48 protein-coding genes, 1 rRNA gene and 1 other annotated feature (1 of these 50 running past the window's edge) are annotated in these 57671 nt (G+C 37.5%); of the genes, 13 read left to right on the top strand and 36 right to left on the bottom strand.

The window, feature by feature from the left end; all coding sequences use genetic code 11:
- Together yjbM and ACIQXJ_RS00235 are read right to left on the bottom strand one after the other, a co-directional pair.
- Positions 1–443, bottom strand: partial view of a GTP diphosphokinase gene (gene yjbM / locus ACIQXJ_RS00240; protein ID WP_340826276.1) — the 5' portion only. The gene continues 229 nt to the left of window position 1, outside the view; only the first 443 of its 672 coding nucleotides appear in the window; the start codon lies at positions 441–443; the stop codon falls past the left edge of the window.
- 62 nt (positions 444–505) lie between these two features.
- Positions 506–889 (bottom strand): UPF0738 family protein, encoded by a 384-nt coding sequence (locus ACIQXJ_RS00235; protein WP_173478077.1) that lies wholly within the window; start codon positions 887–889, stop codon positions 506–508.
- 296 nt (positions 890–1185) lie between these two features.
- On the opposite strand from ACIQXJ_RS00235, the gene ACIQXJ_RS00230 reads away from it, so the two are divergent.
- The 4 genes from ACIQXJ_RS00230 to ACIQXJ_RS00215 all read left to right on the top strand — a co-directional run bounded on the left by ACIQXJ_RS00230 (position 1186) and on the right by ACIQXJ_RS00215 (position 4072).
- Positions 1186–1776: a CYTH domain-containing protein gene (locus ACIQXJ_RS00230; protein WP_403048417.1), complete on the top strand. Its 591-nt coding sequence runs from the start codon at positions 1186–1188 to the stop codon at positions 1774–1776.
- A gap of 42 nt (positions 1777–1818) precedes the next feature.
- Positions 1819–2610, top strand: a complete 792-nt coding sequence (locus ACIQXJ_RS00225) for a lytic transglycosylase domain-containing protein (RefSeq protein WP_403048415.1) — start codon at positions 1819–1821, stop codon at positions 2608–2610.
- 252 nt (positions 2611–2862) lie between these two features.
- The gene (locus ACIQXJ_RS00220) at positions 2863–3270 is read left to right on the top strand and encodes a globin domain-containing protein (protein WP_173478079.1); all 408 of its coding nucleotides are present in this window, start codon (positions 2863–2865) and stop codon (positions 3268–3270) included.
- Entirely contained in the window at positions 3263–4072 is an 810-nt protein-coding gene (locus tag ACIQXJ_RS00215) for a ClpXP adapter SpxH family protein (protein ID WP_340826282.1), read from the top strand. The genes ACIQXJ_RS00220 and ACIQXJ_RS00215 overlap by 8 nt, the downstream gene beginning before the upstream one ends.
- A gap of 612 nt (positions 4073–4684) precedes the next feature.
- On the opposite strand, the gene pepF is transcribed toward ACIQXJ_RS00215, so the two are convergent.
- The 4 genes from pepF to spxA form a co-directional block, all read right to left on the bottom strand.
- Positions 4685–6502 (bottom strand): oligoendopeptidase F, encoded by a 1818-nt coding sequence (pepF, locus tag ACIQXJ_RS00210; protein WP_403048413.1) that lies wholly within the window; start codon positions 6500–6502, stop codon positions 4685–4687.
- 114 nt (positions 6503–6616) lie between these two features.
- Positions 6617–7738, bottom strand: coding sequence for a competence protein CoiA (locus ACIQXJ_RS00205; RefSeq protein WP_403048411.1), 1122 nt, complete (start codon positions 7736–7738; stop codon positions 6617–6619).
- A 178-nt stretch (positions 7739–7916) separates the two neighbouring features.
- Complete coding sequence (gene mecA / locus ACIQXJ_RS00200) at positions 7917–8585, bottom strand: adaptor protein MecA (RefSeq protein WP_340826286.1); 669 nt, start codon at positions 8583–8585, stop codon at positions 7917–7919.
- 438 nt (positions 8586–9023) lie between these two features.
- Positions 9024–9419 carry a transcriptional regulator SpxA gene (spxA, locus tag ACIQXJ_RS00195; protein ID WP_024362527.1) on the bottom strand — a complete coding sequence of 132 codons (396 nt, stop codon included), beginning with the start codon at positions 9417–9419 and terminating at the stop codon, positions 9024–9026.
- A 492-nt stretch (positions 9420–9911) separates the two neighbouring features.
- Positions 9912–10143 (top strand) — a binding site (T-box leader).
- A gap of 65 nt (positions 10144–10208) precedes the next feature.
- Between spxA and trpS the strand changes: the two genes are divergently transcribed.
- Together trpS and ACIQXJ_RS00185 are read left to right on the top strand one after the other, a co-directional pair.
- On the top strand, positions 10209–11198 hold the full coding sequence (gene trpS, locus ACIQXJ_RS00190; RefSeq protein ID WP_403048409.1) for a tryptophan--tRNA ligase: 990 nt from the start codon (positions 10209–10211) through the stop codon (positions 11196–11198).
- A 15-nt stretch (positions 11199–11213) separates the two neighbouring features.
- Positions 11214–11522 carry a hypothetical protein gene (locus ACIQXJ_RS00185; RefSeq protein WP_403048407.1) on the top strand — a complete coding sequence of 103 codons (309 nt, stop codon included), beginning with the start codon at positions 11214–11216 and terminating at the stop codon, positions 11520–11522.
- On the opposite strand, the gene ACIQXJ_RS24095 is transcribed toward ACIQXJ_RS00185, so the two are convergent.
- The 3 genes from ACIQXJ_RS24095 to ACIQXJ_RS00175 form a co-directional block, all read right to left on the bottom strand.
- Complete coding sequence (locus ACIQXJ_RS24095) at positions 11506–11736, bottom strand: YuzI family membrane protein (protein WP_483869679.1); 231 nt, start codon at positions 11734–11736, stop codon at positions 11506–11508. The two genes, ACIQXJ_RS00185 and ACIQXJ_RS24095, sit on opposite strands and share 17 nt — an antisense overlap.
- Positions 11737–11832: 96 nt before the next feature.
- Positions 11833–13074, bottom strand: a complete 1242-nt coding sequence (gene fabF, locus ACIQXJ_RS00180) for a beta-ketoacyl-ACP synthase II (RefSeq protein ID WP_401009811.1) — start codon at positions 13072–13074, stop codon at positions 11833–11835.
- 30 nt (positions 13075–13104) lie between these two features.
- A complete protein-coding gene (locus ACIQXJ_RS00175) occupies positions 13105–14043 on the bottom strand; it encodes a beta-ketoacyl-ACP synthase III (protein ID WP_340826293.1) in 939 nt (312 codons plus the stop codon).
- Positions 14044–14437: 394 nt separating this feature from the next.
- Between ACIQXJ_RS00175 and ACIQXJ_RS00170 the strand changes: the two genes are divergently transcribed.
- A complete protein-coding gene (locus ACIQXJ_RS00170; protein ID WP_024362521.1) occupies positions 14438–14632 on the top strand; it encodes a YjzD family protein in 195 nt (64 codons plus the stop codon).
- Between the two features lie 52 nt (positions 14633–14684).
- Here ACIQXJ_RS00170 and ACIQXJ_RS00165 read toward each other — a convergent pair whose 3' ends face one another.
- Complete coding sequence (locus ACIQXJ_RS00165; protein ID WP_403048405.1) at positions 14685–16814, bottom strand: ATP-dependent Clp protease ATP-binding subunit; 2130 nt, start codon at positions 16812–16814, stop codon at positions 14685–14687.
- 266 nt (positions 16815–17080) lie between these two features.
- Here ACIQXJ_RS00165 and ACIQXJ_RS00160 point away from each other — a divergent pair, with 266 nt between their 5' ends.
- Positions 17081–17776, top strand: coding sequence for a Crp/Fnr family transcriptional regulator (locus ACIQXJ_RS00160; protein WP_403048403.1), 696 nt, complete (start codon positions 17081–17083; stop codon positions 17774–17776).
- Positions 17777–17990: 214 nt separating this feature from the next.
- Here the strand turns inward: ACIQXJ_RS00160 and ACIQXJ_RS00155 are convergent, their stop codons facing one another.
- Together ACIQXJ_RS00155 and ACIQXJ_RS00150 are read right to left on the bottom strand one after the other, a co-directional pair.
- Positions 17991–18299 carry a metal-sulfur cluster assembly factor gene (locus ACIQXJ_RS00155; RefSeq protein WP_107895576.1) on the bottom strand — a complete coding sequence of 103 codons (309 nt, stop codon included), beginning with the start codon at positions 18297–18299 and terminating at the stop codon, positions 17991–17993.
- Positions 18300–18352: 53 nt separating this feature from the next.
- On the bottom strand, positions 18353–19117 hold the full coding sequence (locus ACIQXJ_RS00150; RefSeq protein WP_403048401.1) for a prolyl oligopeptidase family serine peptidase: 765 nt from the start codon (positions 19115–19117) through the stop codon (positions 18353–18355).
- A gap of 125 nt (positions 19118–19242) precedes the next feature.
- On the opposite strand from ACIQXJ_RS00150, the gene ACIQXJ_RS00145 reads away from it, so the two are divergent.
- Positions 19243–20052, top strand: coding sequence for a Cof-type HAD-IIB family hydrolase (locus tag ACIQXJ_RS00145; RefSeq protein WP_403048399.1), 810 nt, complete (start codon positions 19243–19245; stop codon positions 20050–20052).
- 94 nt (positions 20053–20146) lie between these two features.
- Positions 20147–21004, top strand: a complete 858-nt coding sequence (locus ACIQXJ_RS00140) for a DegV family protein (RefSeq protein ID WP_403054785.1) — start codon at positions 20147–20149, stop codon at positions 21002–21004.
- Positions 21005–21296: 292 nt separating this feature from the next.
- Here ACIQXJ_RS00140 and ACIQXJ_RS00135 read toward each other — a convergent pair whose 3' ends face one another.
- From ACIQXJ_RS00135 to ACIQXJ_RS00100, 8 genes are all read right to left on the bottom strand, one after another.
- Positions 21297–22763 carry an alpha-amylase family glycosyl hydrolase gene (locus ACIQXJ_RS00135; protein WP_403048397.1) on the bottom strand — a complete coding sequence of 489 codons (1467 nt, stop codon included), beginning with the start codon at positions 22761–22763 and terminating at the stop codon, positions 21297–21299.
- A gap of 344 nt (positions 22764–23107) precedes the next feature.
- Entirely contained in the window at positions 23108–23476 is a 369-nt protein-coding gene (locus ACIQXJ_RS00130) for a YisL family protein (protein ID WP_403048395.1), read from the bottom strand.
- Positions 23477–23705: 229 nt separating this feature from the next.
- The gene (locus ACIQXJ_RS00125; RefSeq protein ID WP_403048393.1) at positions 23706–24608 is read right to left on the bottom strand and encodes a fumarylacetoacetate hydrolase family protein; all 903 of its coding nucleotides are present in this window, start codon (positions 24606–24608) and stop codon (positions 23706–23708) included.
- Between the two features lie 124 nt (positions 24609–24732).
- Positions 24733–25899 carry a DUF418 domain-containing protein gene (locus ACIQXJ_RS00120; RefSeq protein ID WP_403048391.1) on the bottom strand — a complete coding sequence of 389 codons (1167 nt, stop codon included), beginning with the start codon at positions 25897–25899 and terminating at the stop codon, positions 24733–24735.
- A gap of 159 nt (positions 25900–26058) precedes the next feature.
- Positions 26059–29772 carry a helicase-exonuclease AddAB subunit AddA gene (gene addA / locus ACIQXJ_RS00115; protein WP_403048389.1) on the bottom strand — a complete coding sequence of 1238 codons (3714 nt, stop codon included), beginning with the start codon at positions 29770–29772 and terminating at the stop codon, positions 26059–26061.
- A gap of 1 nt (position 29773) precedes the next feature.
- Complete coding sequence (gene addB / locus ACIQXJ_RS00110) at positions 29774–33283, bottom strand: helicase-exonuclease AddAB subunit AddB (protein WP_403048387.1); 3510 nt, start codon at positions 33281–33283, stop codon at positions 29774–29776.
- Between the two features lie 167 nt (positions 33284–33450).
- On the bottom strand, positions 33451–34074 hold the full coding sequence (locus ACIQXJ_RS00105) for a TVP38/TMEM64 family protein (protein WP_340826308.1): 624 nt from the start codon (positions 34072–34074) through the stop codon (positions 33451–33453).
- A gap of 11 nt (positions 34075–34085) precedes the next feature.
- On the bottom strand, positions 34086–34637 hold the full coding sequence (locus ACIQXJ_RS00100; RefSeq protein WP_401009829.1) for a helix-turn-helix domain-containing protein: 552 nt from the start codon (positions 34635–34637) through the stop codon (positions 34086–34088).
- A 125-nt stretch (positions 34638–34762) separates the two neighbouring features.
- On the opposite strand from ACIQXJ_RS00100, the gene ACIQXJ_RS00095 reads away from it, so the two are divergent.
- Both ACIQXJ_RS00095 and ACIQXJ_RS00090 read left to right on the top strand, forming a co-directional pair.
- A complete protein-coding gene (locus tag ACIQXJ_RS00095) occupies positions 34763–35494 on the top strand; it encodes an AzlC family ABC transporter permease (protein ID WP_401009831.1) in 732 nt (243 codons plus the stop codon).
- Entirely contained in the window at positions 35491–35817 is a 327-nt protein-coding gene (locus tag ACIQXJ_RS00090) for an AzlD domain-containing protein (protein ID WP_403048384.1), read from the top strand. The genes ACIQXJ_RS00095 and ACIQXJ_RS00090 overlap by 4 nt, the downstream gene beginning before the upstream one ends.
- A gap of 184 nt (positions 35818–36001) precedes the next feature.
- Here the strand turns inward: ACIQXJ_RS00090 and ACIQXJ_RS00085 are convergent, their stop codons facing one another.
- The 12 genes from ACIQXJ_RS00085 to ACIQXJ_RS00030 form a co-directional block, all read right to left on the bottom strand.
- A complete protein-coding gene (locus ACIQXJ_RS00085; protein ID WP_340826541.1) occupies positions 36002–36226 on the bottom strand; it encodes a CsbA family protein in 225 nt (74 codons plus the stop codon).
- Positions 36226–37431: a PDZ domain-containing protein gene (locus ACIQXJ_RS00080; protein ID WP_403048382.1), complete on the bottom strand. Its 1206-nt coding sequence runs from the start codon at positions 37429–37431 to the stop codon at positions 36226–36228. Before ACIQXJ_RS00080 ends, ACIQXJ_RS00085 begins: the two co-directional genes overlap by 1 nt.
- Positions 37432–37531: 100 nt before the next feature.
- Positions 37532–38974: a S41 family peptidase gene (locus ACIQXJ_RS00075; RefSeq protein ID WP_401009837.1), complete on the bottom strand. Its 1443-nt coding sequence runs from the start codon at positions 38972–38974 to the stop codon at positions 37532–37534.
- Positions 38975–39180: 206 nt separating this feature from the next.
- Positions 39181–39768, bottom strand: coding sequence for a peroxiredoxin family protein (locus ACIQXJ_RS00070; RefSeq protein ID WP_403048380.1), 588 nt, complete (start codon positions 39766–39768; stop codon positions 39181–39183).
- Positions 39765–40385 carry a hypothetical protein gene (locus ACIQXJ_RS00065; protein ID WP_403048378.1) on the bottom strand — a complete coding sequence of 207 codons (621 nt, stop codon included), beginning with the start codon at positions 40383–40385 and terminating at the stop codon, positions 39765–39767. The genes ACIQXJ_RS00070 and ACIQXJ_RS00065 overlap by 4 nt, the downstream gene beginning before the upstream one ends.
- 269 nt (positions 40386–40654) lie before the next feature.
- On the bottom strand, positions 40655–41953 hold the full coding sequence (locus ACIQXJ_RS00060) for a murein hydrolase activator EnvC family protein (protein ID WP_340826316.1): 1299 nt from the start codon (positions 41951–41953) through the stop codon (positions 40655–40657).
- Positions 41954–42218: 265 nt separating this feature from the next.
- Positions 42219–43103 (bottom strand): permease-like cell division protein FtsX, encoded by an 885-nt coding sequence (gene ftsX, locus ACIQXJ_RS00055; RefSeq protein WP_403048376.1) that lies wholly within the window; start codon positions 43101–43103, stop codon positions 42219–42221.
- Positions 43093–43779 carry a cell division ATP-binding protein FtsE gene (ftsE, locus tag ACIQXJ_RS00050; protein ID WP_340826319.1) on the bottom strand — a complete coding sequence of 229 codons (687 nt, stop codon included), beginning with the start codon at positions 43777–43779 and terminating at the stop codon, positions 43093–43095. Before ftsE ends, ftsX begins: the two co-directional genes overlap by 11 nt.
- 281 nt (positions 43780–44060) lie before the next feature.
- On the bottom strand, positions 44061–45254 hold the full coding sequence (locus ACIQXJ_RS00045) for a DUF4097 family beta strand repeat-containing protein (RefSeq protein WP_403048374.1): 1194 nt from the start codon (positions 45252–45254) through the stop codon (positions 44061–44063).
- A gap of 278 nt (positions 45255–45532) precedes the next feature.
- Positions 45533–48397, bottom strand: a complete 2865-nt coding sequence (gene uvrA / locus ACIQXJ_RS00040; RefSeq protein WP_403048372.1) for an excinuclease ABC subunit UvrA — start codon at positions 48395–48397, stop codon at positions 45533–45535.
- Between the two features lie 7 nt (positions 48398–48404).
- Entirely contained in the window at positions 48405–50384 is a 1980-nt protein-coding gene (uvrB, locus tag ACIQXJ_RS00035; protein ID WP_401009851.1) for an excinuclease ABC subunit UvrB, read from the bottom strand.
- A gap of 347 nt (positions 50385–50731) precedes the next feature.
- Entirely contained in the window at positions 50732–50974 is a 243-nt protein-coding gene (locus tag ACIQXJ_RS00030; RefSeq protein ID WP_403054783.1) for an IDEAL domain-containing protein, read from the bottom strand.
- A gap of 228 nt (positions 50975–51202) precedes the next feature.
- Here ACIQXJ_RS00030 and ACIQXJ_RS00025 point away from each other — a divergent pair, with 228 nt between their 5' ends.
- Entirely contained in the window at positions 51203–51712 is a 510-nt protein-coding gene (locus ACIQXJ_RS00025; RefSeq protein WP_403048369.1) for a competence protein ComK, read from the top strand.
- Positions 51713–52025: 313 nt separating this feature from the next.
- On the opposite strand, the gene prfB is transcribed toward ACIQXJ_RS00025, so the two are convergent.
- The 4 genes from prfB to rrf all read right to left on the bottom strand — a co-directional run.
- A protein-coding gene (prfB, locus tag ACIQXJ_RS00020) for a peptide chain release factor 2 (RefSeq protein WP_403048367.1) occupies positions 52026–53130 on the bottom strand; the annotation gives its coding sequence in 2 pieces (ribosomal slippage) (positions 52026–53054 and positions 53056–53130; 1104 coding nt in all).
- 496 nt (positions 53131–53626) lie between these two features.
- Positions 53627–54184, bottom strand: a complete 558-nt coding sequence (locus ACIQXJ_RS00015) for a competence protein ComK (protein WP_403048365.1) — start codon at positions 54182–54184, stop codon at positions 53627–53629.
- A gap of 361 nt (positions 54185–54545) precedes the next feature.
- Entirely contained in the window at positions 54546–57059 is a 2514-nt protein-coding gene (secA, locus tag ACIQXJ_RS00010) for a preprotein translocase subunit SecA (protein ID WP_403048364.1), read from the bottom strand.
- Between the two features lie 520 nt (positions 57060–57579).
- Positions 57580–57671: ribosomal RNA gene (gene rrf, locus ACIQXJ_RS00005) — 5S ribosomal RNA — on the bottom strand; the annotation flags it as partial.

Raw genomic sequence — 57671 nt, 5'->3', positions numbered from 1 at the left:
GCTAATGTACGAATTTGAATCTCAGCTAGCACTACCTTTTTTCCTTGAATGGTTTCAACGGGGTATTCCACAATCATATGATGTGAACGGTAACCACTTGGTTTACTATGGGTGATATAATCGCGCTCTTCAACAACGCGCATATCCTTACGTTGTCGTATTAGCTCTGTCACAGTCGAAATATCATCTACAAATTGGCACATAATACGAACACCCGCAATATCGCCAAGCTCGTCGCCAAGTTGTTTCGAAGGTTCAAAGGCTAGTCCTTTTTCTAACGTTTTATCGTAAATGCTTGCCAGTGGCTTTACTCGTCCTGTAACAAATTCTATTGGAGAATTTGCATTGACAATGCCAAACTGGGAACGCATACCTTTTAATTTTATTTTTAACTCATCTACTGCTTGTTTATAAGGACTTAAAAAAATCTCCCATTGTCCCATCGCTAAAACCTCCCGACATTCGGTATCGAACAAAAGCAACACCGTCTGTTCGTTTTGTCTTTTTATTCAGCGAGAACTGCCTTGAAGTGTTGTTCCACTGCCTGAACAAATTCTGCTCCGTAATTGTAATTTCCTTCAATATTATACACGAGCATTTCCAATTCATCGTAAAAATTTGTAAGTTCAATTACTTCCTCATCTATTTTTAACATTGGGTTTTGCTTAGCTTGTAAAATATGTACAAGATTCTCCCAACTAGTCAGTGGAAAACGCAAATAATGATAGTCCTCTCCTGCATCAAGTAAATAAATAAAAGCAAAATCATCAGAGTCTGCAATTAATTGAGCAGCAGGCTTTAACTGTAAATTTTTATTATTGTCGTTTAAACTAAAATGAGGTTGCTGGTTTTCAAAATAAAATGATTCTATTGTATATATTTTACGCACATGTGGGTCCCCTTTTCGTCGTTCTCTTCCTCTTATTTTATCATATGGGGTAAATAGTTGCAGTGTGTAATTGCAAAACTACAAGTAAACTCAGGTTAAAAATCTATTACGTCTCGGTGTATGTGCATCCAGATTATTTTCGGGCCTATTTGAAAAGCTCTTCTTAAAATCTGAGACCACCGCAAGAGACCTTAAACTTGATTCAGCTGGGGTTTGAGCCTTCACTGAATCAGGTGTAAATTTGGCGGACTTCTGCTGAATCAAGTTTAAATACTAATAATAAAGGGTGAGCATACATGGCACAACAACTTGAAATTGAATTTAAAAATGTGTTAACCAAACAACAATATGAGCAATTGCTAGAAGATTTCCAAATCGAAAAAAATGCTATTCATCGTCAAACAAATCATTATTTCGACACACCATCTAATGCTATTCGAAAATTGCAAAGTGGGCTACGTATTCGAATAATAGACAATTATTATGAATGTACATTAAAAGAAAAATCTTCAAAACATGTACATTTAGAGACGACGGACGAATTAACTGCAGCGCATGCCGAAAAAATGCTTGCAGGTCAAGGCTTTTATGCGCCCGAAGTTGCAAAAAGACTAGCGATACACAATATTCCACTAGAGCAGTTAGCAGTGTTCGGTTCACTTACAACAGATCGTGTCGAAATTCCTTATAAAGACGGACTTCTTGTATTTGATCATTCTTTTTATTTGCAGTGTGACGATTATGAGGTAGAATATGAATCAAAAGATGAAATAAAAGGAAATGCAATCTTCGACGAATTTCTACAGCAATATGGTATAGAAAAACAAATGGCTGAAAAAAAGATCGCCCGCTTTATGAAAGCACTACAATCAATTAAGAAACAATAATTACAGCTACTTAATAGTACAAACGAAAGGGTGACCAACTAATTGGATATCCAATCTTTAAGAACGATGCTTGAAATTCAGGCACTGCAAACACTTGGTTCTACAGAAAATACTTCATCCAATTCTTTCACAAACAGCAATTCATTATTTTCTGATATGATTGAAGAAATGTTAGGCGATGCCACAACAACTAACAGTGCAAAATTATCTAGTCTACTTGGAATGAGCTCATCAAGCTCTACAAATTTCATGGATCAGCTTAGTAGTTTAACAGGCATGTCTGGAGGGACAACAAATAACTCGCTCCAATCATTGCTCTATAGTGGATCAAATTCAGTATATATACCTGCTTCTATCCAGGCTACGTTAGCAAAAATGCAATCCAGCACTAGTCTTGATTCCTATGTATCAGATGATGTTATTGGATCAACTGCCTATGCAAATTCACTTGCTGGAGCAAACAAATACGGCGATATTATTGACAAGGCTGCAGCTACCTATAATGTACCTGCCAAGCTTATTGCAGCCGTTATAAAGCAAGAGTCTAACTTTAACGCATTAGCTGTCAGTAATGCAGGAGCACAAGGCTTGATGCAATTAATGCCTAAGACAGCACAATTTTTAGGTGTAACGAATTCCTTTGATCCTGAACAAAATATTATGGCAGGAGCCAAATATTTGCGTCAAATGCTCGATAAATTCGATAATGACCCAACACTTGCGTTGGCAGCATATAATGCTGGTGCTTCTCGTGTAACAAAATATAATGGAATCCCACCATTTAAAGAAACACAGAATTATGTCAAAAAAGTGATGAATTACTACACTGTATAAATCGCATAAAACCTGTAATTACGGTCTTTTTCAGCAAATTTCACCCTTGTTGGTGAAATTTGTGCTTTTCTAGCGAAAACATTTCCAAAGTGCTCTTTGTTTGTGTAAACGAATGGACGTTGATAGAATGAAGGTAGTCACAAGATATTCACATTTTTCTATTCAACATAGTATTAGCTAAAATTGTACATCAACATATTGATTTGCACTTTACGATATACTTCCTATAAAGAATAAAAGGAGCATTTACTTATGAGTCGAAAATACACTGTTCCTTATGAGGAGCTGGGCGCTGAAAAACTTTCTGAACTCATACATGCGTTCTATAAAAGAGTTGCACAGCATCCTGAACTTATACCAATCTTCCCAAAAGATTTAACAGAGACAGCACGCAAGCAAATTCAATTTCAAACACAGTATTTAGGCGGTCCAAATCTTTTTACTGAAGAGCACGGACATCCAATGATGCGTGCGCGTCATATGAATTTTCCAATTACACCCGATCGTGCCCAAGCTTGGCTAGAATGTATGGCCGAAGCAATGGATGAAGTTGGCTTGGAAGGAAAGTTCCGTGAAACCTATTACCACCGTTTAGTATTAACAGCTCATCACATGATTAATACACCTAATGACGATGAGGGGGAATTATTACGTGAATAATATTCAAATGTTGCAAGAACCAACACCGACGATTTCTACTGCTAATAAGCCAATTGAATTGTATATTTTCGTAGATCCACTTTGTCCTGAAGCTTTTAGTATGCAATCCATCATTCGTAAACTTCAACTAGAGTACAATCATTATTTCTCATGGCGCATTGTATTAAGCACAGAGCTATCTTCGCTTAATTGTCTGAGCAAGCGCATGAAAGGTTGTGAATCAGGGATTGAACTGGATATTAATCACCCTGTTTTACCTTCTATAGCTATAAAGGCGGCAGAGTTACAGGGTAAACGCGCAGGAGCTCGTTATTTGTCGAAATTACAGGAATATGTTGTACTGAACCATCAAGATGTAAATTCCTATGCAACGCTTTTAAAAATAGCAGAGGATGTTCAATTAGATATGAATGAATTTGTGGTAGACTTTGGTTCAAAAGAAGCCGCACGCGCCTTCCAATGCGATTTGTATATAAAGCGGGAAATGGAAGTGGATGAAGTACCTAGCATCGTATTTTTCAATGAATGCATTGAAGATGAAGGTCTAAAAGTGAGTGGTAGCTATTCCTATGAAGTTTATGAACATATTTTAGAAGAGATGATGAACGAGCAGCTTATACGCCAAACGTTACCAACCATTGAAGAGTTGTTTTCAAAGTTTCAAACACTTTCTACAAATGACATAGCTTTTATTTATTCATTAACAGAACAAGCAGCTGAACGTGAATTAAAAAAACGTATGCTGCAACAAAAGATAGAACGTATTCAAACAGATCACGCTACACTATGGCGTCTTAAATAATGCAATTATACTTTTATTCCAAAAGGTTAGGAACTCGCTCATTATATGACAGAGACCTATCCTTTTTTTTGTTTTATAAAACTGGTAATTAGATTAGTTGATTTTCTACTGCTAAGCAAAGCACTGCCTCAAAAACATTATTGATAGTAGAAAGGTTGTTTCAATAGTCTTAGCAATAAAATAATGCACCTCTTGCAAAAATAGTAAAAGAGATAGTTAGTAAAAAAACTACTAAAGGCACAAAAAAGGTTTGCTGATAGCAACAAAGACCTAAAATAAAAGAGACGCCTCTATCCTCGACAGATAGAGACGCCTCTTTTTCACAAAGGGGATGGGAGAAATGTTCACGTTCAAACAAAGGGGTGTATGTTTGTTTTGTGATTTATTTCACAAGATTCACTTTATCATGGAATAATAAATTAAGCAATGTATCCTGCTTTAGATTCACAAATTTGTCATATAGAAAGCGATTACAATACAGTATTTTTTCAAGATGGTTACTTTTTTTCATTTGTAAATCTAAGAAAAACATTATTAATTATTTTTTTCTAGAATGATCTATTCTACTTAGCAAAGAAAATGGCTGTAGTAATCTTACTACAGCCATACAAATTAATTATTTAACAATAACTTTTCAAGTTCATTTAACCGTTGTTCAAATACGTTACAAGCATCATCAATTGGTTTTGCCACATTCATATCAACACCTGCTGCTTTTAGCACTTCAATTGGGAAGTCAGAGCAACCAGCTTTTAAGAAGTTATTAATATAACGTTCTACAGCAGGTTCACCTTCCTCCAAAATTTGCTTACTTAATGCAGTGGCAGCAGATTTTCCAGTAGCATATTGATATACATAATAATTGTAATAGAAATGCGGAATACGTGCCCATTCCAGACCGATTTCCTCATCAATTACGATTGCATCTCCAAAATAAAGCTTATTTAAATTATAATATACTTCCGTTAAACGTTCCGCTGTTAATGATTCACCATTTTTGTCCATTTGGTGTATCATATGTTCGAATTCTGCAAACATTGTTTGTCGGAAAACCGTACTACGGAACTTGTCTAACCAATGGTTTAATAAATAAATTTTCTGCTGTGGATCTTCTATTGTTTTTAGCAGATAATCATTCAATAATTCTTCATTACATGTAGAGGCTACTTCAGCCACAAAAATTGAGTAATCCCCGTAGACATATGGCTGATTTTTACGCGTGTAATAACTGTGTACACTGTGTCCAAATTCATGCGCTAATGTGAATAAATTATCTACATTGTCCTGCCAGTTCATAAGAATGTAAGGATTTGTACCATAAGTACCAGATGAATAAGCACCACTAGTCTTCCCCTTGTTTTCCAAAACATCAACCCAACGATTATCGAAGCCACTTTGTACAATGCTTTGATACTCTTCACCGAGTGGTGCTAGCGCCTTCACTAAAATATCCTTAGCTTCCTCATATGGCACTTTCATGTCAACTTCCTGGACAAGTGGTGTAAATAAATCCCACATATGCAATTCATCCACACCTAATAACTTTTTACGCAAAGCAATATAACGCTGCATAGCTGGTAGATGCTTGTGAATTGTCTCTACTAATTGGTCATATACACTTTCTGGGATAAAGTTATTAGACATTGCAGCATGACGTGCAGAATCATAATTACGAATATTGGCACTGACATTATGTTTTTTTACATTGCCTGTCAATGTAGCAGCAAATGTATTTTTAAAATTACCATACGTTTCATACATCGCTTTAAATGCTGCTTCACGAACCGTTCTATTTTTACTTTCTAAAAACTTAATGTAATTACCATGTGTGAGCTGAACTTCTTCCCCATCCTCATTTTTCACTGTAGGGAAAACTAAATCCGCATTGTTCAACATGCCAAATGTATTTGAAGCAGTGCCTGTAACCTCAGCCATCTGCGCAAGTAATGCTTCTTGTTCAGCAGGTAGTACATGAGGACGAGTCATTGAAATTTCTTTTAATGATTGTTTGTATAATTGTAAATCTTGATTTTCTGCTAAATAGCTTTCGATTGTTTCTTCACTTAACGATAAAATTTCAGGCGTTAAAAATGATAGTGCCGTTGAAATATTGGTTGCTAGCGTTTGAATACGACCATACAAATCTTGATAAAAACTATTCGTTTTATCTTGGTCATTACGCATATGTGCATACGTATACAGTTTCATTGTACGCTGATAAATTTCATCGTAATATGTTAATACAGCTAATAAGGCATCGGAACCATTTTTTAAAGTACCTGCATAGCTAGGTGCTTTTTTTGCTAGTTCTGCGACCTTCTTAAACTCCTCTTCCCATAGTGCATCAGTGGCAAAAATATCTTCCAATCGCCAGGTTAACTCTACCGGTACTTCATTTCGCATTAAAACTCGATTGCTGTTACTAGCCATGAGCCAGCCCCCTTTATATATGACTTTGACTTTCCTTTACTCTAAACATTTTCTCAATATATTGCGACAATTGCAAATAATAATCTACCTACCTTTTCCTCCTCATGAGGTTTCTTAAACTTTTATGTGACTATACAAATGCTCATATACTTTTCCCAAAATTTCCATACTGCATTCTTTTTGAAGGAAACTATGCCCTAACAGCTTTCCATAGTTTTCAATAGCTTGCACTCTTAAATTTGTAGGCTCTAAATTGAGTAGCGTAAGAAACAATTGAATTTTTTCTTTACTCATCTCACATGGTAGTAACTGTCTTTTTCTGCAAAAATCCAACAAGATTGCTTGCCATTCAATTGAAAAAATCGGAATAGCTTTTGCATTTTTAACAGGTACGCCTATATAATTCGGCAACGCATTGAGTGAATATTTTAATTCATAGCAGCTTCGTAGAAAAAGGTCTTGAACGCCTTTTTTGCTTCGCATTAAACGTTGCTTCACATACTGTTGGCATATTCTTTTATAAATATGCCAGTAAACAATAAATGCTTCATACGTAATTGACTTCGGCTCATAAAATGGAAATTTCTGTGTTTCAAGTGGAATATAGAGTACGTTCGCTATAAAAGTATGCCCGTGAACATGAAGAAGATTCGTCCAATAATTAAATTTAGCTGCTCTTGCATCATATGTAACTAAATATGGCACATTGCTTGATGAATAACTAATAACGTTTTGGTGGATGGGAGAAATTCTAATTTTTTGAATAGCTTGCGGTGTATAATTGTTCTGTGGTGTTTGAAAAAGCCATAAAGCTTGGATATTATTTTTCTCATATCCTTCAGTTCGTAACTGCCAGTTTTCATTTGTTATCGCGCTACATTGATATTCAAGCGCAATCGGTCGTTGTTTGCTTTGTAGTAAAATATCCGGTCGTTGAGACAGTTTCGTTAAAAATGGCTCCAGCTCTACTGTATGCCTGAGTGATTTCAACCATTCAAATAATTGAATTTTTCCTCGCAAATGGAGCAGTGATTCTCCTTCCGAAAATCGTCGTTCACACGATTGGCTAGCAATATGAGCAAAATGCGGGATATTAAGCTGACCAATTTTTAATTGAACAGGCTGCTGACATTGAGGGCAAAAAAATTGTTGATACTGGCGATACTTTTGCAAAGCTTCTCTCGAATGTTGATATGAGACAAATAATTGCTGCTGCTCTGTATAGGCAATTAGCATATCAATCTTTCTCCTTTTTGCACCCATTGTAAATAAAGTTATCCTTTAAGCCAACTAAATATCTGCTTTTCTTTCAAATTTGATTTTTACCACTAAAAAAAAGACTGTAGGCATACTCAAATCTTTGAGTGTGCCTACAGTCTGAAAGGTCTTGATAACAATCAGAAGCTAAAAGATGTTAACTAAAGTATTTTCGAACAGTTTCAAAGCAATCGTATTCCATAATTTTTTCGCCATATTCCTCAAGACGATGAATTGTGAAATTGGAAGGGCTTAAAAACTCTTTAATGACTGCGTTCTTATCATGACGATTTAAATCGTCATCTGCGTTCGCAAAGTCTACTACTAAATAGTAACAACCTTCATATTTAAATAATGAGGAATCCACTAAATCGTCTGTCATCCGTTTTGCAACGGGGATTAACTCATCGATATCTTTAAATTTATAAACATAAATGTCTGTATCCATAAATAACTCTGATTCATCCATGTCACCAAATTGAGTTAATTGACTAAGAAGATCCTCTCCTACTTCGTCGAATGGGGCAAACATACTTTTTTGTTCATCATAATGTGAATGACCATCTAATGTTTCACCGTCTTTTAAAATATGTGCACGTGTGACAATGATTTCTAAGCCTACTTCCGACGCATTGATATGAATCCAAATCGGACCTTCTACATCAAAATAATCTTCCGTATTTACTTCATCAATCATATCCCAAAAAAGTTGCTCACCCTTTGCTCGGTTGTACCAAATTTCTTCACGACTATAGCCGCGATCCTCTATATCATTGTACGTAATAAAGAGCTTGAGTGTATTTTCATTTACACGTTCGATGTCCACTAGACCTCATCTCCCTTCACTGTCATTTGTCGAAAAACAGTATTATTTAATTAGTATGCTTTGATTCATTGTTTTTAACCTTCATACTCCCTTGTTTTTCAACCTTTGACCACACCACAGAAAGTCATCGAGTAACTGTAATCATAAATTTTTTTGTTCACAGTTGTCTCTAATTCTATTGTATGCTGTTCTTTCATAAAATGAAAAGGATATACACCATTTCAAAGAAGATATTTGAATTATTGAAATTGTAGTAAACTATTTTGATTAAATCAAGTTTAACATACTTTTAGGGAAATATATGACTTTAACCTATTAATTATTAGTTTTGTTTGAAGGTTTTTACATAAGTAAAACATAAAAAAATAGATGTCACAACATGCATGCTTCTGCATTTGTAACACCTAATACATTTATTCTATGCAATATAGGAGGATTTTAGTTCACCATGCGCTGTGCTTCTTGTAATTGATAAGCCCGAACCTTACGTGGTAAAAATCGTCGAATTTCATCTTCATTATAGCCTACTTGCAATCGTTTCTCGTCCAAAATAATTGGTCGTCGTAATAATCCTGGATATTCTTGAATTAGTTCATATAAGCGTTGTAATGGTAAGCTTTCAACATCTACATTTAACTTTTGGAATATTTTAGAACGAGTTGAAATGATTTCATCTGTTCCATCCTCCGTCATGCGTAAAATTTCTTTAATTTCACTAATGCTTAACGGTTCAGAAAAAATATTACGTTCTGTATATGGGATTTCATGCTCCTCTAACCATGCTTTCGCTTTACGACAAGACGTACAACTTGGTGATGTAAATAAAGTAACTATCATACTGACACATCCTTTCTCTTTGTATTCGTTATCTATAGACCATTTTGTTAAATTAGAATTAATGTAATGTAAAACTACAGTTCCATTATACAGCACTCAGCTGTATTTGAATATAGTTCCAAGGAAAAAAAGAATGCATAGTAAATGACTTTGTTACAAAATATTCTGTCTTTTAATACTACCTTAAAGTATCCTATTCCTTTGCATGTCCAACGAACTAATAATAATATTCCCATTAGCACATCATTTTAAACATGAATATACTGAAACTAGTTGTTCTCAATTAAAAAATACAAACGAGAATAATGTCACTTAGACATGTACAATTATGACGCAACATTCAAAATGTAGGTTGCTTTTTTTTACAAAACTAAAAAATTTCAGTCTAAAGTCTGACTTTTCAGGCTTGCATTTAGCTAAGTCTTTATACTATAATGTGGTGCAATAAGAAAAGCGCATTTGCGCAAAACATCTACATTAATAATGTAGTTAAAAACGCTGACGAAGAGTAGTACATATGCAATATACATGTATAGAGAGTCTGTGGTTGCTGGAAACAGATCATGTACGCATTTGGAATGGACTTCCGAGTTAGCTTTGTGAACGTACAAGTAAGCACTTGATACCTATTAGCAAAGCTCGTCTCTTCACGTTACGAAGCTAAGTGGCCTTTTAGGCAAGCAGGGTGGTACCGCGGATTCGAACATCATTCGTCCCTTCATTAGTAAATTCTAATGAGGACGCATGATGTTTTTTTATTTTTCGAAACCCGAGGAGGAACTTATTATGACAACAATTTTTTCAGGCGTACAGCCAACTGGTATTGTGACATTAGGAAATTATCTTGGTGCATTCAAGCAATTCCCAGCATTACAGGATGAAGGGAATGCCATTTATTGTATCGTTGATCAACATGCAATTACCGTTGCTCAAGATCCAAAGGAGCTACGTCAAAACATTCGTAATTTAGCTGCTACTTATATCGCTACTGGTATTGACCCACAAAAGTCAACACTATTCATCCAATCAGAAGTACCTGCACATGCGCAAGCAGGATGGATGCTACAATGCGTTGCTTCTATCGGTGAGCTAGAGCGTATGACGCAGTTCAAAGATAAATCACATGGTAAGGAAACGGTTTCTGCAGCTCTTTTAACATATCCACCATTAATGGCGGCTGACATTTTATTATATAACACGAATATTGTTCCTGTAGGGGACGATCAAAAGCAACATATTGAACTAACACGTGACCTTGCAGAGCGCTTTAACAAACGCTATGGTGAAGTTTTAACAATTCCTGAAATTCAATTACCAAAAGCAGGGGCTCGCATTAAATCATTACAAGAGCCTACAAAAAAAATGAGCAAGTCCGACCCAAATACAAAAGCAACAATTAAGCTATTAGATTCAGCTAAGGATATTGAGAAAAAAATCAAATCAGCAGTAACTGACTCTGATGGTATTGTGGCTTTTGATGTTGAAAATAAACCTGGCGTTTCGAATTTATTAACGATTGAATCGGCTATTACAGGTGTATCTATTGATGATTTAGTGAAAAGATATGATGGTATCGGTTATGGCGGCTTTAAACAAAGTGTGGCTACAGCAGTTATCGATCACCTTACACCAATTCAGGAAAGATTTTATAACCTTGTAGAATCATCTGAATTGGATATCATTTTAGATGAAGGCGCAGAAAAGGCAAATGCTATTGCGAGCGCAACTTTAAAGCGCATGGAACAAGCTATGGGCTTAGGCCGCACACGTCGTTAAGAAAGGAATTAGCATATGCACTGTGAACATTGTAATAAAGCAATCAAAGCCCTACTGTTAGAAAGTGACTTTGGTGCTGATCCATTATGGTGTGGCCATTGTCGCACTAATTTAGAATTAGAACAACTTCCTTTAGGTGATGTTTTATTAGCTGAGCTGACGACATGGATGTGTAAGTTTGGTGAATGGATTGATCTAGAAACAGATTCATTTATCGAAGGTATGGCATACTTAGCGAAAAATCATGATGCGCAAGGTGAAGACTTGGCCCAAAAAGTAGCAGTAGAATTAGCGGTGCCTGTAACATTTATACCTTATCTTTAAGATTAGTTGTTCGATCAAAACCAAAATCGAGCACAACGCTACAAAGCACAATACAGGCTCCAATTGCCATATAAAATTCTGTCGTATGCATAATAAATTTAAAGACAACCGACCAGGAATAACCAAGAGTCCGGTAATTCAAATATAAAATTAAATTGCCAATAGAAAGTATCATTAATCCATAGCTCATTAAAAATATAAAAAGACGAAACAAATAAACGGCATCCTTTCTATTTCTTCTTACTTTCTTTTCTATTCGCTAGCTTTTAAAAAAAGACGTCAGCCTAATAAATTAGGCTGACGTTTTTTATTATTCTTCAATTTTTTTAAATAATAGACTTGCGTTATGGCCACCAAAACCAAGTGAATTACTCATTGCATATTCAATGCTTGCTTCACGAGCTTCATTCGGCACATAATCTAAATCACACTCTGGGTCTGGCTCTGTTAAATTGATTGTCGGAGGTAAAATGCCCTCTTTCAATGCTAGTGCTGTAAAAATGGCTTCAACACCACCAGCTGCACCTAGTAAGTGACCTGTCATTGATTTAGTAGAGCTCATCGCTAATTTATAAGCGTGTTCTCCAAAAGCAGTTTTTACTGCTTGTGTTTCAAATAAATCATTGTATGGTGTACTTGTTCCATGTGCATTAATATAGCCAACTTGTGAAGGATCTACTCCACCGTCTTCTAAAGCTTGAATCATCGCACGTGCAGCACCTTCACCTTCTGGAGCTGGTGCAGTAATATGATGCGCATCTCCAGTTGAACCGTAACCAAGAACTTCTGCATAAATTTTTGCACCACGAGCTTTTGCATGTTCGTATTCTTCTAAAATAACAATCCCTGCACCTTCACCAATAATAAAGCCGTCACGGTTTTTATCGAATGGACGAGAAGCTGTTTGAGGATCCGTATTTAATGATAATGCTGTATTCGCACAGAAGCCTGCAACCGCCATCGTCACGATTGGTGATTCAGCTCCCCCTGAAATCATCACATCAGCATCGCCACGTTCAATTACTTTAAATGCATCACCAATTGAATTCGTACCTGATGCACAAGCTGTTACTGAACAAGAATTGATGCCCTTAGCTCCAAAGTGAATAGACACTTGACCTGAAGCCATATCTGGAATCATCATTGGAATAAAGAATGGACTAACACGTCTTGCACCACGCTCTTGGAACGTTAAAAATTGTTGTTCATATGTTTCCATGCCACCGATACCAGAGCCAATCCATACACCTGCACGTGGTGCTAACTCTTCATCGATTGTAAGCTGTGCATCTTCCATCGCCATAATAGACGCTGCTAGTGCATAGTGCGTGAAACGGTCCATTTTGCGAGCTTCTTTACGTTCAATATACTTTTCAATATCAAAGTCTTTTACTTCAGCAGCGATTTTGGCAGCAAATAGATCTTTATTTAAGCGCGTTAATTCACCAACGCCTGATTTACCAGCCTTGATGTTTGCCCATGTTTCTTCGATGCTATTCCCTAGTGGTGTAACAGCGCCAATTCCTGTAATTACTACTCGTCGTTTACTCATTGTCTTACTCCTCTCAAGCAATTTTCTATGTTATTTTCCCCATCTCATTGCAACGGCACCCCATGTTAAGCCACCGCCAAAACCGACAAGTACTAATAAATCATCATCTTTAATTTTACCTGCTTCAAGCTCTTCTACTAAAGAAATACCAATAGAAGCTGCTGATGTATTGCCATATTTGTGAATCGTTTTTGACATTTTTTCAGCGGGTAATGCTAAACGTTCACGTGCCGATTCCATAATTCGAATATTTGCTTGATGTGGAATTAAAAAATCAACATCTTCTTTTGTTAAACCAGCTTTGTCTAATACATTTACTGCTGATTCACCCATTTGACGTACAGCAAACTTAAATACTTCACGACCGTTCATCGCAATTGTCTCTTGCTGCGTTAAATAAAGATGTTTACCGCCCGTTCCGTCGGCTCCAAGCTCAAATGATAAAATCCCTCTACCTTCTGATACAGGACCCACAATGGCAGCACTTGCTCCATCACCAAATAAAACAGCCGTATTGCGATCTTCCCAATCAATGACTTTGGACAGTTTTTCAACACCTACTACTAAGACATATTTATAAGCGCTTGATTCTACAAATTGTTTTGCTGTCACTAAGCTATATATAAATCCTGCGCAAGCTGCTGCTTGGTCCATCGCTGCTGCATTTACAGCACCAATTTGCTCCTGAACCATACATGCTACACTTGGAAATGTTTGATCTTGTGTTACAGTTGCTACAAGTATTAATCCTATTTCTTCAGGTGTAATACCTGCTTTTGCAATAGCATCTTTCGCAGCTGCTACTGCTAAATCTGAAGTTTCTTGATTATCTGCAGCGAAATGACGTTCTTCAATTCCTGTACGAGTTCGAATCCATTCATCCGAAGTGTCCATAATTTTTTCTAAGTCAAAATTCGTAACGACCTTTTCAGGAACGTATCTGCCTAAACCTATAATACCTGCGTTCATATAGCAACCCCTCTGCTTTCTTACTATCAATTATTAGTAACTGGTCATAATTATAACTCATAATGAAGGAATGGTGCAAGGTGAATTAAATTTAGTATACCATAAGGTCCGTATAGAATTCGTTGATAGTCGTCGTTCAATCGCAGGTAAAAGTACTACTATCCCCGATTGAAGTCTCTTAATCACTGGTAAAACTTCTGTTATCGCCTTTAGAACTCGTTCAATCGCCGCATAAACAATTCTCTTCTGCCGACAAGCTAAAATGTTGTGACAAAATTGCCATAAATCACCGCTTAGAAAGCGCCACTTTTTGATAAAAGATTCTTTTTTTTTCGACTTATGTTATGATATGATAATGTATATGTAATAAAAAAGTTCGGTTGAGGTGAATTAAATGCAATATATCGTAACGTTCATATGGTCATTCTTACTAGTTTCAATGTTAAACTACGTAGTAAGTGCTGTAATCGGAGTACCATTTGATTTCCAAACTGGTGCGATCCTTTCAGTTGTATTCTCAGTACTTATTTTTGTTATTGGCGCAATCATTCCAAACGAGCCAACTCCAGAAGCTGCAGACCATCATTAATCAAAATCATAAAAAACCTGTCTCGCCTTATGCGAAACAGGTTTTTTTCTATTTATTGTTTTTCCACTACACACTGTCCATTATGCATTTTAACATGCAAAGTTTCTCCTGGTAGTACTTCGCCACGCAATAACTCCTTGGCAACTGCTGTTTCAATATAGCGTTGCACAAAGCGTTTTAATGGACGTGCCCCAAACTGTGGATCTGCTCCTTGTTCAACAACCCAATCGATTACTTCCTGAGCAACATCTAATGTAATTTCCTGCTCAGCTACACGTTTTACAAGCTGCTCAACATATTTCCAAGCAATCGCTGTGAAATGTTTTTCAGACAACGCATGGAACATAATAATATCGTCCATTCGGTTTAAAAGCTCTGGCTTAAAGTGCTGACGCAGTGCTGCCATAACTAAATCCTCGACATCAGCATCATCTTCTTGTGCTTCCATTAAATAGCTAGAGCCTATATTGGATGTTAAAATAACGACGGTATTCGTAAAGTTTACCATACGTCCTTGACTATCCGTAATGCGACCATCATCTAAAATTTGCAATAATATGTTCGCTACATCAGGATGAGCCTTTTCAATTTCATCGAGTAATACGACAGCATATGGATTACGGCGAACCGCTTCAGTTAATTGTCCACCTTCTTCATAGCCGATATATCCTGGAGGTGCACCAACGAGACGTGATACGCTATGTTTCTCCATATACTCACTCATATCAATACGAATAAAATGCTCCTCAGAATCAAACAACTGTGCAGCAAGTGCCTTAGCGAGCTCAGTTTTACCAACACCTGTTGGCCCAAGGAATAAAAAGCTACCAATTGGGCGATGTGGATCTTTAATGCCTGCTCGGGCACGCCATACCGCTTCTGTAACTAGCTGAACAGCATTATCCTGTCCTACAACCCGTTCATGTAACGTATCTTTTAAACGCAGTAATTTTTCGCGTTCACCTTCAACTAACTTTGTTACAGGGATACCTGTCCAACGAGATACAATTGAAGCAATCTCATCAGAAGTAACTTCCTCACGCAAAATACGTGTCTCACTACCTTTTTCTAAATGTTTTTCCATCTCTTGAAGCTCTTTTTCAAGGGCAGGAATTTTCCCATGTCGTAATTCAGCTGCTTTATTTAAATCATATTTACTTTCTGCTTCATCTAAATCACGACGGTATTTATCAAGTGATTCACGTTTTTTCTGGATGCCTTGCAATGCTTCTTTCTCTGCTTCCCATTGTTTACGCATACCTTCTGATGAATCTTTAAGTTTTGTTAACTCTTCTTGTAATTGCTCCAGACGTTTTTTACTAGCTTCATCTTTTTCCTTACGTAATGCTTGTTCTTCAATCTCTAATTGCATGATACGACGAGTCACCGCATCTAATTCTTGTGGCATTGAATCGATTTCTGTACGGATCATTGCACATGCCTCATCAATTAAATCAATCGCTTTATCTGGTAAAAAACGCTCTGTAATATAGCGATTTGAAAGCTCAGCAGCCGCTACAATAGCTCGATCATGAATACGTACTGCATGATGCAGCTCAAAGCGTTCTTTTAAGCCACGTAAAATAGAAACTGTATCTTCAATAGATGGTTCACGAACAAGCACTTGTTGGAAGCGGCGTTCTAAAGCAGGATCTTTTTCAATATACATACGATATTCGTCTAATGTCGTAGCTCCTATACAATGGAGTTCGCCACGTGCAAGCATAGGCTTTAACATATTTCCAGCATCCATTGCTCCGTCTGTTTTACCAGCACCAACAATTGTATGGATTTCATCGATAAATAAAATAATGCGCCCTTCAGATTCTTTTACCTCTTTTAGTACGCCTTTTAATCTTTCTTCAAATTGACCACGATAACTTGCTCCAGCTATTAATGCACTCATATCAAGCTCGTACAATACGCACTCTTTTAATCCTTCTGGAACATCACCTTTCACTATACGTTGTGCCAACCCTTCTACAATGGCTGTTTTACCTACTCCTGGTTCACCGATTAAAACCGGGTTATTTTTCGTTTTACGTGTTAAAATTCGAATCACATTGCGAATTTCTTCATCACGTCCAATTACAGGGTCCATTTTGCCGTTTTTCACTTCTTCAACTAAGTTACGACCAAATTGCTCTAATGGTTTTTTATCATCAGTTTGTTGAAATTGCATTGTAGCACTCCTCTTCTCTTCGTTTCTTTTTATATCTTTACCCTAATTTTGATTCCACTAAAAGTTTGACCTTTTTTGACTAACTTTATTTTACAACAATCGACAAATCGTAGCAAAAAAAAAGCTCAAAAATTTTTTACTGAAAAATGGAAAATTACGTTATAATAGTGGTATGTTTCGTTGTTTTAGTATATCGAAATGATTATCGTCATCCTTTTGTAATACAGGTAATTTTTATTACAAAAAGAAAGAGATGTGTTTGATATATGGTACTAATGGATAATATTCAAGAGAAAATGCATGCGCTTTTTCAAAATAATGGAGTTTTTATTAAAGTGAATAAAGATAGTAAAATTTTCTTAGAAGGGGAACGAGCTAAAGAAATTTATTATATTAAAACAGGGGCTATTTCGATTAGCCAGGAAACCGAAAGTGGAAAGGAATTAACAATTCGTATTTGCGGTCCTGATAGTATAATTGGTGAAGGCTCATTATTTTGTAACCTCACTTTTTTTTCGATGACAGCTAAAGTTTTAGAAACTTCAACGTTATATGTTTTAAGTCGTAAATCATTAGAGCATCTGTTAGTGGAGCAACCACATTTAATGGTAGAGTATATGAAATGGTTGCAAACAGAAAATTTAAAATACCAAAGCCGTCTACGTGATTTAGTGTTAAATGGTAAAAAAGGTGCTTTATTTTCAACGCTAATTCGCCTTTCAAATACGTATGGGAAGCCATTAGAAAATGAGTCAATTTTTATCGACTTTCCATTAACGAATTCAGAAATTGCAAATTTATGTGCTACAAGTAGAGAAATGATTAACCGTATGTTGAACGATCTTAAAAAACATCACATTCTATCCTTCGAAAAAGGCTATATTACAATTCTTGATTTACAATATTTAAAAAATGAAATTGCCTGTGAAAATTGCCCATTGCAAATTTGCCGTATTGACTAATTTATCAACTACGGCGTGACGTATCTAAGATATTCGCAAGTTGCTTTATCTATTAATTAAGCCGAGGGTATAATCCTCAGCGAATTCATCTTTGACATGTCTCCCCTACCTTTAAAAGCGGAGGACTTCTGCTATAGCAAAATAAATATTAAATCCCCGCTTACAGTTATGTGCAAGCAGGGATTTTTTATTCATATTGTTAGAAGTCAATCTTCTAGCGGACACCTAATGCCATTTTCGCATAGCGTGACATTTTATCTTTTGACCAAGGTGGGTTCCATACAATATTTACATTTGTACTTTTCACCTCTGGTAGTTCACTCATAGCTGTATTTACTTGATCGACAATAACCGGTCCCATTGGGCAGCCCATTGAAGTTAGTGTCATGGTAACTGTTGCTAAACCCTCGTCATCTAACTCTACATCATATACTAAACCTAAGTTGACGATATCAATACCAAGCTCAGGGTCGATTACGTTTTCTAATGCACTTAACATGCTGTCTTTCATATCTTGATCCATCTGTATTTCTCCTTTCGTCACAGTGTTAACTTAATCATAGCAGATGCTTCTTATTATGCCAAATGCTGTGCAAGCCAATCGGTTGCCGCCAACATACCTTCACGTGTTACAGTATGACCAGCATGTTTATCTGTAATAAATTTTAAGTTGCTCGGATTTTTATCGTAGTATGCACGTAATGTTAAATAAAAATTATACGTATCATTAAAAGGTACGGTTTTATCATGCTCACCATGCCAAAAGAATACAGGGCGGCCAGCGAATTGTTCTGGTGTTAAACTGATATCATACTTTGCGAGAAGTTCATTCGTTTTTTGTACTTCTTGTTCTGACATCGGAAATTTCACACCGTTTTTCGCCATTTGTTGCAATTGATATGCACCTAATTTAATAAAACCAGGGCCACCCATACATATTGCTGCCGTTTGAATCCAATCATAAAGTTTCAAACAGCCTGATGTGACGATCGCGCCCATTGAAGTGCCAGCCACACCAATTTTATTGTTAGCTATTAATTGCTTATTCTTTAATTCTTTATATAATTGCTCTACTTCATGAATAGAATTTAAGACGATATCCCAAAAATGTAAATTCATTTGAGTCTCTGTTAATCCTTCGCTGCGATCACCATGAAGTTTTGCATCTGGTAATAGGACACGCACCCCTTTATTTACTAACTGGTATGCATAATGTAAGTTATGTTCTTTTGCACTCATAAAGCCGTGTAAGAAAATTACTACCGGGGTATTTTCATTCATATTATCTGTCGATATATGTAACAAAGGAATATCTCCCCAAATTTCATTCTTTACTAACATTCTTGTCACTCCCAACTTTTGTCTAACCTTTTTTATGTTAGCAAACTTTTTTCAATGTGACAAAATTTTGACGTATGGATTACAAAGAGATACTATTCAAACATATAGGAAAGGGGCAACAAGCAATGAAACCGCATTTAATCGTTTTAGATTTAGATGGTACGTTATTAACGGACCAACAACAAATTTCTTTAAAAACAAAAAAAACATTATTGCAGGCTAAGGAACAAGGGCATCAGGTTATGATTGCCACAGGTCGTCCTTATCGTGCAAGTGATATCTACTATCATGAGCTTGGTTTAACAACACCTATTGTGAATTTTAATGGTGCTTATGTCCACCATCCTAAAAATGCTGCTTGGCAAACAATGCATACACCGATTGACTTAAACGTTGTCCGAGAGGTTGTTGATTCTGTTAATAGCTATGAATATGAAAATATTATAGCTGAAGTGAAGGATGACATTTATGTGCATACAGAGGATGATCGCATACTAAATATTTTTAACATGGGTAATCCTAAAATTACGTTGGGTGATATTTCGACAAATCTATTAGTTAATCCAACGAGTCTACTAATTCAAGCTAACGAAACTAATTCAATGATTATTCGAGACCATTTACAAGCAGTTCATGCAGAAGTTATAGAGCATCGTCGTTGGGGTGCACCGCTTCATATTATTGAAATTGTCCGTCGTGGCTTAAATAAAGCTGTCGGAATTTCACATGTAGCCAAAGATTTAGGGATTCCGCGTGAGCGTATTATAGCCTTTGGTGACGAGGACAATGATTTAGAAATGATTGATTATGCTGGTATTGGCGTCGCTATGGGTAACGGAATCACTAGCTTAAAAAACATCGCCAATGAAATTACAACTACAAATAATGAAGATGGCATTGCTAAAATACTTATTGAGCGCTTAAAATTAACATAGTTAAGTAGTAATTCCCATTTTTTTCAGACATAAAAAAATGAAGTAAGCAAAACTAGCATTACTAATAAATACAGTTTTTTAGGAGGTTAAGATGATGAAAATTTTTACTGATAGTGGATGTGATTTGCCGAAGTCTTACTACGAAGAGAATGATGTCATTCTACTTCCGCTACGAGTACAAGTAAATAACAATGAATATGATGATGTCATATCAATTGATTCTAAAGAAGTTTACGACGCTATCCGACAAGGTGCACATCCAAAAACTTCACAAGTTTCACCAGAACTCTTTTTAAAACAGTTTGAAGAGCTTGCAAAAAGTGGAGAGCAAGGCATTTATATCGCCTTCTCATCTGAATTGTCAGGTACGTATAGTACAGCTGTAATGATTCGTAACCAAGTAATTGAGCAATATCCTACGCTAAAGCTAGCAATTATCGATTCAAAATGTGCCTCATTAGGTCATGGCTTAATCGTTCAAGAAGCCGTTCAACTAAGGAAAGCAGGTACTTCGCTTGAAGAAATTGAAACAAAGGTCTCTTCACTCGCTTCACAGATGGAACATCTTTTCACAGTGGAAGATTTAGATTACCTTGCTAAAGGGGGGCGTGTTTCAAAAGCAAGTGCATTTCTTGGTGGACTCCTTAGCATTAAGCCTATTTTAAATGTCGAGGATGGCAAACTTGTACCGATTGAAAAATCACGTGGTCGTAAAAAAGCTATTACGCGTATGTTAGATATAATGCAAGAGCGTGGTGGTAATTTTTCTGACAAAATTGTTGGCATTAGCCATAGTGATGATACGGCCTTTGCTAACGAAGTAAAAGCATCTATACAGGAAAGATTCGCACCAAAAGAAGTTCAAATGACAATGATTGGCTCAGTTATCGGTTCCCATGTAGGACCAGGTACAATCGCTATTTTCTTTACAAATAAAAGCTACCAATCATAGCATAATGAGAACAGGACATAAGAGAAAAAGTGTTAGATTGATTTCAATCAATCTAACACTTTTTTACTATGCCGTTGATGTCCGCTACGGCGGTTGCTTTCCGCGGGCACACCGTAAGCCGCAACCCTCGCTAGCGCGCGGTTTGTTGCGCTTACGCTGCGTGCGTTCCCGCAGGAGTCACCGCCTTCGCTACCATCAACTAATGTTCTCTTCTAAATTTTATCTACTGTAAAAGAATTTACTAACAGCTTTGTTCCTCTTTTAAAGTTTTGTCCCAGCCTCTTGGCTATTTTTATTTTGCAGCGTCTTGTTCTTGACGACGTTTTTTACCTCGTTTAATAATAACAACGACGAAACCAATAAATACAACATAAACTAATCCAAGCGCAGCCATGTAAGGAATATTTAGCCCTTCATCGTCTTTAACTTGATAAATTTCTACTATTTCACGGTCTAAAATGACTGGGTAAACGCCCTTTTCATTTTTACGTACCTTTTCTTCTTGTAAAATGCCGTTTAGCATTTTGCCCTCACCAATTTGTTCAGGCGTTAAATCCACACGTTGTGTTTTCCCTGTGTTGTTCACCATAATAATCCATTGCTCATCATCGGATTTTCGTGTAAACACAAGTAAGCCATTGTCATTTGTAATGACTTCAAAATCACCTTTTCGTAATGTCGCCGATTGATTACGTAAAGATTGTACATTTTTAATATAGTCAATTAACTCTTCATCTGTTTTAAAATTGTATAATTGATGTGTATCAGGTTTCACTTCCCCGTTCATGGCAATTTCTGTACCGTACTGAACAACAGGAATTCCAGGCATCATAAATAACGCTCCCAATGCCATTTTTAATCTTGTTGGAGGGAACATATTTTCAGATGCGGAATCGAATGTAAAACGATGCGTTTGCAATGAATCAATCATAATTTGCGTTGGTTTCTCACTAGTAAAAGGCTCCATTAGCTTTGAAGAGTCTTTATCGACATTTTTAAACATATTACGGTAAATTTCTGCTGTTTCTGGCGAGAAGCTTGCATCAAAATTGGCATCGCTTTCTTCATTTGAAATAATGTATAATGATTTTTTTGTATCTTTTAGTGCTGTGATCATTGCATTAAGAAATGCAGAATCGGCATCCGCAATATTTGTTAAACGTATGCCACCAACATCATATGTAGAAACAAATTTTGTCGCTGATTCAATTAAAGCAGCTTGTACATCTTTATTTGTTAAATCCCATTGAATATGTCCATTATCTGTAGAGGCAATCCAGTTCTGTTTTGCTGCATCCTGTGCCCACTCATGATTAGGGCTTACATTATTTAAAGGAAAGTCAACCATGATCGACATATTTTTTTCTTTATATGCCTTCACTACACTTTGGAATTCTTCTGCTGTTCCAAAATGCTCTTCGATTTTACTATAGCTTGTTGGCATTGAGCCATCGTATATTTCAGTTTCGAAAATTGTTCCGATAGATACGATCGTATAGCCCATTTCTCCAATAAATTTTAGTTTATCTTGTAGACCTGTGAAGTCACCGCCTGCAAATTTCGTTGGGTCTTGCGTATTTGTATCAAAATCGTTGGTGCCTGAACCATTAAAGAAACGGTCAACGAGTAAATCAAAAATGCTTTCTTCTGCAATCGTTCTTGTTTGAACCTCATCTGCATGAGCTGGTGTTACACCAATCAATGAAGTTGCCAGTAAAAGCGATGCGGCTGTTGCGCCTATCCACTTCTTAAATTTCACTTTTATTCCCTCTCTTTCAAAGCAATCCAACGTCATTTTACCAAATAAAACAGCTACGTAGCTATCATTTCAAAATATTTTCCTGAAATGCAAAATGAATTACGACAAAAAGGTGTCAAATTAAGCCAACTTCAATAATAAAAGGCAGAGACAATAGAGAAAAAAATGTTAGATTGAATGGTATCAGTCTAACACTCTTTGCTATGTCGTTGATGTCGGTTACGGTGGGTACTTTCCGCTCAAGCCCAAATTATAAATTCCGAAAATTCATAATTGTTTCGGTGCCTGGCACTTTCACAATAAAAAAAGCCGTGAAGCAACAGCTTCACGGCTTTTTTTAATCATTATGCAAGGAAATTTTGTCCCATTGGTAACTTGAACCCTAAGAACATTGTAATCAGTAAGAATACTACAAATAAAATCCAGAACATTGTTGTTGGCTTATTTTTCTTTTGACGGACTAATACCATTTCCATCATGCCAATAACTAAAATACCGCCGATAAATTTAAAGCCATAAAGCATTCCTTGGCCGTAGTCCATTCCTTTAATAAATAATGCTCCACCTGTAATGATAATTAAAATGTAAAATAAACGTAATACCATATGTAAGCCTTTAGACTGCTTACCACTAAGTGCTGCGATTAAAAAGATTACGATACCAACTACCCAAGTTGTAATGTGTAAATGTGTTTGGTTAGTTAAAAAATCCATGTTTGTCCCACCTCATTTTTTTTCTATCAAACTATATCCTATCATGTGGTGGAAATGGTTTCAAATATTACAAATTGTGTTCACGAAATTGAATCAATTACGTCTCCACTTTGGCTAAACCCCACTAATTTCATTGCATTTTTTGGATTCATCCACCACCTAAGTAAAGGACTTTGCAAAAAACAAATTAAAAAATCCGCGGAGCTTACACTCGCGCGGACTATCCATATTATTCAAAATGATTTACTAACGTACCGATACCTTGAATGGATACTTTCACTGTATCGCCCGCTTTTAAAAATTGCGGTGGGTTCATTCCTTTTCCAACGCCTGCTGGAGTACCCGTTAAAATGACATCACCTGGCTCCAATGTAACATGTTGCGATAAAATCGATACTAACGATTCAACAGTGAACATCATATCTTTTGTTGTACCGTTTTGGCGTACTTCATCATTTACTTTCGTTACGACCGTTAACTCTTGTGGATTTGGAATTTCATCTTTTGTCACAAGGTATGGACCTAATGGGCAAGTGCCTTCTAGACTTTTTCCTAAGAAAAATTGCTTATGTTTATCTTGCAGGTCACGCGCTGTAATATCATTCGCAATTGTGTAGCCAAATACATAATCAAAGGCTAAGTTTTTCGGAATGTTTTTCCCACGTTTACCAATGACAACTGCAAGTTCACCTTCATAATCCATTTTTGAAGAAAGATCAGCATGAATAGATAATGTTTGGCCATCCGCAGCAATCGCTGTTGGAGACTTCGTAAATACCATTAAATCGATTGGTGCTGCTTCTGCACCCATTTCCTTTGCATGCTCATCATAGTTTTTACCGATACACATAATGTTTTTTGGCGTACGCGGAATTGGTGATAACCATTCAATCACTGTAAATTCACGCTTGAAGCTATTAGCACGATCTGATTTTTCTGCTGCCTCTACTAATTTACGAATCTGCTCAACAAAATCGAAGCCTAATGCAATGCCATCGACAATTGAACTTGAAAAAGAAGGGAGAACTTGAAGTTCGTTTTGAATAGCGAGTACATCCCATACCGCTTCTTCTTTTTTTACTTTTGGTCCAAAGCTTACATGTCCACCTAATTTAAATGATAAAATTTTCATGATTTTAAGAGCTCCTTCTTTTTTCTACATGATACAACAATATGATATAAATTACCTTACTTTTACGATAACAATTTTTAATGTTGCTAATTCTCTATCAATTAAGTGTATTACGAGTACTTTTTTAACTTGGCTCAGTCTTCGCCTTATATGTTAATTTACGCCATAAAGCCTCTAACGGACCTTGCTTCCACTTCGTTAGCCAAATTTCTGCCAAAATCATTTGCGCCACGATAATACCGATAGCAATTAACACACCAGTAGAAACACTAACTTTTCCATACCAGCCTAATCCAAATTGATAAAATATACATGTTCCGATAATGGATTGAAGTATGTACATCGTTAACGACATGCGCCCAATTTTTGCAAATGGACTAAGCAATTTTGGGACAACTGGCAGCAGACATAGTAATACAATGAGCCCTATATAACCGATTGATAATATCGGACCACCCATATAGACCTTTATATAATCTAGTAAATACGTACGAGTATATATGATCGGGGTACTTTTCAAAAAAATACCTACTGCGAGTCCTACTATTGTTAATACCAGCCATAGCCATTTCAGCTCTTTCGCTCGCTCTACTAAATGCCATTTGGAAGCAGCAGCACCTATTAACATAAATGGTAATACCATAAACAATGACGCAATCCACATTCCTATACCTGCCTGAACAGATAGGTCTGCTAAGCGTTGTAAAAAGGTATCCCCCCAACTACCTGTGCCATAAGCAGTAATTGCTTTTTCCACATCCGTAATATTTAAATACGTATCCACCTTCGTATTAAAGCTAATATAACCTACTACAAACAACATAAAAACATGCATAAATCCATTGATAATAATGCCGGTTAGTAAAAGCCAAATTGGCTTTAAACGTAGAAGTAACAGTAAAAAAATACCACAAAATGCATACATCATTAAAATATCTCCCCACCAAATAAGGACCGCATGCACCAAACCAAACATAAATAATACAATAAGCCTTCGAAGACCTGTTCCATAAAAGTTTTGTTCACGACTTTGGGCTTTTTGCCATTGCATCGCTAGCCCATAGCCAAATAACATAGAAAATAACGGATAAAAGCTGCTTTGCACATAGATATCTAAATTTTGCTGCCAAACTATATCTGACGGTGTTGTAAACCACGATCCTAAATCAATATGTGGCATTGGCAAATAAAAAGCATACATATTAACGAGCAAAATACCTAGTAAGCTCATTCCACGTAAAATATCTAATGTTACAATACGCTCCTGCAACATCGTCGGTTTTAAATTCACAAAATAGCCTCCTCTTCTTTCTTATCACGTACATTGCAATTTGCCCCCTTCTGCATGTAGGTAAGCCATATCAACGCTCACCTTCCATGCAGAAGTTTGCAGCTTGCAGTTTAACGCTTATGAAAGGAATACTACCTAATTTCACAGGCGAAGGTTTCCCTACGCATAAAGTGCCTGCTCAATATCAAACAAGTACAACACTTTTTCATTCACTTGTATGTGTAAAATCGATTCAATCGCCTCACTATAAACTCGTAGTTGTACACCATAGCGGCCTATAAGTTCCTTCGATAGCGCTGGCTCCTCCGCAAATTGAGAACTAATGCGGTCTGTTTTATAATCGAGTAATATCCAGTTGCCATAAACATCCTCAAACAGGCAGTCCACAATCCCCTGTACGATTTGCGCATCACCGTCCTCATCGACACGACTAATGGTAAATGGCATTTCTCTACGAATTTGCTTTGCGTTTTTGAAGCGTTGTCCAATATCAGTTGTAAAGAAACGAAAAATTTTCTCACATGGAACGATTTTGCTTTCCGCCTCCGTTAGCAACTGTTTTGCCACTAACTCCGCTACAAATTGCTCCACCTCTTGCACAGTTGAAAAGCCACACTGTGGTACATGCTGCATAGCCGTATGGACAGCTGTTCCCATTTCTGCACCTGTTAGCTGCTTGTCTTGTAAAAAGGTTGGTCTTGGTGCAATAGTAGCCTTGTCTTTTTTAGGTGCAGTAAAATAGTATTCTGGCTCTTCTTGACGTTGTAAACTTTCTACACGCTTAATTTCACTAACGGATGTTTTCGAACGTTTTAGAGTCGATTTTTGAAATGCATACTGCGCTTGGAAGCGAGCAGTAATTTCTGCGAGTAACTCTGCATCCTCTGGTGCTTCTAGCATCTGCTGTACGTCGCTATCGAGTGCTTGCGTGTCATACATAAAATGATATGTTGGAATTGCACGGATCCACCAACGTGATGCATCTTGTCTAGCCTTATATGGAGAACTTGCGATTGATGCAAAATCAGCATGTCTTGCAACAGCAGGTCCAACCCAGTCAAAATAACTATTTGCACGTGCACGTAAATAATCTTGCAACGGTGCATCCACAGCCAGGTTTTGAGCGTCCTGCCAAGCATCACGTGTTTTCCCCCAGCTTTTTACTGATCCTACTAAAATAAGTCGTTCCTTGGCGCGTGTCATCGCTACATATAATACCCGCATTTCTTCGGCTCTCATTTCAAGCTCTTTTTTCTCCTTCATCGCAAGAAATGGTAAAGAAGTATAGGTTATGCGATTTTCTGGATCAATCGCCTTGACCGCAAGCCCATAATCCTGGTCGAATAAATATGGGTTATGAAAATCCATTTTATTGAAGGGACGCCCCATTCCTGCAACAAAAACAACTGGGTACTCTAACCCTTTGGAAGAGTGGATGGTCACAAGTCTTACGACATCATCTTTTTCACCAATGGACTTTGCCGTTCCTAAATCATCGCCACGTGTTCGCATCCGGTCTATAAAGCGCAGGAAGCGGAATAAGCCTCGAAACGACGTTTTTTCATACATTAATGCTCGATCATGTAAAACGCGTAGATTTGCTTGTCGTTGTTTACCATTTGGCATTGCGCCAACCATTTCATAATAATGCGTATCTAAGTAGATTTTCCAAATTAAATCTGACAAAGATCCTCGTCGTGCTAAATCTCGCCAGTTTTCAAATGCCAGCATAAAACGTTGAAGCTTCTCAAATGTTTCGGATTGTACACCATGTCCTTCACTTCGAATAAACTGCCTTAATGCATCGTAGAACGGTGTTTTTGTATCCGCTAAACGAATTTTGGCTAACTCATTTTCTGTTAAACCTACAAAAGGTGCTCGCAACACAGAGGCTAGTGGAATGTCTTGATACGGATTATCTACAACCTTTAGTGTATTGAGCATAATCATCACTTCAAGTGCATCAAAATAACCTTTAGATGACTCTGCATAAAGAGGAATTCCAGCTAGCTTAAATTCTTCCACTAAATCGGTAGACCACGTCATCGAACGCATTAATATAACGATGTCACTGTATTTTAATGGACGCTCTGTTGCTGTTTTCGTATCGTATACTGTTGTGCCATCTTCCATCATTTGTCGAATTCGATCAATAATAAATCGTGCTTCATACTGTGATTTCTTTAGTTCCTCAAGCTCTGATGCCTCACTCATACTCTCTTCCTGTTCTTCATCCAATGCCTCTTCCTCTAGTGGATGCAAAACGACGAGTTCAACAGGTACCTCTTTATCATCATACGGTGCTGCGGGCTTTAATGAAGCATTGTCATCATAGTGTATTTCACCAACACGTTCGCCCATAATTTGCGCAAATACAAAATTTGTAGCGTCTAAAACCTCACTACGGCTTCGGAAATTAGCATTTAAATCAATGCGCATGCCAGTCGCCTCGGGATCCTCTAAAAATTCATTATACTTTCGCATAAAGAGCTTTGGCTCTGCTAAACGGAAGCGATATATACTTTGTTTTACATCTCCAACCATAAAAAGGTTGCCATCTTGCTCTTCACCTAGCTTGACCAATTGTAAAATCGTTTCTTGTAGCATATTCGTATCTTGATATTCATCCACAAGCACTTCTTTGAAACGTTTTTTCAAATCTAGCGCAACAGGTGATGGCTGTAATTTACCATCTACCTCTTCCGTTAAAATTTGCAGGGCATAATGCTCTAAGTCTGAAAAGTCGATAATTCCTCGCTCTAATTTTGCCAGACGGAAATGCTCGTAAAAAATAGTCGTCAATTCAACTAACGTTGCAATCGTTGGTGCCATTAGTCGTATTTCTTCAAGTAGACGGGCAGGTGTACGGACAAAATAGGTTTCTTTCAGCTTATTCATGATTTTTTTAGCAGACTCACGCTTTTTCTTTGCCAGCTCCTGAAGCTCTACATCGACTAAAGCATCCTTTGAAACACGCTTAAGTGTCGACCACTTCACAGTTGAAAAATAATCAAATAGCTGTTGCCACGTTCCTTCTTGACTAATCCGAATGCCTTCTTGAATCATTGCAAAATCGATTTCTGCCGTTTCAGCATAGGGAGCAGGGCCATCTGGCTGAAGCGTAATGGCACGCATTTCAGAAATTAATACGAACGCTTCCTCCAGGCTATGCTTAACAGTCAATTTCACATATTTTGATAACTCTAAATCATCTATTGTCACATCATCCGCTAACTTATATGTTTCTGGTAAGCTTCGTAACCATTTTTTCGGTTCAGCATGAACGCGTGAAGTATCATAAAGCTTACTCATTAATGTTTCAATCGCCTGATCATCACGATCTGATGTAAAACTATCCACTAGTCGATAGATGGCGTTGATTTGTGCTTCATCCTCCGTATCGTAGGCTGATTCAAGCACATCAGCTAAAATATCATCTCTAAGCAACGCAATCTCAGCTTCATTCGCTATTCTGAAACCTGGGTCTATATCGAGCATATAAGCATACTGCTTCACGATGGCTAAACAGAAAGAATGCAATGTTGATATTTGCGCTTTATTGACAAGACTCAACTGTCGTCGCAAATGGTTAGACGTCGGATTTTCTGCTATCGCTTTCTCAAGTGCCTCTGCCATACGATGGCGCATTTCAGCTGCCGAAGCATTGGTAAACGTTACAACAAGTAATTCATCAACATTAATTGGGTTTTCTGTTGCTACAACCTTCTCAATCATGCGATTAATAAGCACTGCTGTTTTACCAGAACCAGCCGCTGCTGAAACAAGGGTATCTTGCCCACTGGCATAAATCGCTTTCCACTGATCATCTGTCCAAGTGACATTTGCTGGCTTCACAGGTATTTGCTGCACCATGTTAGTTCATCTCCTCCCGAATTTTTTCGACAACCTCTACCGGCTTTACTTGCGGTAGCTGACGATAGCTTTGTTTACCATCGGATGGGTCAAATTGGCACACTGATGCAAATTGACAATAATCACAGGCTGTTTTTGATTTTAGTTTATAAGGGCTAATGGCTGTATCCCCTGCTAAAATACCATTTCCCGCTTCTTGATGCTTACGGCGCACAAAATGCTGCAAGTTTTTCATATCATTAACAGGCACAATACGCGATTGTGATTCTGACGGTGTACCATCCTTTTTCATATAAACAGGGATGATTTGTGAGTGCCCACTTGCTTCCTCCAGTTGCTCGTCCATCGATAAAATAGCTTCTGGATTTTCTGTTAAAAGCCCCTTCATCTTATATTGCTTTAAACGATCTTCTTCAATTTCACTATCACTTAAGTCTTTATCAAGTTTTAACATTGGATTATGAACGTGGACATAAAGCACACCTGCAGGCTCTGCATCACCCGGTAGCCAATAGGATGCATTTTCCATCGCTACATCTAAATAAGTTAACACCTGCAATGATAGGCCATGATATACCTCGTTCAAATCTAAATCACGAGCAGACGATTTATAATCGACGATACGTAAATAGGAGCGATCATCTATAGATGCACTATCCACACGGTCAATACGACCTCGCATAAACATTTTTTTGCCACCATGTAAATCAATTTCCAATGGCGGAAGCTGTTCGTGTTGCCCTGGTCCAAACGATGCTTCGATAGCAATTGGTTTAAAGTGAGAAACATTCGCGTGCTGTGTCAGTGCCATCATTGTGCGCTCTACAATTCGGATAAGCTTGCGCTGGATATAACGGTAGCGTGCACTTGATAGCAAAATTTGATGTGAGAATACGGGCACAATTTGCTCTACAGCCTGTCGTGCAAGCTGTTGAATTTGCTGCTTTGTTAAACGAATCCAAGATAGTTGTAAACGATGCGTCTCTTCTGTAATCCATTTCAATGCCTCATGGAATAAATCACCCATTGCAAATGTTTCTAAACGATATTCTGCTCGTTCTTCCAAACGTAGCCCATAAGTTGTGAAATGGGAGAACGGACAACGGAAGTATTTCTCAATCCGTGACACACTCGATGTTAGCTTACGACCATATAACTCTTGTGTAATATAGCCTTCCAGTGGTTCTGCCTCATTTTTATGTGTAATTGGATGCATTAGTCGATGTAAAATTAACGCCCAATATGGATCTTGCTCATAATATTGTTGTAAAGCTACCCATTCTGGTGCTAGCTCACGGCTATGCTCTGCTTGCCGTAACTGTAACGTTAAATGGGCTAATGCTGTACGAGGATGTTGTAAATAAGGCATTACATTATTATCAATCAATTCAATTGGATCTATTACAACACGCTCGACATTTACTCCGCTTAAAAGCCCTGCCGTTTTATCATTTCCGATAATCTTCTTAATATATAACGAGGATAATAGTGCCTTCCCCTCTTCATCTGCCGTCGAATAAGTCATATAAAGCTTATCTGACGGTGTTGTAATTGCACGATATAGTAAGAAGTTTTCCTGCAGTAACCTATTTTTGGATGTAGGGGCTAATTCATAGCCAATATGCATAAACCATTCACGTTCCGTATCAGACAGCAATCCTTCATAATCCATACGAGTAGGATAAACGCCATCATTCATTCCAAGAACAAAGGCAACTTTAATATGCGATAAACGAGCTAAATCGACTGTTGCCACCATCACTTCATCTAAAGTAGGTGGAATACGAGAGAATTCTAATGTATCGAATCCTTCATCTAAAATTTTTGCCGCTTCTTCCACAGACATTTCCTGCTCACCAAACATGTAAACAAACTGATCGAGTACTGCAACCCATTCTTTCCATGCTTGATCATGCTCACTTGCAGCTAATGCTTCTCCTCTATCAATTTCACGATCTTTCATGATTTGAAGCTTGTCATATACTTGGACTTCTTCTACAAGCTCATATAACGCAGTTGCCACATCTCTACCAGTTGTCGCTTGCATAAGCTTGTCCTGTAATACTTTTAATGGTGCACGGATTATATCACGAATTGCCTCGATTTCTGTCTGCATCGCACGCTCTTCATCTGTTTGAACACGGGAATGGAATTCAAGACCTCGATATTTTTTGTAAAACCAACGAGCTTCTTCAAACCAACGTTCTCCGTAAATTCCTTGTGCTAAACAGTAATTTTCTAGGCGATCTGCACGCTCCCTCCAAACACTTTGCTCAGCATGCAACGGGAAAAATAAATCTGTTTTCACACTTCTAAAAAGCGGTTCATATTTCCAATTAGAAGTAATAACCTCCAATGCAGAACGACTAAACTCAATTAATGGATGATGGAGCATCGTTTTTTTCGAGTTCACAAAAATAGGAATGTCGTATTGTTGGAAAATTGTTGAAATAAGCGGATCATATACATCTGCTTGTCTATAAAGTAACACTATATCTTGATAACGATAGCCCTCCTGCCTTGTCAGCTTCGTTATTTCCCGGGCAATGGCGTGAATCTCAGCCCGTCGATTCGACGCTTCAAAGACCTTCACATCGCCAGTTGAATTTTTCGTTTTTGGCACCATATTTTCAAATGTTGCTTCGACATGACGTAAATCTTCTGACTGGAATCGATGTGTTTTGATAAAATGCAATGGTGCATCTACCTCAATGCCATTTTCCTGTGCTATATCATGCAAACGCTGATTTGTAATTGCCGCTTCATTGAAGAGCGCTTGCTCATCATAGACTTCTTCTATATGGTCAAACGGCAGCACTACGGTTACCTGCTTTGACACCTTTAGCAGTTCTTTTACAAGCTCTAGCTCTCTTACAGTAAAGGCAGTAAAGCCATCTATATAAATTGTCGCCTGTTTCATCGTCTCTGAAAATTTCAACTGCTCGGTTAAAATCGGATAGTATCCCTCACTATCGACATAAGTCGTGCCAAGTCGTTCTTCTAATGCTTGTAAAACGATTTGTAAATCATTTGTTTTAGCCTGCAATGTATTCGGTGCGTCAATAGCCTTTAAAGAAGCTGTCACTTCAGCTAATACCGAACTGTTCACACTATAACGGCTAAATTCACGTAATAACGATTCGATTTCCTCGGTAAAGCCCCGTTTACCAGCAGCTTGTCGAAATAGAGAGAAATCACTTTTTTGCTCCTCTAGTAATTTTCGAATAAGCATCCGATAACCATAGCCATTTACTTCTTGGCGAGCAATACCACCTGTTTCTTGTAATACAAGCCAAGCCAAACGTTTAAACGTCATCACTTGAGCACGTATTAGCCCGTGTAGGCCATGTCTATTTGTAAGCTCATATTCAGTTGAATAAGACATTTGGTCAGGGACAATGATAAAAATAGGGTGACCTAATGGATCTGTTGATAATTGCTCGACTATCTCTCTATGAATAAACGCTGATTTTCCGGTACCTGCACGTCCTGATACAATTCGTAATGTCATTCACTCTTCCCCCTATTCGTAAAAAATCAAATCTATTATAAAAAATTTATTGTAATTGTTTCACTATAATTCTCCAATAGTTAAACTACTGCTAAATGAAATAAAAAAGACCCTCCTACCATTTTACATGATACAAGGGACTGCATGTGCAGATTCAGCCTAGAAGATTATTCATTTTTCGTCATTTTTCGCACACGTTTCAAATCTCTTTCCACTCGAGCATTCAATCGCTTCTCTATTAGCTTGCCAATCCACCATAACAAGACAATGGCTACACCAGCAATAATCAGTCGTATCGGACTTGTTAACAGCGATTTTAAATCATAGCCAAGAACACTCATCCCTAAAATCATTACGAATTTTCCTGCTAATAGCACCGTTAAATAATATTTTTTATGAATATGAGAAAGTCCCGCAACGATATTGACAATCACTGAAGGAGTAAATGGAAAGCACAGTAATACAAACAACGGGCTAATTCCGTTCATATCAACCCATTTGATAAGCTTCTGTACCTTTTTCCCTCGCGTTACAAAACGCAGCTTCGGATGCTTTCCGAAATGTCGAACAAGCAAAAAAACTGCATATGAGCCAGCTACTGAACCCAACCAAGATAATAAAAATCCAATCCATAATCCAAACGCACTCGCATTTGCGACAACGAACACAACTAGCGGTAAAAAAGGAAAAAAAGCCTCTAAGAAAGGTAATACAACACCTATTATTGGGCCTAGTGTTCGGTATTGTGCCGCAACATGCTCGATATTTTCTACAGTAAACCATTCATTCACTATTGCCACCTCTACTTATATTGCAAAATTACATGTAAGATCGTAAGTTCTTCTGAAGCGTTTTGATATTCGTGTGCTTGATGTCCAGAAAATACCAATGTTTCTCCTTCAGTTAAAGTTTCATGCATTACGCCAGCAGAAATAATAGCTTGTCCATGAATAACAGTTACAGTTTCTTCTACCCCTTCTGTATGGGCTTCACTCCTACTTGTCGCCCCTGGCTCCATTTCTACTTTATAAAATTCCCAGCCACGTTCAGGATCATAAGGAATAATTGAATAGACTCGATAACGCCCATCGTCTTCATCGACATGTGGCGCATTTTTACTGCTAAACTTCATAAAATGGGCTATCGGTGGCTGTAAAAGGGATGAAAATGATATTCGAAGTCCTGCAGCTATTTTCCAAATTGTTGAAACAGTTGGATTCGCTTCACCTTTTTCAATTTGCGCAAGCTGTGCTTTACTTACGCCTGTTGCTTTTGCCACATCATCTAAGCTTAAACTACGCTGCTGTCGTATTTTTTTTAATTGGAATGCTAAATTTCGACTCATTTGTTCCATCTTGACTCACCATTTCCTATTGTTTATTTTATCGGACATATGTATACTTTAATAAACATATGTGAATGTTCAAACTATTCCATTATAAGTATACATGGAAATTTTTTCGAAAGGATGACCTATTTATGACAAGCACAACAGATCTTCATAATGAATCAACAACCGCTACAGAAGATAGCTTTTTACAAGGAATTAAAGATTGTGTACCTACTTTACTCGGTTATATAAGTATAGGACTGGCATTCGGTGTTGTAGGTTCCGCTTCTGGACTATCTGTAGTTGAAATTGCATTACTTACAATACTCGTTTACGCAGGCTCTGCTCAATTTATTTTTTGCGCACTATTGCTAACGAGTAGTCCTGCCTCTGCTATCATTGTAACCATTTTTGTCGTAAATCTACGTCATTTATTAATGAGTTTAACATTGGCACCTCATTTTACGCGCTATTCTATGCTACGAAATGTCGGGTTCGGGACATTATTAACAGACGAAACATTTGGTGTAGCCGTAACCAAACAAATGCAAAATGGAAAACTACATGGCAAATGGATGGATGGACTGAATATAACAGCGTACGCATTTTGGATTTTATCTTGTGTCGCAGGTGCTTTTTTAGGACAATGGGTGGCAAATCCCGAAAAGTGGGGATTAGACTTTGCATTAATCGCCATGTTTGTTGCTTTACTAGTGCTACAGCTTAGTAGCGTCGGAAAAAATAAAATCATGCATTACCTTATGTTAATTGGCTATATGGTTGTCATTATGTATGGCTTATCTTATCTCGTTCCTTCGCATTTAGCAGTGCTACTTGCAACTGTTATTGTAGCAACGATTGGGGTGGTGACAGATAAATGACGACAACAGCTTCTATGGTGTGGCTGATTATCGGTTGCGCCTTAGTGACTTGGTTACCCCGTATTATTCCATTTATGTTTGTGCGCAGTGTGACACTGCCAGATGTTGTGTTAAAATGGCTTAGCTTTATCCCAGTTTGTATTCTTAGTGCTCTTGTGATCGAAAATTTATTGGATACTGAAAACAAAAGTTTCGTTACACTGGATTGGCCTGTCTTTATAACTTTTGTGCCTACACTAATCATTGCACTAGTCACTAAAAGCTTATCGATTACAGTTGTGGCAGGCGTTATAATAATGGCTGCTGTAAGATTCTTTATGTAAAAAAGTATTTTACGTTTGCTTTTTCACTATAAAAAAATCCGCTTAGACGCTTGCGATAGTAGCACGAGGTGTAAGACGAATTAATCCATATAAGGATGAGTTCGTCTTACACAGTGCACGCAAATGCGACGCGGATTTTTATTTATTACTGAAGGAGTTAGGAAGTCTTTAATGACAGCCCTCCTTATTTTTTTTGCATTTTGCTCGCCAACCAAAAACCAAAAGTTAACGAAAAAGCATCAACGACAAAAATAATAGGTGGGGAAGTATAACCTGCGTATACTGATGCGGCAATAAGTGCTATAGCTAAACCTAACGCCACATAACGGTTATACGTAATACGCGTAAACAATAACACGAGTAATGCTGGGAAAAATAATGCTAGCATCATTTTCCCATATAGATCTATCATAGTTCCCTCGGCTCCGCCAACAATAACCCAATTCGATAATGGTCATTGCTGTAAATTACATGCTGCGTAAGGCGAATTTCGTTATTACGATCTAGCACCTCTAAACGACAGTGTGCAGCATTTAATTGTAAAGCTTCATATAATTCAGCTTCTGTAGTGATCGTGTGTCCGTTTACTTTACGAATACATTCCCCTGCAAGTAAGCCCATTTTTTCTGCTGGCGAATCAGGAAGCACAGCAGCAATAATAGCTCCCTTTGAACTTGGCGCAACCGCATACGATTCCGTTTTATCTTGCAAAGCATAATAAATTGAAATCATGATCCGAATTAATGCCCCTACTGCTAATGTTATATAACCAATAATCGGTGCCAAAAATGATGCAAGTCCACCTATTAAAATAAGCTGTCCTAACAATATGACTGAACGCCCTATTTTCGGCAACTGAACAACAGGTAATTCTTTCCTTAACAGCTTTGAAAATCCGATAACTACAGGGAATAAAACGAATGCAAAGTGATTATCTCCCAATGTAAACTGCGGCCAATATGGCAGTGATGATGGGATAATATTGCCTGGAATAATAAAGAAAATAGGTAACACCCAGACATTCCTTGTTCGATAGACGATAGCCTGCATGCCACGCTTCGTATTTTCGATAGCAGGTGTTATAACTTGTTTAGCAGTACGGCGAATAAGTATGCCTTCTACTATCACACATAGCCCTGTTATTATCGTCATTGTAACAACAGCCCCTGCTAATAAATCGACACCTTCCAACGAAAGCTTCCACCAGGAGAACGACCAGTTATACTGGTACATCGCCCATAATGCAAGAGTCGCGATTGCCATTGTGTAAATTGGTGACAATACATTGATGAAAAATAACAAGAGACCTAGTAAAGATATAGCCATTAGAATTAGTAAAAATGGTTTGGGTACAGTGAGCCCGAAACCTAGACTTATTAGTGAAATGACTAATGCATAAGGCCATCCATGCTTCCATTGTCCTATCAGCTCTGTCCAACCCCAAATAATACGTCTGTTAAAAAATCTTCGCTCTTGCTTTACACGTCTATACCCTAATAAGATAGCAACCACTATCGCAATATAAACTACTGGATTAAGTAAAAAGCGGCCAATCGCTGTTACAATTTCTATTAAAATGTTACTAACCATACGAACACCCGCCGTTTCTGTCATGAATACTATGCATTCATTGTATCAAACGACCACTGTCTTGCGTAGTAGTAACTGGTAGAAAGCTTTTTATTTCCCATCATTTTTACTAGATTTATAATATTTATTGCTCAATATTGTGTAACAGGAAGCTTGTAGCCATTTGGAATTGCAAGTCATTTTGACGATCTTCTTTATAAGCCTTTAACGTTCCATTTAAACTATTGAAGAATGTAGAATCTACATATACATCATTTTCTGCTGGCGGTAATTCTTTCTGCTTACGATAAAGCTTTACTGCCTCTTGAGTTGTCTCATCTAAATACCCATCTAATCGGTCAATTTGATAACCAAGCTTTTGCAATGCTTTTTGTGTATACGCGATTTCTTCGCTCATATTGCCTTCTTTGAATTGCCCTGTTAATGGATGCAATTGGAACGCAAATAACTCATTTTGTTCAATAACTAAACTAGCTTCAATGCCCTTCCCGTGGATCCATTCACGTTTTGGCGTAAGCCACTTATTTGTCGATAGCTTCAGTTCTCCCCCATTTGCAAGAGACCATGATTCCTGTACTGTGCCCTTACCAAAACTTTTAACGCCGACAAGGGAAGCACGATTCCAGCCTTTTAATGCGCCACTAAGTACTTCACTAGCCGATGCACTACCACCATTTTGAATAATGACAATCGGAATTTTATTCATCGTAGCTAAATATTTTTCATCAAAGCCTTTCGATTCAGTTTTTAACGGTTCCATAGCCCCCTCTGCATTTTGCATATAGGCAAATACTTTACCATTTTCTAAAATTGTACTTAGTAGCGCTGCGACGCTATGTAAATAGCCTCCAGGATTATCACGAACGTCAACAACGAGCCCTTCTACATCTTTGCGTAGTAGCTTACTTGTTTCTGCAACCCACTCATTTGCTGTCTTCTCACCAAATAACGAGATTTCTATATATCCTATCGAAGTATCCTCAACCTTCACTACCTCACTCGTTACGGTTTTATTGGAGATTGCAGCACGTTCCATCGTCATTTTAATATGCTTATCCTCACTTGGACGATAAACAACAATTGTAATCTTTGTGCCTTTGTCACCTTGAATCAAATGCATTAGTTCACTCATTGTTTTCCCATCTACTTTTACGCCATCAACTTGTACAATTTCATCGAGAGAGCGCATTCCAGCCTTTTCTGCTGGTGACGAACGAACAGGCGATACAACAATAAACTTCCCATTGTTTTCTGTCAGTTCAATACCGATGCCAACTCTTTCTTCTGCTAGCATTTGTCGATGTTGCTCAGCCTCTTCCTTCGTGTAATAGGTACTATACGGGTCCTTAATTGCATCTGCCATACCGCGTAAAGCACCTTCTACTAATTCTTCTTTTTTAGTGCTATATACAGATTTCTTTTCGATTAGTTGTAAAGCTTCGTTAATCGAATCAACTTCTGCGACTTGCACTTTTTTCTCTGCTCCATCAAACCAGTCAAAGTAAAATCCACTACCTATCAATAAACTGCTGACAAGTACCCCGACTCCTGCCGTAATTTTGCGCAAACCTTCCCTCCTCTGTCTCTTTACTGTATGAATTTTTATTTTCAAACATACAAAATAATGTTTTGGAATTCTAAATAAGCTCACGGGCTATACAAAATTGTTTGGGTGCCTGGCACAATTCAGAATTGTTTGGGTGCCTGGCACTAAAAAACCACCATGCTTTCTACGGGCACAGTGGTTTTGAGTTTAGCTCTTTATAAAGTAAATTAATCTAATGCTTCAACAGTGTTTTTTAACATTTCGACATTCATTGGGCCTTCTATCGCTTGCTGAATTGCCCCTGTTGAATCAATGAAATACGTTGTTGGAATTGTAATGACCTGATAATCTGAACCAGCAGCATTTTCTGGATCAAGTAAAATTGGGAATGTAAGTTCAAAGCCATCTCTAAATGTCATGACTGAATCAATTTTTGCATCAGCTGTTACGTCTCGCTCAGCTGACGTTAAATTAACAGCTAAAATTTCAACATTGTCCACTTTTGCATATTGATCGTAATAATTTTGCATATGTGGCATTTCAGCCTTACATGGTGGACACCATGTTGCCCAAAAATTTAATACTACTTTTTTTCCGCGTAACTCACTTAACGTCACTTTTTCACCATCTAAATTAGTTAACGTGAAATCTGGCGGCGTATCTCCTTTTTTCAACCCAATTGTCCGTTCCTTTACTTCTTTACCAAGTGAGGCCGTTTCAATTTCGCGCTCTTTATCGATTTGCTGTTTAACATATGTACCAATCATCGCAGCTATTAACAACACCACTATAAGTAACCCAATATTTTTTTTCATTCTTTTCCTCCCATTCGTTGAATTCCTATACCTAACATAAGTAATAGGAAGCTTACTCCAACAGCCGGTTGCCAGAAGCCATTTGGCTGTAAAACAGCAACGATTACATACCCAGCTGTATACACTAATAACGCTAGAGTTGTTTCTGTTACTTTCCATAATATGATGATCGTTAGTACGCTTAGCACTACCAAAGTGATGAGTTCACTTTGGAGCGAATTGTCATTCAATAATACCACGAACCATTGATAAATGGATTGCGTTAAAATGATTGCCCAGCCACTTGCAGTTACGCCTTCAGAATCGAATTGTAGTTGTTGTCGCTTCCACCACAATTGAAATATTAAGGCAACTGTTCCTAATAAGACTCCGACAGTTCCGCCATTAAAGTAAAGAAGCGTTAATGGTTGTGAGAGGACAGATTGAAAGTCCGTAATAATGACGCTAAATTTCCAAACAAGTATAAAAGTAAAGATTGCATCGCCGTATACCCCTGACCATATTTTCAGGAATTGTATTCGTAAGACAATCCATACGATGATAAATGCTGCTAATAATGCGACCGCCGTTGCTGGTAAAGTTAATGCACGAATTGAAAACCACTCAGTATTAATCACCTTAACAAATCCTCCACAGATATAGATAATTTTAGCATAGCATAGCTACTTTTATGAAAACTTCCATTTCACACTGTTTTCAAAAATTTTTTAAAGTTTTCACGGAATACTCATTTTTGAACACTTCACTTTAAAATACCCCACATCGTATATAATAATAAACATTTCTTTCGAATGCACGCTATAACAGGAAAAATCTCCTTTTCATTTTGTCACTTACACGCAAAAAAGAGCCGTCTCAATATGAGACGACTCTCTTCATTAAATATTTACAATGGAATATATTTTAGTGGATTCACACTACCAACTGCTTGTCCTTGCCAAGAGCCGATGTGCACTTCAAAGTGTAAGTGTGGTCCTGTTGAGCGACCTGTACTGCCCATTGCTGCAATTTGCTGCCCTTGGCTTACTTCGTCACCCACACTCACATTAAATGCACTTAAATGTGCATAAACGGTTGTATAAATTTTTCCATCAATAGAGTGTGTTAAAATAACCACATTTCCGTAAGAGCTAAGTGGTGCGGCATAAGATACGACACCGTCAGCTGCTGCCCAAATCGGCGTACCTGTTTTATTGGCAAGGTCAACTCCATAATGGAATTCAGGACCAGCACCAAGATTACGCCAGCCATATGGTGATGTTAAACGACCATTTGTTGGTTTAATCCATGTTCCATCCGAAGCTGGAGCATTCACTGTAGAGCCACCAGAGCCTGAGTTCCCCGCTGCAGCTGCAGCAGCGGCTGCTGCTTTACGTTTTGCCTCTTGTTGACGAGCTACTTCTGCTAATCGATTTTGCTCTGAAATGATTTGCTGCTGTAATTCAGCACTAATTTCAAGCGCCTCTGAATATTCTTTTTCAAGTAATACTTTTTCTGACTTTAGTTTTGCTTGTTCCTTTTCTAACTGCTCAACTAAAGTATTTTTCTCTTTTTTCTGTCCATCTAATGATGCTTTTAGACGCTCTAGCTTTGCTTTCTGCTCTTCAAGCTTTTGACGTTTGCTTTCTAGTACTTGCTTTTGCTCTTCTAATGTTTGCTTGTCCTGTTTTTGATCGCGAATAATTTGACGATCCGCTTCAAGTAATGCATTTACAGCGGAGAAGCGGTCGATGAAATCTACGAAGCTATTAGAACCTAGTAGCACATCTAGATAGCTAACTGAGCCCCCAGCTTGAATTGCACGTGCACGATCTTGTAATAATAAATCACGCTCTTCAATTTTGCGAAGAAGCTCTTCAATTGTACCTTCTAATTCTTTTATCTCTGCATTTGTAGATTGAATTTCTGCCAATACATTTTTAATACTACTATTTGTAGTTTCGATTTCAGCGTTCAACGCTTGAATTTGATCTAGTAATTTTTGTTGCTTTTCTTCATTTGCACTAATAGCATTTTCTTTATTGCTAATAGAAGAATTTAATTGATTTTTCTTTGTTTCTACTTGTTTTTTCTCTTCTTTTAAATCCGTTAAACTAGTTGCATACGCTGTTGGAGTTTGGATAATAAGAAGTAGTGCCGTTGTTGCTGCAAATGCTTTAATCGTGTTTTTTGCCTTACTTTTCATTTATTGAACTCCCCTTCGTCTATTTAATTCCATTTTTCTGACTATGTACGCCGTCATAAACGGCTTTTTTATTGCGCTACATCTCTGACTAAATATTAATTACGCCTCGGCATTTTTGCGATTAAGTTTTATTCGAGCCTGTTCAAAAGGCTCCTCATAAACTCTGTGACAATCACCGTGAACTTTAACTTGATTCAGGGGGGTGGAATCTGCATAGAGTCCAGTATATCCCCCACTTATATCTAAGTACTTCTGCTGAAGCAAGTTAAACTTTTAAAAATTTACGTACAGACATGAAGCTTCCCCAAATACCAATGAGCACACCAATAAGCAGTAGTAGACCACTTACTTGATAGACAAGTGGTGAGAAGTCAAGAAGCTGAACGAGCTCACCTTGTAAACGAGGTGCAATAATTCTATATACATTGTGATAAAGTGTTGCGATAACCGCAATCGGGATGATAGAACCTAATATCCCCAGCCACATACCTTCTAAAAGAAATGGAATACGCACAAACGAATTTGTTGCACCTACTAGTTTCATAATTTCGATTTCATCGCGACGTGCGATTATCGTAATACGAATCGTATTAGAGATTAAGAAAATAGCTGTGAATAATAACCCTAAAATCAGCACAAGACCTACATTACGACTAATATTTAAGAAGTTGAAAAGTTTTTCTACCTTACCTTCACCGTACTTCACATCGTATGTATATTCATACTTATTAATTGTCTTTGCAACCGTGGCCGTTTGCTGTGGATCTGTTGCCTTTACATAAATAACATTTCGTAACGGGTTACTTTGCTCAAAAAGCTTAAAGTCATCCCCAAAATCTTTCACTAACTTGGTCAATTCGTCTTCTTTTGTGGAATAAGTAAATTCCGCAACATCAGGCAATTTTTCTATTTTTGCTAGTAATGCTTTTTCAGCAGCTTCATCTGCTGTTTCATCGATTAACACTTTTATTTCAACATCGTTCTCTAAATCTGATGCTACTTTATTTAAGTTCATCATAATTAGCGAGAATACACCTACTAATATCAAAGTCACTGTAACCGCGCTGACAGAAGCAATTGTCATCCAGCTATTACGACCAAGTGATTTTATACTCTCTCGAAAGTGTCGTTTTACTGTATTAAATTTCATAGCCGTAGTCACCTCCGTGCTCATCACGGACAATCATACCGCCTTCAATCGCTATAACTCGACGACGAATGGTATTCACAATTTCGCGGTTGTGAGTTGCCATTACAATTGTCGTTCCCCGTGCATTAATTTCTTCAAATAAATTCATAATCTCCCAAGATGTCTCAGGGTCTAGATTCCCTGTTGGCTCATCGGCAATTACTACTTTAGGTACATTCACAATAGAACGCGCAATAGAAACACGTTGCTGTTCTCCACCAGAAAGTTCATTCGGGAACATTCTTGCCTTATGCTTTAATCCGACAAGATCTAAAACTTCCATAACTCGACGTCGGATTTCAACTGGCTCCTCTTCAATTACCTCTAATGCAAATGCTACGTTTTCATAGACATTTAATCTTGGAAGTAATTTGAAATCTTGGAAAACTACACCGAGCTGACGGCGCAAGAAAGGTACTTTTTTATTTTTTAAATCACCTAAATTAATTCCATTAACAGTAATTTCACCTGAAGTTGCTTTTTCCTCACGGTACATTAATTTGATAAATGTCGATTTACCTGCACCACTTGGACCAACAACATAGACAAATTCACCTTGTTTTATATTAACCGAAATGCCATTTGTCGCAACTACACCATTCGGATACTTCTTTGTCACATTTTTCATTTCTATCATGTTTTTTAAACCACCTAAACCTCTTATATGTAAGATGTATTCTTTTTCTATTATATCACTCAATCTATGTTTTTTTATTACAGTTTTATTTCATTCGTTGGCATTATATTCTATTTATTTAATGTTTTTTGGAATATTATTTAAAAAACCACCAAATGACAACAAATAAAAACAGGAATCGATGGAAGGTTATAGTGATTCCTGTTTCTTATTTGCAAATATTGAATATAAAAAGAGCATTCAAGCTATTTAGTTGCCTAGCCTGAATGCTCTATATTATTTTACATTTGTTGCTCGTCAGTAGTTGTATAACGAATTAAAACTGCCCCTGTTTTCGACTCCCCTTCGATAAATAAGCGATTCGCATTTTCCACTTCTTTATCAAAACGAACTACTTTAGTTAAGAATTGATCCTGTGTTTCAATTTTCGATGTATCTTGAATACCTACATCCACTTTACCAAAGTTAGTTACAATTTTGCCGCTTAAAGACATTGTTCGTGGTACATATATTTCTACAGCTCCGGCAACTGTATGTGCTTTAATTTTTGATGAATTACTAGAGCATGTTGTCACAACAACATGTCCATTTATAGATTTTGCTTCTACTTCATCTAAAGCCCCATCTAAATAAACACGACCATTCAATGTTTCCGCTTCTAAATCTTTACCACGTACATCAGTTAGTTCGATCGAGCCATTCGATGAATCCACTTCTGCTTTCGTAAATACTAGTTTAGAGCCCTTAATCGCACCATTAAGTGTTTTAAGTTTTAATTGATCTAGCTCGATATCTTGCAAAGCAACACTGCCGTTCATTAAACGGACTGACAATTTATCTAACTTTTCCTTTGGCACAAGCAATTGTACATTCACCTGTACAAGCTTTAGCTGACTTAAAATTCTAAGTGAGCCTTCCTCGCTCTTAACAACAAATTGTTCCAAGAAGTGGCTACGTGTTTCTTCCTCGTTATCATTAAGTAGAGGTGCCTTTACTTTACAAATGATTTGGAAGTTATCGCCCTCACACGTTTCTAATGAAAAATTGCCATTCGGTAATTCAACAATGACATTTTCTACATTCTCTGCTGCTAGTTCTTCTGTATGTGTAAATTCAAATTTATCTCCAAATGGCGAAGAAACATCAAATTCTTTTACTTTTTTAACTGCCGTATTCATCATATCCATAAAGATTGAACCGATTTGCGATAAATCTTTACGAAAATCATGCATTTCATCCTGGAAATGTTTAGTGAAGTCTGCATCTTTTTTCTTTTGTTCTTCTTTAAACACTGGATCTTTAAAGATAGACTCTTGCTCTGTTGAGGATTGCTGACCCATATTCGACACATCGCTATTACTACTTTGAGTGGACTTGCTAGGTTGCTCTAATGCTTCTAATAATGTAATCGCCTCTTGCGCTGAAATTGTACCTTTTTCCACAAGTTCTAAAATTCGTTGACGTTCATTTTGCATAATCATATAGCCTCCCACAGATTGTTATATCTATTTATACGTATCCCTATGTGAAAAGTTTCACTGAAAAAATGAAAAAGCATTAACTATCACAGATTATGAATTACTGCATTGTCGTTATTAGGTGTATTTTTGATATGAGAAAATAAAAAATCTGCAAGATTCCTGAGGGGGGAAAAGCCTTATGCTTGATGCTACAAAAGGTAACGAGCATGCGAGGTCTTAAGTCTTACCCTCGGAAAAGAGCAGATTTTTATAATAAAATATTTTGTGAAAAATTATTTAGATGCTTCTACCAAAGCAGCTTCCATTCGCATTCTATCACGTGTTAATATCGGTTTTAAATATTTCCCTGTATATGATCCAGTTACTTCCACTACTTCTTCTGGCGTACCTGTAGCAACAATTGTACCACCTTTGTCGCCACCCTCTGGGCCCAAGTCAATAATGTAATCCGCTGTTTTAATAACATCCAAATTATGCTCAATGACAAGTACTGAGTCACCATTTTCAACAAGGCGTTGCAACACAATCAGTAAGCGTGCAATATCATCTGCATGTAAGCCAGTTGTTGGCTCATCTAAAATGTAGAATGACTTACCTGTTGAGCGGCGATGTAATTCAGAAGCCAATTTAACTCGCTGTGCCTCACCACCTGATAGGGTAGTCGCAGGTTGTCCTAATTTCATATAACCTAACCCTACATCAACAATTGTTTGTAATTTACGTTGAATTTTAGGAATGTTTTCGAAGAACACTACAGCATTTTCAATTGTCATATCTAAAATATCGGCAATACTTTTATCTTTATATTTCACTTCAAGTGTTTCTCTGTTATAACGTTTACCATGACAAACTTCACATGGCACATAAACATCTGGCAAGAAATGCATTTCAATTTTAATAATACCGTCGCCACGACAAGCTTCACAGCGACCACCTTTAACATTAAAGCTAAACCGACCTTTTTTATAGCCGCGTACTTTGGCCTCATTTGTTGTTGCAAAAACATCGCGAATATCATCAAATACCCCTGTATACGTTGCGGGATTTGAGCGCGGCGTTCTCCCGATTGGTGATTGGTCAATATCAATAACTTTTTCTAACTCATCCAATCCAGTTACTTCTTTATGTGCACCTGGCTTCACCTTTGAACGGTTGAGCTTTTGCGCTAAAGATTTATATAAAATTTCATTAATGAGTGTTGATTTACCTGAGCCAGAAACACCTGTCACCGCTACAAATAGACCTAATGGTACATCTACTTTGACGTTTTGTAGGTTATTTTCCTTTGCACCTAAAATAGATAGTTTACGACCATCTGGTTTACGACGTTCAATTGGTAGTGGTATGAATTTCTTGCCGCTTAAATATTGTCCTGTTAACGACTTAGGATTATCCATTACTTCCTGTGGCGTACCTGCCGCAACAATTTGTCCACCATGTACACCAGCACCTGGTCCAACATCAATAAGATAATCCGCTGCTAGCATTGTATCTTCATCATGCTCGACTACAATTAGCGTATTTCCAATATCACGCATATTTTGTAGCGTACTAATGAGACGGTCATTATCTCGCTGATGTAGGCCGATAGATGGCTCATCCAAAATATAGAGCACACCCGTTAAGCGAGAGCCAATTTGTGTTGCCAGACGGATACGCTGAGCCTCTCCGCCTGAAAGTGTTCCCGCAGCACGATTTAATGTTAAATAATCTAACCCTACATTGACTAAGAAGCCGAGGCGTTCTTCAATTTCACGCAAGACGAGTTTCGCAATTTGCATATCTTTTTCAGATAAATCGAGCTCTTTGAAAAACGTATCTGCATCCTGAATCGAATACTCTGTTACTTGTCCAATATGCTGATCTGCAATTTTCACAGCTAATGTTTCGGGCTTTAGTCGGTAGCCTTTACAAGATGGGCAAGCTTGCTGAGCCATATATTTCTCCATTTGTTCTCGTACATAATCGGAAGTTGTTTCCTTAAAACGGCGTTCTACATTACGAACGACACCTTCGAATTCAATCATCTGGTCACGTACATTGCCAAATTCATTTTCATAATGGAAGTGAATTTTATCTTTACCTGAGCCAAATAAAACCTTATCCATCTTTTCTTTAGGTAAATCTTTGACAGGTACATCCATTGGAATATCGTAGTGGTCGCATACAGCCTTTAATAGCTGTGGATAATATTGAGAGCTAGTAGGCTCCCACGGTGCAATAGCATGCTCTAATAATGAACGATCCCAATCTGGCACGATAAGCTCAAGATCAACCTCTTGTGTCGTTCCTAAACCGTCACAACTTGTGCACGCTCCAAATGGACTGTTAAAAGAAAACATACGAGGCTCTAACTCTCCGATTGAAAATCCACATATTGGACATGCATGATGTTCGCTAAATAATAATTCTTCATGCTCCATTACATCGACAAGAACACGTCCTTCTGCCAATCGAAGGGCTGTTTCTAACGAATCACTAAGACGAGCTGCAATTCCTTCTTTTACAACGACACGATCGACAACAACTTCTATTGAATGTTTTTTATTTTTATCAAGATCAATAGCATCATCTAAATCGCGTAATTCTCCATCAATTCGTACACGGACAAAGCCTTGCTTTTTCAAATCCTCAAGTAATTTTACATGTGTCCCTTTACGCCCTGAAATCATCGGTGCAAATAATTGCATTTTCGTACGTTCCGGATAGACGAGCAGACGATCCACCATTTGCTCAATCGTTTGAGACGTAATCTCAATACCGTGATTTGGACAAATGGGCTTGCCAATACGAGCAAATAGTAAACGCAAATAATCATAGATTTCGGTTACTGTTCCGACTGTTGAGCGCGGATTTCGGCTCGTCGTTTTTTGATCTATTGAAATGGCAGGCGATAGCCCCTCTATTGCATCTACATCCGGTTTATCCATTTGGCCAAGAAATTGGCGCGCATATGCCGATAATGATTCGACATAGCGACGTTGCCCCTCAGCGTAAATCGTATCAAACGCTAATGACGACTTCCCAGACCCAGATAAACCTGTTAACACGACTAATTGATCACGTGGAATTGTGACATTTATATTTTTTAAATTATGTGCTCGTGCGCCTTGCACGACAATTTCTGTATTTTTCACAAGCCAATCACCCTTCTGCTTTCAATTCAAATATTGTATCGCGAAGCTCAGCTGCACGTTCGAAGTCAAGTGCTTTAGCCGCTTCCTTCATCTCAACTTCAAGAGTAGCAAGTAATTTCTCTCTTTCTGCCTTCGTCAATTTTTTACCTTTCGTAGCCTTTGTTACATAAGACTCCTCTTCCTCTGCCACCTGTGTTGCACGAATAACATCCGGAATCTTTTTGACAATCGTTTTCGGTGTAATACCATGTTCTTCGTTGTAAGCCATTTGAATAGTACGGCGGCGTTTTGTTTCCTCAATTGCCTTTTTCATAGAATCTGTCATATTATCCGCGTACATAATGACATGCCCATTCGCATTACGTGCCGCACGGCCAATTGTTTGAATAAGAGAACGCTCTGAACGTAAAAAGCCTTCCTTATCTGCATCTAAAATCGCTACTAGTGATACTTCAGGAATATCTAAGCCTTCACGCAATAAGTTAATGCCGATAAGTACATCATATGTACCTTTACGAAGTTCGCGAATAATCTCAATACGTTCTAATGTCTTAATCTCTGAATGTAAGTATTCCACTTTTAAGCCCATTTCCTTCAAATATGCAGATAAATCTTCCGACATTTTTTTCGTCAATGTTGTTACGAGTACACGCTCATTTTGCGCAATACGACCATGAATTTCATCAATTAAATCATCAATTTGTCCTTCAATTGGACGAACATCAATTAACGGATCTAGTAATCCTGTTGGACGTATAATTTGTTCTACCATTTCAGGAGTATGTTCAATTTCATATGGACCAGGCGTTGCTGATACATAAATTGCTTGATGAATATGTCGTTCGAATTCCTCAAAACGCAATGGACGATTGTCTAGTGCTGATGGTAAACGGAAACCATGCTCTACTAGTACCCCTTTTCGCGCTTGGTCCCCATTATACATACCTCTTACTTGTGGTAATGTCACATGGCTTTCGTCGACAACTAGAAGAAAATCCTCTGGGAAGTAATCAAGTAACGTATACGGAGTTGCACCAGCTTCACGTAATGTTAAATGGCGTGAATAGTTTTCAATACCTGAGCAAAAGCCCATTTCACGCATCATTTCTAAATCATAACGTGTACGCTGCTCTAATCGCTGTGCCTCCAATAGCTTATCTTCCGCTCGCAATAGCTCAAGGCGTTGTTCTAATTCTTGTTCAATATTATCAATTGCTTTAAGCATTTTTTCTTCACGAGTAACGAAGTGGGATGCTGGGAAAATTGCTACATGGTCTCGATCTGCCAATATTTCTCCCGTTAAAGCATCTACCTCTCGAATTCGGTCAATCTCATCTCCGAAAAATTCGACACGGACGCAATGTTCATCACGAGATGCTGGGAAAATTTCCACAACGTCTCCTCGCACACGGAACGTCCCACGAGTAAAACTAATATCATTGCGTTCATATTGCACGTCGACTAATTTTCGAAGTAATTGATTGCGCTCAATTTCCATCCCTGTGCGAATTGATACAACTAATTCTCGATATTCTTCCGGAGAACCTAAACCATATATACAGGACACGGACGCAATAATAATGACATCATCACGTTCGAAAAGAGCAGAAGTGGCTGAGTGACGGAGTTTATCAATCTCATCATTAATGCTTGAATCTTTTTCGATATACGTATCTGTTTGCGGAACATACGCTTCCGGCTGAAAGTAATCATAATAACTTACAAAGTATTCAACCGCATTATTTGGGAAGAACTCTTTGAACTCACTATATAATTGACCCGCAAGTGTTTTATTGTGGGCCATAATCAGTGTTGGTTTTTTTACTTGCTGAATGACATTGGAAATCGTAAAAGTTTTGCCCGTCCCTGTTGCACCAAGTAATGTTTGATGTCGTTTCCCTTCACGTACACCCTCCACTAATTCTGCAATCGCCTGTGGCTGATCACCATTAGGCTGATAAGGCGCCTGTAAATCAAATGTTTGCACGCATGTCCCCGTCCTTTCCTACCAATTTGTACATTTATTTTAGCATAGCAGTATTAAAATATCGAACATTTAACGAACGAATGTTTGTTTTTTCTTCAATTTCAATTTCGGTACCCGTATTGTTGATGTAGCATTTGAAGCTTCTCATAGATATGACACGCTTTCAGTAACAATAAACTTCTATCCTTTATACCCATGATTAGATATATACCCTTTCTTTAATCATAGAATTCTAGAAAAATAAAAGATTTTACATTTTTTCATTAAACATAATAGTGCTGATAACGTCTATTTGGTGACAGACAAAAAAATCCGCTCTCCTGTTATTGGAGAGCGGTCTTATCATATTATTCACTTGCTACTTTGTGTAAAGCCTCTAGTTCAGTTGCGTATAAGTGAAAAGCTTTTTTATCTCGTTTGTCGAGTGTTCTATCTATCAGAACCATTAGCTGTTCTTCACGATGCATACGCTGGATATGATTTAAAAATAAATCTAAATAAATCTCGTTCAATAATTTCTCTGCCTCATCAACTTTTTTTGACTGACCTACGGCTTTTAGAAAATCTGTGTACGAATAATATTTATCCAACGATCTCACCTCGATCCTTTTCTAAATTATAAGAAAATTTAGATTAAAATGCAACGCTAAACAAATAAAAATCATCTATTATTTATTAGAATTATAGCGTAATTTCGAGCAAACCCCTTAGGAAAAAGCATCAATTATCTATATATTTTAAGTTTATATCTATATTTTCAGAATGCATTTTTGTCATTTACACTACAAATAATCACTATCAAAAGGAGGCTTTTACATATGTCATCAAATTATGTGAATGGTTATTTAATGTCTTTCAATACTTATTTATTACTACCGATTCAGCATGAATCTAAAGTTTTTACTCGAGTAATCGACAAGCATAATGAGCTTATTGTGACACGCAAACCTTTGCATGTTTTACGCAAATCTTGCATCTCTTTAGGCACGACTTATGAAGCTGCAAAACATTCTGCAAAACGTTTTTTTGGTAATCAACATAAGCTCCCTATAGTCGTCGCATATGATTATGGCTTTCCTTGCATTTTTTTACCGACCTATTCGCCAAACTCTATACACAATATTTGGATAGGGCTCCATGCTATTTCAAATATTTCGCCGAGTAGTGAAGGATGTATTATCACATTGAAAAATGATATGGAAATTGAGCTGCCTATTAAATATGCTTCGATTAGTAAACAATTTGTTAATGCTTCAATGCTTTATAAACATTATATGGGTGAGCGTAAACAACTTAGCCACGATGCTCCGTACCATCCACCCTTTTAAGGAGAAGGTTCACTTGAGTATTAATAATCCTAATTGTTAGGGTTAGTAGGAGCTGTCCTAAAGAATGCTCTATTCATGTGACTCATCCTAAAGCGTAAAAATCCACTTCGCTTTCCGCAGGCACACACGTAAGCCGCAACCCTCGCTTACCCGCGGTTTGTTGCGTCTTACGCTCTGTGCGTTCCCGCAGGAGTCTACGTGGATTTTTACTTGGGTAACCTACTAGGTATCATAAGAATTCAGAATTGTTTGAGTGACTGGCACTTTAAATGACAAAACCTCAGAAGCGTAGCGCCTCTGAGGTTTTCATTAATTATCCAATTTTAGAACGTAAATATGCATTGATAAATGGATCTAAATCTCCGTCCATTACTGCACCTACATTCCCTGTTTCTTCACTTGTACGGTGATCCTTAACCATAGAGTATGGATGGAATACGTATGAGCGTATTTGAGAGCCCCAGCCAATTTCCTTTTGCTCACCACGAATTTCATCAAGTTGTGCTTGTTGCTTATCAATTTCTAATTGATATAGTTTCCCTTTTAACATCGTCATTGCTTTTTCGCGGTTTTTAATTTGTGAACGCTCTGCCTGACATTGAACGACAGTACCAGTTGGAATATGCGTAATACGAACAGCTGAATCCGTTGTATTAATATGCTGACCACCTGCGCCTGTTGCACGGTACGTATCAATTTTCAAATCCTCTGTACGAATGTCTACTTCAATGTTGTCATCAAATTCAGGCATGACATCACATGAAACGAATGATGTATGACGACGACCAGAAGAGTCGAACGGTGAAATACGTACTAAACGGTGAACACCCTTTTCAGCCTGTAAGTAACCGTAAGCATTATGACCTTTAATAGATAATGTTACAGATTTAATACCCGCTTCATCACCTGGAAGATAATCGACTGTTTCCACTTTAAAGCCACGTTTTTCAGCCCAACGAGTGTACATACGAAGTAACATAGAACCCCAATCTTGAGACTCTGTACCACCAGCACCAGGATGCAGCTCTAAAATTGCATTGTTATGATCATATGGACCACTCAATAGTAATTGCAACTCAAAATCGCCCATTTTTTGTTGGAACTCTGCCAGCTCATTGCCTAGCTCCTCCTGTAATTCTTCATCAGGCTCTTCACGTAATAACTCTAGTGTCATATCTAAGTTTTCATGTGTATCTACTAGCTCTTTATATTCATTAACAATTGCCTTCAAGCCATTACCTTCATTAATGACTACCTGTGCTCCTTGTTGATCGTCCCAGAAGCCTGGCTCTAGCATCATTTCATCTAATTCTTGTATACGTGCCTCTTTGTTTTCTAAGTCAAAGAGACCTCCTAAAGTCCGCCAATTTTTTGGCTGTAGTATCTAACGCGTTACGTACATCTGCTAATTCAATCATTGCTAAATCCTCCGAACATATTTAATGGATAGTACAAGTAAAATCCGTATTATTCTATTATAGCGTTTTTAAAGCGGAAAACATACTTTTTTCAATATGCCCTATCCATGATACATAAAAAATAGTAGTACAAAGCGCTTAGCTTACACTACTATTTTTTATGTTCAAAGATATATTATTCCCTAATTAAGTTTTCCGAGTAAGCTTTTACGGGCTTCAGCGTGAATTTTTTGGTCACAATGCTCGCATGTCAACCGTCTATTACGATTCACTTTATAAAGCTGATATTTCCTAGTACCTTCTAAAAGCTTAAATTGTTTTTTACAGCAAATACAAATCGTTTCATAATAAATCATCAAAGCCTACACCCCTCTGTATTTATTCATTGTATTTCAAAAAAGCTATAAAATCTTAAAAGTACTCGCACTCATTGGATATTTCGTTACAATCGAGAATAACAGTAATACTAACCGTTTCATGGAATAGCTACGGTTTCCTAGCATTCATCCTTTTTTGTTTCATCTTCTACCTTAGAACGAATCGCCATTCGTTGAAATACTTTGACACGATCAAACTGCACAAGTAAATGCTTCGTGCGTCTTTCAAGCTTGTATTTTAATAAAAAAGCCCGCTGAATACGATATTCAAATGCTTTCGGACTAACATCCACAATAATTTCTTGACCGTTCATAAACACAACCTTCGTTTGCTTTTTACCAACAGCAATATAATCGTCTATATGATGGACAGCAAACCAAATACACTCTGGATGTAACGGTGACTTACTTGGAAACCACAAAATATTAAACCGTTCATGGACAACAATGGGATTTTTATTGAGCTTACCTAAAATCATCTTTGAGCCATCAAAGGCCCCTCGTAAGCTCGAACCAAAATAGCGGAGATTAAAATCCATTAGTCTCGTAGGGGATAATTTGGATATATATTGATAGTCCCTTTCAATTACTCTTGTACATAAATTTCCAAAGGCATCATACTCAGGCATATACAACATTGTTTCACTACTCATAATGTCTTCACAATTATAATGCAATGATTACTCCTCCTTTAAATCATATTTATCATGTGAATTAAAAAGGAATGTACATGTTTATTGGTATACCTATGTACTTCCTCGAGCACGTCTGCTAAAACTACATTACTCGAGAATTTGGTCCGACTAACGCATAAATTCACCTCCCCTTTTGTCAAAGAAAGTAAATTCATATGAAAGTGTCTTACTATTTATTTAAATAATTTGCTATACTCATTACTTTCATTGAACTAAATACCTATTGTTACAATTATTGTATACTTTTGTTTATCTATTGTCTATTAATTCAGATTTTAGGCCATTTCCTTTTAAGCAAAAAAAGATCAACTCAACTTCCCGTTGAATTGATCTTTTACGTATTTTATTGACCTGCACCGTGACAGTTTTTAAATTTCTTTCCACTACCGCATGGACATAAATCATTACGTCCAATATTTTCAGCCTTACGTACAGGTTGTTTCTTCGGTGCAGGCGAGCCATCTTCTTTCGGATTCACAGCCTGACCTTTTGCAACCTCTTCACGTTCTAAGTTACTGCGGATTTCTGCTTTCATCGCATATTTCGCTACATCCTCACGAATTGAAGCGACCATATCCTCAAACATCGCAAAACCTTCTTGTTGATATTCACGTAGAGGATCATTTTGACCATATGCACGTAAATGGATTCCTTGACGTAATTGATCCATTGCGTCAATATGATCAATCCACTTCGTATCAATTGAACGTAATAAAATAACCTTCTCAAACTCACGCATACGCTCTGGTGTAAGCTCTTCTTCTTTTTCATCATAGCGTTGGTGTACAGCATCGGAAATAGTCGAATTAATTTCTTCCACAGATTTACCTTGGAAGTCCGCTACTTTTAATGTGCCCTCTTCTAGTAGGTTAGCTGCGACAAAGTCTTCAATCGCTTTTAAGTTCCAATCTTTCGGCTGATCATCTTGTGTGTAAAGACCGACAATATTATCGATTGTTTCCTGAATCATCGACTCTACAAGCTCACGCATATTTTCCGTTTCTAAAACGTCGTAACGCTCTTTGTAAATAATCTCACGTTGCTGACGTAAAACATCATCATATTGTAATAACCGTTTACGTGCATCAAAGTTATTCCCTTCAACACGTTTTTGCGCTGATTCTACCGCTCTTGATACTACTTTCGATTGTAATGGTTGAGAATCATCCATTCCTAGACGCATCATCATAGACTTCATATTGTCAGAACCAAATCGACGCATTAATTCATCTTCAAGCGACAGGTAGAATTGCGTAACCCCTGGATTCCCCTGACGTCCTGAACGACCGCGTAGCTGATTATCAATACGACGGGATTCATGACGCTCCGTACCAATTACCGCTAAACCACCAATTTCTAATACACCTTCACCAGGTTTAATGTCGGTACCACGACCAGCCATATTTGTTGCAATCGTCACTGCACCTTTTGAACCGGCATTCGCGATAATTTCTGCTTCACGCTCATGGTTTTTCGCGTTCAGTACATTATGAGGAATTTTATGTTTATCAAGTAACTGTGAAATAATTTCAGACGTTTCAATCGCTACTGTACCAACAAGTACTGGTTGACCAGCCTTATGACGTTCAGCAATATCAGCCGCTACTGCTTTATATTTTCCTTCCATAGAAGCAAAAATTAAATCTGGGCGGTCATCACGTGCAATTGGCTTATTCGTTGGAATGGCAATAACGCTCATATTGTAAATATTACGGAACTCTTCTTCTTCTGTTTTCGCTGTACCTGTCATACCCGCAAGCTTTTGGTACATACGGAAATAGTTTTGGAATGTAATTGTTGCCATCGTCATTGATTCGTTTTGAATCTCAACGCCCTCTTTAGCTTCAATTGCTTGATGGAGACCATCAGAATAACGACGTCCCTTCATTAAACGACCTGTAAAGCCGTCAACGATGACAATTTCGCCCTCTTGAACAACGTAGTCAACATCATTATGCATACTTACATGTGCCTTTAACGATTGGTTAATGGCATGATTTAAACGAACATGTGTTAAATCGAACAAGTTGTCGATTCCGAATGCTTTTTCGGCTTTTTCTACACCTGCATCCGTTAATGTAACGCCTTTTGTTGATTCTTCATATGTGTAATCTGTATCGGCACTTAACATGCGTACAAAGGCATTAGACTGCTTGTACAACTGCGCTGATTTCCCAGCCTGACCCGAGATAATTAATGGCGTACGCGCCTCATCAATTAAAATTGAGTCAACCTCATCGATTACAGCATAGTGAAGCGGACGCTGAACACGCTCTTCTTTATAAAGCACCATATTGTCACGTAAATAGTCAAATCCTAACTCATTGTTTGTACTATACGTAATATCTGCATCATATGCCGCACGCTTCTCTTCTTTAGACAGGCTGTTTAAGTTTAAACCAACTGAAAGGCCTAAGAAATTATACAGCTCTCCCATCTCAGCAGCGTCACGACTTGCCAAATATTCATTGACCGTTACAACGTGTACGCCTTTACCAGTAATAGCATTTAAATATACTGCCATCGTAGCTGTTAACGTTTTACCTTCACCGGTTTTCATCTCTGAAATGTTACCTTCATCAAGGGAAGCAGCACCCATAATTTGCACGCGGAAAGGATACATTCCTAATACACGTTTCGACGCCTCACGACTAACTGCAAAAGCTTCAGCACGAATTGAATCTAATTTTTCGCCATCTGCATAACGTTTTTTAAATTCTTCTGTCTTCGCTTGTAGTTGCTCATCTGAAAGCTGTTCCATTTGAGAAGCGAATCCCTCAACTTGGTCAGCGATTTTTTCTAATTTTTTTAACTCACGTTTATTGAAATCAAATAATTTATTTAATAGGTTTGCCATGAATATTTTTCACTTCCTATACGAGTCTCAAATTCCATTTTACCATTGTGTAACAGTTTCATGCAAACAGTGTCCTATAGTAAGGAACGAAACATCGCAAAATAAGTTCATTTTACGACCTTTTTATACCTTTAATGTGTAATAAAAGGATATTACGAATGAATAAGGAAAATAATTTAGTTGTTTCTATTAATGAACATTTTCCAATGATAAACTTTCAAGATTAATTATGTTCCAGACCCCGAAGCAAAAATCTGCATGTCCCCATCCATGTCAAGATTAAAGAGAATTACGTGACAGTTAAACAGGATAAATATTGGTGCTACAGATTTTTAATACTCTTGATGAATTCTATAACTTTTATCAATCTATCTCACGTTAGGTTCAAAACGATTACCTAAACCATTCAAAATTATCCTCATCAGGAACCCTTACGCTATTAATAACATGAAATACTAGCAATCCTGCTGTTTAAAAAATTTAAAAAAGCCGAGGATTAAACCCTCGACTTACTTTTTGTGCCTAGCGACGTCCTACTCTCACAGGGGGAAGCCCCCAACTACCATCGGCGCTAAAGAGCTTAACTTCCGTGTTCGGTATGGGAACGGGTGT

The sequence above is a fragment of the Lysinibacillus sp. NPDC097868 genome (assembly GCF_044761135.1).
In the GTDB taxonomy this organism is placed as follows: Bacteria; Bacillota; Bacilli; order Bacillales_A; family Planococcaceae; genus Lysinibacillus.
Note: the sequence above shows the minus strand (reverse complement) of the source record. Positions and strands in the feature narration are given on the sequence as shown.

What these genes read in the sequence shown, in the direction of transcription:
- ACIQXJ_RS00230 (WP_403048417.1), top strand. Translation starts at nt 1,186, where the DNA reads ATGGCACAACAACTTGAAATTGAATTTAAAAATGTGTTAACCAAACAA.
- ACIQXJ_RS00220 (WP_173478079.1), top strand. Translation starts at nt 2,863, where the DNA reads ATGAGTCGAAAATACACTGTTCCTTATGAGGAGCTGGGCGCTGAAAAA.
- pepF (WP_403048413.1), bottom strand. Translation starts at nt 6,502, where the DNA reads ATGGCTAGTAACAGCAATCGAGTTTTAATGCGAAATGAAGTACCGGTA.
- ACIQXJ_RS00205 (WP_403048411.1), bottom strand. Translation starts at nt 7,738, where the DNA reads ATGCTAATTGCCTATACAGAGCAGCAGCAATTATTTGTCTCATATCAA.
- trpS (WP_403048409.1), top strand. Translation starts at nt 10,209, where the DNA reads ATGACAACAATTTTTTCAGGCGTACAGCCAACTGGTATTGTGACATTA.
- ACIQXJ_RS00185 (WP_403048407.1), top strand. Translation starts at nt 11,214, where the DNA reads ATGCACTGTGAACATTGTAATAAAGCAATCAAAGCCCTACTGTTAGAA.
- fabF (WP_401009811.1), bottom strand. Translation starts at nt 13,074, where the DNA reads ATGAGTAAACGACGAGTAGTAATTACAGGAATTGGCGCTGTTACACCA.
- ACIQXJ_RS00175 (WP_340826293.1), bottom strand. Translation starts at nt 14,043, where the DNA reads ATGAACGCAGGTATTATAGGTTTAGGCAGATACGTTCCTGAAAAGGTC.
- ACIQXJ_RS00170 (WP_024362521.1), top strand. Translation starts at nt 14,438, where the DNA reads ATGCAATATATCGTAACGTTCATATGGTCATTCTTACTAGTTTCAATG.
- ACIQXJ_RS00165 (WP_403048405.1), bottom strand. Translation starts at nt 16,814, where the DNA reads ATGCAATTTCAACAAACTGATGATAAAAAACCATTAGAGCAATTTGGT.
- ACIQXJ_RS00160 (WP_403048403.1), top strand. Translation starts at nt 17,081, where the DNA reads ATGGTACTAATGGATAATATTCAAGAGAAAATGCATGCGCTTTTTCAA.
- ACIQXJ_RS00155 (WP_107895576.1), bottom strand. Translation starts at nt 18,299, where the DNA reads ATGGATCAAGATATGAAAGACAGCATGTTAAGTGCATTAGAAAACGTA.
- ACIQXJ_RS00150 (WP_403048401.1), bottom strand. Translation starts at nt 19,117, where the DNA reads ATGTTAGTAAAGAATGAAATTTGGGGAGATATTCCTTTGTTACATATA.
- ACIQXJ_RS00145 (WP_403048399.1), top strand. Translation starts at nt 19,243, where the DNA reads ATGAAACCGCATTTAATCGTTTTAGATTTAGATGGTACGTTATTAACG.
- ACIQXJ_RS00140 (WP_403054785.1), top strand. Translation starts at nt 20,147, where the DNA reads ATGAAAATTTTTACTGATAGTGGATGTGATTTGCCGAAGTCTTACTAC.
- ACIQXJ_RS00130 (WP_403048395.1), bottom strand. Translation starts at nt 23,476, where the DNA reads ATGGATTTTTTAACTAACCAAACACATTTACACATTACAACTTGGGTA.
- ACIQXJ_RS00125 (WP_403048393.1), bottom strand. Translation starts at nt 24,608, where the DNA reads ATGAAAATTTTATCATTTAAATTAGGTGGACATGTAAGCTTTGGACCA.
- addA (WP_403048389.1), bottom strand. Translation starts at nt 29,772, where the DNA reads ATGGTGCAGCAAATACCTGTGAAGCCAGCAAATGTCACTTGGACAGAT.
- addB (WP_403048387.1), bottom strand. Translation starts at nt 33,283, where the DNA reads ATGACATTACGAATTGTATCAGGACGTGCAGGTACCGGAAAATCAGCG.
- ACIQXJ_RS00100 (WP_401009829.1), bottom strand. Translation starts at nt 34,637, where the DNA reads ATGGAACAAATGAGTCGAAATTTAGCATTCCAATTAAAAAAAATACGA.
- ACIQXJ_RS00095 (WP_401009831.1), top strand. Translation starts at nt 34,763, where the DNA reads ATGACAAGCACAACAGATCTTCATAATGAATCAACAACCGCTACAGAA.
- ACIQXJ_RS00090 (WP_403048384.1), top strand. Translation starts at nt 35,491, where the DNA reads ATGACGACAACAGCTTCTATGGTGTGGCTGATTATCGGTTGCGCCTTA.
- ACIQXJ_RS00080 (WP_403048382.1), bottom strand. Translation starts at nt 37,431, where the DNA reads ATGACAGAAACGGCGGGTGTTCGTATGGTTAGTAACATTTTAATAGAA.
- ACIQXJ_RS00070 (WP_403048380.1), bottom strand. Translation starts at nt 39,768, where the DNA reads ATGAAAAAAAATATTGGGTTACTTATAGTGGTGTTGTTAATAGCTGCG.
- ACIQXJ_RS00060 (WP_340826316.1), bottom strand. Translation starts at nt 41,953, where the DNA reads ATGAAAAGTAAGGCAAAAAACACGATTAAAGCATTTGCAGCAACAACG.
- ftsX (WP_403048376.1), bottom strand. Translation starts at nt 43,103, where the DNA reads ATGAAATTTAATACAGTAAAACGACACTTTCGAGAGAGTATAAAATCA.
- ftsE (WP_340826319.1), bottom strand. Translation starts at nt 43,779, where the DNA reads ATGATAGAAATGAAAAATGTGACAAAGAAGTATCCGAATGGTGTAGTT.
- ACIQXJ_RS00045 (WP_403048374.1), bottom strand. Translation starts at nt 45,254, where the DNA reads ATGCAAAATGAACGTCAACGAATTTTAGAACTTGTGGAAAAAGGTACA.
- ACIQXJ_RS00025 (WP_403048369.1), top strand. Translation starts at nt 51,203, where the DNA reads ATGTCATCAAATTATGTGAATGGTTATTTAATGTCTTTCAATACTTAT.
- secA (WP_403048364.1), bottom strand. Translation starts at nt 57,059, where the DNA reads ATGGCAAACCTATTAAATAAATTATTTGATTTCAATAAACGTGAGTTA.